This is a genomic window from Halalkalibaculum sp. DA384 (assembly GCF_043951955.1).
Classification (GTDB): Bacteria; Bacteroidota; Rhodothermia; order Balneolales; family Balneolaceae; genus JAMQKA01.
Map to the genome: position 1 here is coordinate 1 of NZ_JBINJE010000014.1, position 57,671 is coordinate 57,671.

43 protein-coding genes (1 of these 43 running past the window's edge) are annotated in these 57,671 nt (G+C 51.6%); 27 read left to right on the top strand and 16 right to left on the bottom strand.

Translation table 11 applies throughout. The features are described from left to right. The first annotated feature begins 396 nt into the window (after positions 1 to 396). The 4 genes from ACG2E4_RS09710 to ACG2E4_RS09725 all read left to right on the top strand — a co-directional run bounded on the left by ACG2E4_RS09710 (position 397) and on the right by ACG2E4_RS09725 (position 4,311). Complete coding sequence (locus ACG2E4_RS09710) at positions 397 to 1,236, top strand: ZIP family metal transporter (protein ID WP_395261261.1); 840 nt, start codon at positions 397 to 399, stop codon at positions 1,234 to 1,236. Between the two features lie 125 nt (positions 1,237 to 1,361). Beyond that, entirely contained in the window at positions 1,362 to 1,742 is a 381-nt protein-coding gene (locus ACG2E4_RS09715) for a response regulator (protein ID WP_395261262.1), read from the top strand. A gap of 421 nt (positions 1,743 to 2,163) precedes the next feature. After that, positions 2,164 to 3,276, top strand: coding sequence for a fatty acid desaturase family protein (locus ACG2E4_RS09720; protein ID WP_395261263.1), 1,113 nt, complete (start codon positions 2,164 to 2,166; stop codon positions 3,274 to 3,276). Between the two features lie 564 nt (positions 3,277 to 3,840). Further along, positions 3,841 to 4,311, top strand: a complete 471-nt coding sequence (locus ACG2E4_RS09725) for a hypothetical protein (RefSeq protein WP_395261264.1) — start codon at positions 3,841 to 3,843, stop codon at positions 4,309 to 4,311. 13 nt (positions 4,312 to 4,324) lie between these two features. Here ACG2E4_RS09725 and ACG2E4_RS09730 read toward each other — a convergent pair whose 3' ends face one another. The 4 genes from ACG2E4_RS09730 to ACG2E4_RS09745 form a co-directional block, all read right to left on the bottom strand. Next, a complete protein-coding gene (locus tag ACG2E4_RS09730) occupies positions 4,325 to 5,800 on the bottom strand; it encodes a PH domain-containing protein (RefSeq protein WP_395261265.1) in 1,476 nt (491 codons plus the stop codon). Then, positions 5,793 to 6,275 carry a PH domain-containing protein gene (locus tag ACG2E4_RS09735; protein ID WP_395261266.1) on the bottom strand — a complete coding sequence of 161 codons (483 nt, stop codon included), beginning with the start codon at positions 6,273 to 6,275 and terminating at the stop codon, positions 5,793 to 5,795. Before ACG2E4_RS09735 ends, ACG2E4_RS09730 begins: the two co-directional genes overlap by 8 nt. A 307-nt stretch (positions 6,276 to 6,582) precedes the next feature. After that, on the bottom strand, positions 6,583 to 6,759 hold the full coding sequence (locus tag ACG2E4_RS09740) for a histone H1 (protein ID WP_395261267.1): 177 nt from the start codon (positions 6,757 to 6,759) through the stop codon (positions 6,583 to 6,585). Between the two features lie 118 nt (positions 6,760 to 6,877). Then, positions 6,878 to 8,179, bottom strand: coding sequence for an MFS transporter (locus tag ACG2E4_RS09745; RefSeq protein ID WP_395261268.1), 1,302 nt, complete (start codon positions 8,177 to 8,179; stop codon positions 6,878 to 6,880). Positions 8,180 to 8,674: 495 nt separating this feature from the next. Here ACG2E4_RS09745 and ACG2E4_RS09750 point away from each other — a divergent pair, with 495 nt between their 5' ends. The 12 genes from ACG2E4_RS09750 to ACG2E4_RS09805 all read left to right on the top strand — a co-directional run bounded on the left by ACG2E4_RS09750 (position 8,675) and on the right by ACG2E4_RS09805 (position 22,920). After that, the gene (locus ACG2E4_RS09750) at positions 8,675 to 9,259 is read left to right on the top strand and encodes a hypothetical protein (RefSeq protein WP_395276415.1); all 585 of its coding nucleotides are present in this window, start codon (positions 8,675 to 8,677) and stop codon (positions 9,257 to 9,259) included. Between the two features lie 967 nt (positions 9,260 to 10,226). Further along, positions 10,227 to 11,993, top strand: a complete 1,767-nt coding sequence (locus ACG2E4_RS09755) for a metallophosphoesterase (protein ID WP_395276416.1) — start codon at positions 10,227 to 10,229, stop codon at positions 11,991 to 11,993. A gap of 1 nt (position 11,994) precedes the next feature. Beyond that, complete coding sequence (locus tag ACG2E4_RS09760) at positions 11,995 to 14,343, top strand: GMC family oxidoreductase N-terminal domain-containing protein (RefSeq protein WP_395276417.1); 2,349 nt, start codon at positions 11,995 to 11,997, stop codon at positions 14,341 to 14,343. Positions 14,344 to 14,362: 19 nt separating this feature from the next. Beyond that, the gene (locus tag ACG2E4_RS09765; protein WP_395276418.1) at positions 14,363 to 15,391 is read left to right on the top strand and encodes an alpha/beta fold hydrolase; all 1,029 of its coding nucleotides are present in this window, start codon (positions 14,363 to 14,365) and stop codon (positions 15,389 to 15,391) included. Positions 15,392 to 15,415: 24 nt separating this feature from the next. After that, a complete protein-coding gene (locus ACG2E4_RS09770) occupies positions 15,416 to 16,303 on the top strand; it encodes an acetoacetate decarboxylase family protein (RefSeq protein ID WP_395276419.1) in 888 nt (295 codons plus the stop codon). Between the two features lie 136 nt (positions 16,304 to 16,439). Continuing rightward, positions 16,440 to 16,913 carry an anthrone oxygenase family protein gene (locus ACG2E4_RS09775; RefSeq protein WP_395276420.1) on the top strand — a complete coding sequence of 158 codons (474 nt, stop codon included), beginning with the start codon at positions 16,440 to 16,442 and terminating at the stop codon, positions 16,911 to 16,913. A gap of 65 nt (positions 16,914 to 16,978) precedes the next feature. Next, positions 16,979 to 17,422: a DUF4345 domain-containing protein gene (locus tag ACG2E4_RS09780; protein ID WP_395276421.1), complete on the top strand. Its 444-nt coding sequence runs from the start codon at positions 16,979 to 16,981 to the stop codon at positions 17,420 to 17,422. A 15-nt stretch (positions 17,423 to 17,437) separates the two neighbouring features. After that, a complete protein-coding gene (locus ACG2E4_RS09785) occupies positions 17,438 to 17,821 on the top strand; it encodes a patatin (protein ID WP_395261276.1) in 384 nt (127 codons plus the stop codon). A 19-nt stretch (positions 17,822 to 17,840) separates the two neighbouring features. Then, the gene (locus ACG2E4_RS09790) at positions 17,841 to 19,508 is read left to right on the top strand and encodes a patatin-like phospholipase family protein (protein WP_395276422.1); all 1,668 of its coding nucleotides are present in this window, start codon (positions 17,841 to 17,843) and stop codon (positions 19,506 to 19,508) included. Between the two features lie 185 nt (positions 19,509 to 19,693). After that, positions 19,694 to 20,677 carry an N-acetylmuramoyl-L-alanine amidase gene (locus ACG2E4_RS09795; protein WP_395261278.1) on the top strand — a complete coding sequence of 328 codons (984 nt, stop codon included), beginning with the start codon at positions 19,694 to 19,696 and terminating at the stop codon, positions 20,675 to 20,677. Then, complete coding sequence (locus ACG2E4_RS09800) at positions 20,670 to 21,419, top strand: hypothetical protein (RefSeq protein ID WP_395261279.1); 750 nt, start codon at positions 20,670 to 20,672, stop codon at positions 21,417 to 21,419. The genes ACG2E4_RS09795 and ACG2E4_RS09800 overlap by 8 nt, the downstream gene beginning before the upstream one ends. A 265-nt stretch (positions 21,420 to 21,684) precedes the next feature. After that, complete coding sequence (locus ACG2E4_RS09805) at positions 21,685 to 22,920, top strand: Gfo/Idh/MocA family protein (protein ID WP_395276423.1); 1,236 nt, start codon at positions 21,685 to 21,687, stop codon at positions 22,918 to 22,920. Positions 22,921 to 23,312: 392 nt separating this feature from the next. On the opposite strand, the gene ACG2E4_RS09810 is transcribed toward ACG2E4_RS09805, so the two are convergent. After that, the gene (locus ACG2E4_RS09810) at positions 23,313 to 24,794 is read right to left on the bottom strand and encodes a histidine kinase dimerization/phosphoacceptor domain -containing protein (protein ID WP_395276424.1); all 1,482 of its coding nucleotides are present in this window, start codon (positions 24,792 to 24,794) and stop codon (positions 23,313 to 23,315) included. Positions 24,795 to 25,819: 1,025 nt separating this feature from the next. Between ACG2E4_RS09810 and ACG2E4_RS09815 the strand changes: the two genes are divergently transcribed. Both ACG2E4_RS09815 and ACG2E4_RS09820 read left to right on the top strand, forming a co-directional pair. After that, positions 25,820 to 26,491 carry a LuxR C-terminal-related transcriptional regulator gene (locus ACG2E4_RS09815; RefSeq protein WP_395276425.1) on the top strand — a complete coding sequence of 224 codons (672 nt, stop codon included), beginning with the start codon at positions 25,820 to 25,822 and terminating at the stop codon, positions 26,489 to 26,491. A 30-nt stretch (positions 26,492 to 26,521) separates the two neighbouring features. Continuing rightward, the gene (locus ACG2E4_RS09820) at positions 26,522 to 27,220 is read left to right on the top strand and encodes a DUF4149 domain-containing protein (RefSeq protein ID WP_395276426.1); all 699 of its coding nucleotides are present in this window, start codon (positions 26,522 to 26,524) and stop codon (positions 27,218 to 27,220) included. Between the two features lie 102 nt (positions 27,221 to 27,322). Here ACG2E4_RS09820 and ACG2E4_RS09825 read toward each other — a convergent pair whose 3' ends face one another. The 3 genes from ACG2E4_RS09825 to nirK all read right to left on the bottom strand — a co-directional run bounded on the left by ACG2E4_RS09825 (position 27,323) and on the right by nirK (position 30,353). Continuing rightward, entirely contained in the window at positions 27,323 to 27,985 is a 663-nt protein-coding gene (locus ACG2E4_RS09825; RefSeq protein WP_395276427.1) for an SCO family protein, read from the bottom strand. A gap of 12 nt (positions 27,986 to 27,997) precedes the next feature. Further along, positions 27,998 to 28,786, bottom strand: coding sequence for a formylglycine-generating enzyme family protein (locus ACG2E4_RS09830; RefSeq protein ID WP_395276428.1), 789 nt, complete (start codon positions 28,784 to 28,786; stop codon positions 27,998 to 28,000). 124 nt (positions 28,787 to 28,910) lie between these two features. Next, positions 28,911 to 30,353, bottom strand: a complete 1,443-nt coding sequence (nirK, locus tag ACG2E4_RS09835) for a copper-containing nitrite reductase (protein WP_395261286.1) — start codon at positions 30,351 to 30,353, stop codon at positions 28,911 to 28,913. A 474-nt stretch (positions 30,354 to 30,827) separates the two neighbouring features. On the opposite strand from nirK, the gene ACG2E4_RS09840 reads away from it, so the two are divergent. The 3 genes from ACG2E4_RS09840 to ACG2E4_RS09850 are packed head-to-tail and all read left to right on the top strand — an operon-like array spanning position 30,828 to position 35,590. After that, positions 30,828 to 32,903 (top strand): multiheme c-type cytochrome, encoded by a 2,076-nt coding sequence (locus ACG2E4_RS09840; protein ID WP_395276429.1) that lies wholly within the window; start codon positions 30,828 to 30,830, stop codon positions 32,901 to 32,903. Between the two features lie 12 nt (positions 32,904 to 32,915). Continuing rightward, positions 32,916 to 34,724: a CRTAC1 family protein gene (locus ACG2E4_RS09845; RefSeq protein WP_395276430.1), complete on the top strand. Its 1,809-nt coding sequence runs from the start codon at positions 32,916 to 32,918 to the stop codon at positions 34,722 to 34,724. Positions 34,725 to 34,732: 8 nt separating this feature from the next. Beyond that, entirely contained in the window at positions 34,733 to 35,590 is an 858-nt protein-coding gene (locus ACG2E4_RS09850) for a tetratricopeptide repeat protein (protein WP_395276431.1), read from the top strand. A gap of 213 nt (positions 35,591 to 35,803) precedes the next feature. On the opposite strand, the gene ACG2E4_RS09855 is transcribed toward ACG2E4_RS09850, so the two are convergent. Beyond that, a complete protein-coding gene (locus ACG2E4_RS09855; protein ID WP_395276432.1) occupies positions 35,804 to 37,069 on the bottom strand; it encodes a serpin family protein in 1,266 nt (421 codons plus the stop codon). An 854-nt stretch (positions 37,070 to 37,923) separates the two neighbouring features. On the opposite strand from ACG2E4_RS09855, the gene ACG2E4_RS09860 reads away from it, so the two are divergent. The 3 genes from ACG2E4_RS09860 to ACG2E4_RS09870 all read left to right on the top strand — a co-directional run bounded on the left by ACG2E4_RS09860 (position 37,924) and on the right by ACG2E4_RS09870 (position 42,840). Beyond that, a complete protein-coding gene (locus ACG2E4_RS09860) occupies positions 37,924 to 39,531 on the top strand; it encodes an AAA family ATPase (protein WP_395276433.1) in 1,608 nt (535 codons plus the stop codon). A gap of 215 nt (positions 39,532 to 39,746) precedes the next feature. Beyond that, complete coding sequence (locus ACG2E4_RS09865) at positions 39,747 to 41,582, top strand: sulfatase-like hydrolase/transferase (protein WP_395276434.1); 1,836 nt, start codon at positions 39,747 to 39,749, stop codon at positions 41,580 to 41,582. A gap of 124 nt (positions 41,583 to 41,706) precedes the next feature. Further along, complete coding sequence (locus ACG2E4_RS09870) at positions 41,707 to 42,840, top strand: site-2 protease family protein (protein WP_395276435.1); 1,134 nt, start codon at positions 41,707 to 41,709, stop codon at positions 42,838 to 42,840. 411 nt (positions 42,841 to 43,251) lie between these two features. On the opposite strand, the gene ACG2E4_RS09875 is transcribed toward ACG2E4_RS09870, so the two are convergent. From ACG2E4_RS09875 to ACG2E4_RS09885, 3 genes are all read right to left on the bottom strand, one after another. Continuing rightward, entirely contained in the window at positions 43,252 to 43,482 is a 231-nt protein-coding gene (locus ACG2E4_RS09875) for a hypothetical protein (RefSeq protein ID WP_395261294.1), read from the bottom strand. A gap of 143 nt (positions 43,483 to 43,625) precedes the next feature. Next, positions 43,626 to 44,030, bottom strand: a complete 405-nt coding sequence (locus tag ACG2E4_RS09880) for a TraR/DksA family transcriptional regulator (protein ID WP_395261295.1) — start codon at positions 44,028 to 44,030, stop codon at positions 43,626 to 43,628. 329 nt (positions 44,031 to 44,359) lie between these two features. Next, positions 44,360 to 44,899, bottom strand: a complete 540-nt coding sequence (locus ACG2E4_RS09885) for a carboxymuconolactone decarboxylase family protein (RefSeq protein ID WP_395276436.1) — start codon at positions 44,897 to 44,899, stop codon at positions 44,360 to 44,362. A 410-nt stretch (positions 44,900 to 45,309) separates the two neighbouring features. Here ACG2E4_RS09885 and ACG2E4_RS09890 point away from each other — a divergent pair, with 410 nt between their 5' ends. Continuing rightward, a complete protein-coding gene (locus ACG2E4_RS09890) occupies positions 45,310 to 46,740 on the top strand; it encodes an AMP-binding protein (RefSeq protein ID WP_395276437.1) in 1,431 nt (476 codons plus the stop codon). 45 nt (positions 46,741 to 46,785) lie between these two features. On the opposite strand, the gene ACG2E4_RS09895 is transcribed toward ACG2E4_RS09890, so the two are convergent. Next, on the bottom strand, positions 46,786 to 49,326 hold the full coding sequence (locus ACG2E4_RS09895) for an RND family transporter (protein ID WP_395276438.1): 2,541 nt from the start codon (positions 49,324 to 49,326) through the stop codon (positions 46,786 to 46,788). A gap of 543 nt (positions 49,327 to 49,869) precedes the next feature. Here ACG2E4_RS09895 and ACG2E4_RS09900 point away from each other — a divergent pair. Beyond that, positions 49,870 to 50,727 (top strand): family 16 glycosylhydrolase, encoded by an 858-nt coding sequence (locus tag ACG2E4_RS09900; RefSeq protein WP_395276439.1) that lies wholly within the window; start codon positions 49,870 to 49,872, stop codon positions 50,725 to 50,727. A gap of 68 nt (positions 50,728 to 50,795) precedes the next feature. After that, positions 50,796 to 52,352 (top strand): arylsulfatase, encoded by a 1,557-nt coding sequence (locus tag ACG2E4_RS09905; protein WP_395276440.1) that lies wholly within the window; start codon positions 50,796 to 50,798, stop codon positions 52,350 to 52,352. A gap of 153 nt (positions 52,353 to 52,505) precedes the next feature. Here the strand turns inward: ACG2E4_RS09905 and ACG2E4_RS09910 are convergent, their stop codons facing one another. From ACG2E4_RS09910 to ACG2E4_RS09920, 3 genes are all read right to left on the bottom strand, one after another. Then, the gene (locus ACG2E4_RS09910; protein ID WP_395276441.1) at positions 52,506 to 55,307 is read right to left on the bottom strand and encodes a cation-translocating P-type ATPase; all 2,802 of its coding nucleotides are present in this window, start codon (positions 55,305 to 55,307) and stop codon (positions 52,506 to 52,508) included. A 397-nt stretch (positions 55,308 to 55,704) separates the two neighbouring features. Continuing rightward, positions 55,705 to 56,853: a chemotaxis protein CheB gene (locus ACG2E4_RS09915; protein WP_395261302.1), complete on the bottom strand. Its 1,149-nt coding sequence runs from the start codon at positions 56,851 to 56,853 to the stop codon at positions 55,705 to 55,707. 624 nt (positions 56,854 to 57,477) lie between these two features. Beyond that, positions 57,478 to 57,671, bottom strand: the 3' portion of a protein-coding gene (locus ACG2E4_RS09920) for a GH36-type glycosyl hydrolase domain-containing protein (protein ID WP_395276442.1). It continues 8,482 nt past the right edge of the window; 194 of the gene's 8,676 nt are visible here — the last part of the coding sequence; the start codon falls outside the window, past its right edge; it ends in the stop codon at positions 57,478 to 57,480.

The following is a 57,671-nucleotide window of genomic DNA, read 5'->3' on the forward strand; positions in this document are numbered from 1 at the left end:
CTGCAGCGGGTGCCCCATTCACCGCCTTGATCTTTTGGTTCCTTTTGTATCAAGACAAAAGGGACACCTCGGTTGGGGAAAATAGTCTCCTGTTTCATATTAAGGCTTCGTTATCCTCCTTCCCTGTTCACTTTTTGAAAGATCAAGAACGAACAAAGTACATGCAAACGTAAATATCTTGGGTTTTCCTGAAGTGTTTCCAGTTCGTTGTCGACTCACCAATAAATGAAAATCCCTCATCCCGAGATAATTAAGTCGCTGCGGCACCCGGAAATATCAATTTCCTGTCCGGAGACATCCTAAAAAAATCATTTTAGCCTTGGCTAATTTATTTTTTGTTTTAATCAACTTTTCTTATTCTTTGCTTTAATCATTTTGAAATACAGGTATTTTCATATGGCGGATTTTATTGAACTTAAGGAATGGTTTCTTTCGCTCGGGGCTATCAACCAGAGCTTACTAAGCGGAATTTTTACGTGGACCCTGACAGCACTGGGAGCAGCTCTTGTGTTTTTCTTCCGAACAATCAATCAAAAAGTGCTGGATGCCATGCTGGGTTTTGCCGCGGGGGTGATGATAGCAGCCAGTTTTTGGTCACTGCTCGCCCCGGGTATAGAGATGGCGGCAGCGCAGGGAATACCCGGATGGCTGCCGGCGGTTATCGGCTTTTTAGTCGGTGGCGTATTCCTGCGTGTTTGCGATGCCTACATGCCCCACCTCCACCTTGGATTTCCGATGGAGGAGGCCGAGGGACCGGAAACCTCCTGGCGCCGGGCCACGCTGCTGGTGCTGGCCATCACTATTCACAATATTCCCGAGGGTCTGGCTATCGGCGTGCTGTTTGGAGCGGCCGCCTCCGGTATTGAAGCGGCGGGCGGAGCCACCGTGGGAGGCGCCATCGCCCTGGCTCTGGGCATCGGCATCCAGAATTTTCCCGAAGGTACCGCCGTCTCCGTCCCCCTTCGGCGCGAGGGCGTATCGGTTGGAAAAAGTTTTTGGTACGGTCAGCTTTCGGGAATCGTGGAGCCGATCTCCTGCGTAATCGGGGCGGCGGCGGTGCTGCTTGTTCAGCCGATCCTGCCGTATGCCCTGGCGTTTGCCGCGGGTGCCATGATCTACGTAGTCGTGGAGGAACTTATCCCGGAGTCCCAGCTCTCTGGCAACACCGATATAGCGACCATGGGAACCATGATCGGGTTCAGCATCATGATGCTTTTGGACGTCGCTCTGGGTTAAAAAGATCTTATCTGGGTTAGAATTTCCAAATACTATAGCCCGGGAACCTCTGAATTTATTATGTTTGCCCTCCATTGAAACAAAGCATAACAAGGGCGTTGCAAAGCCCATTAAATTCAGTTGCCGTGAGTGCCACCGCTGCAAAAAAAATCCTGATTGTTGAAGACGACATGATCATCTCCATGGTGCTGGAACGGATGATCGAAAAACTAAATCACCAAATTGTGGACACCATTACGACCGGTAAGGGTGCCATTAAAGCAGCACTGACTACAAGTCCTGATCTCATCTTGATGGATATCCAGCTTAAGGATGATACGGATGGGATAGATGCAATGCGGGAGATCAAAAAAGACAGGGATATTCCGGTAATCTATATTACGGGCAATTCGGATCTTTACAATCAGAAAAGGGCTAAACAGCTGGGATACCTGAAATATATGATCAAACCGGTCCGTATGGATGACCTGAAAGAAGCGATATCCAACTATTTTACCGGCAACTAGGATGATGTCAAATCCTGGATTTCGGCCGTTACTTCCAGAACGCGGATAAACACCGATCATCCTGATCTATACAGATCGTTCATACAAAATTCTGTCAAAACTACTATTCCGTGGTGATCTGCAGCATCAATGTTAGCTGCGTCCCAGCAAACCTGAATATTCCTATTTTTACATGACCCAGTGCCATAATCCATAAACATTTAACCCAGTAATCGCCTCTATCAAGAATCTTTCCGCATTCATTACAACTCCCTGCCCTCCACTTCAAGGGGAGATAACAGGGAGTGCCATTCTCCAAATGAAAAGGCGGAAATAAGTTTACTTTTCTACCAGTCATTTCACCGGCCCACGCTATTTTGTTTTGGGCAGATAAAACCGTAACTAACCTGCTTAATAGTAATGTGGGTTAAATACTTATCTAATGGGTGTAACACGAGTTTCCTTTGAACGAGGCAAGGGCAAAGGCTTTGCCAGAGATCTAAAGCAGCGGGTCAATGCATATTTTGAAGAAAACGGGCTCTCAAAACATGCAAATGCGGAAATGGTCGTCAAGACCGTCGTTTTGCTTTCGCTCTATTTTGGGGCCTATACACTCATCCTTACCGGCTGGTTTTCTCCGCTTCAGATGCTCTTTTTCTGTTTTGTGATGGGGATCGGCATGGCCGGAATCGGGTTTTCGATCTCGCATGACGCCCTGCACGGGGCCTATTCATCCAACAAGAAGGTCAATAATATTCTTGGACTCAGCTTTGATCTGATGGGAGCCAACGGGTATATCTGGAAGATTACCCATAATGTGATACACCACACCTATACGAATATTTACGAACACGATGAAGATCTTGAAGTTGCGGAATTCATCCGGCTCTCCCCCAATGCAGAACACAAACCGATCCACCGCGCACAGCACATCCTGGCGTTTTTTGCCTACAGTTTTGCCACCCTGTTCTGGGTATTTGTCAAGGACTACTGGTATTTCCTGAAACCCAACCTGGGTCCCTACGAAAATAAAACCCACCCGTTTTCCGAGTGGGTCACGCTGATCGTGACAAAGCTGCTCTACTACAGTTATATGCTGGTTATCCCCTACCTGCTGCTTCCCATCGCCTGGTGGCAGCTGCTGATCGGGTTTTTAGTGGTACACCTGACCGCCGGCCTCATCCTCGGTATCATCTTCCAGCTGGCCCACGTGGTTGAAGGGACTGAACATCCTGAACAAAATGAGGAGGGCAATATCGAAAATGCATGGATGATTCACCAGATGGAAACCACCGCCAACTTCGCCCACGACAACAAGCTGCTTTCCTGGTATATCGGGGGACTCAATTACCAGATCGAGCATCACCTGTTTCCCAAAATTTGCAGTGTTCACTATCCGGCGATCAGCCGAATTGTCAGGGAAGTCGCCGACGAGTATGACGTCCCCTACAACTACAATGAATCGTTTTACAAGGCGATCCGCTCTCACTACCGCACGCTCAAAATTTTCGGGCAGTACAAGCAGGTCCCTGCTGAACATCTGCCATCATATTAATGTTTTAGCTATCTTGTTTATACGGTTTCAATAATTAATGCCGGTCATAATTTCGTCCGAATAGGGGAAAACAGGCCTGCAGCTGGAATTTGAATCCAGCAGGATTACCTGTTATGAGTAGCAAACGTAAAATATTTTCATAAGGACAGCTGGAATCCCTTATTTCGGAAAAGTAAGCGACTACATCGTTGAAACGTGCAGTTGCGAGGTCAACCTCATTGGACCGAACATTTATTGTCAGGAACCTTTGCGGAACCTGTTATTTTGCTGGAAGGTGGTTGTACTACTGACCTTATTGACCTTTTGACGGGAGTACAACTCCCTCAGAACGAGGCATTGCGGGTTGCGCAAAGTTCTCTGTCAAACCATATTGTGTATTGAAAGACCAAAGGGATATCACGTTTGATAAAATAGTGCCATTTTTCTGCGAGGCTTCCTCCTGAAGTACCACATCGACCGACGAGGCAGCTATGTCGGCTATCGGAAGCCTGATCCGTAACGAGTTTCTGAAAAGAGAGCGGTTAAAACCAGAACAACCAAATACAATGTTGGGAGGAAACGATTATGGGTGTCAACTTATTTCTTGCTGGTGTGGCCGGTATCGTCGGAGCGGCGGTTATGGCATTGTTTATCTATCTGTTTAAAGCGGTGGGATATAACCTTGATATTCCGTGGCTGCTGGGTACCCGTTTTGTTCCGATTGAAGATCGCAGCAGGGCGTATACCGTGGGCATGACGCTTCACCTGCTGCTGGGAGCATTTTGGGGAATATTCTACGTTTTTACTCTTTCCGCCATGGCCGTTACGCCCAACTGGCCGGCGGGAATCATGTATGGAGTATCCCATAGCATTTTTATCGGGGCCATGATCGGTATTCTCTCCTCCGAGCATCCCCATATTGGTGAGGGGAAGGCGATGAGTGATCCCGGCATGTTCGGCCACCAGTGGGGAATCGGGGTGACGGTGGAGCTGTTTGTGATTCACATTATCTACGGGGTTTCGACCCTGGGGATCTACTACAACCTGTTCCTGTAGAACCCCTGGCTAACTAAAATCCCGGCAGCTTCAATTTCAACTGTTCGGCAGCCAACTCGCGTTGCTCGGCATGGACCGAAGGCCATTCCCAAAAACCGAGGGCTGTCTCCACATCCAGGTCGCGCACCGTAAACCGGTGACCCTCACTGCCGGAAGCAACCGTAACGGTAAAATGAGCCAGACCCTGCCTTTCCTGGAACGGGTTGGCGTTGACCTGTACGGTTTGCAGCCTATAGCGCTTGAGAATCACCGTATTCCTGCTCAACAACCGGTAGCGCAGGATCATCGTGTCGTTATTGATGCCGATAGCTGCATCCTTGTGCTGTTGATATCCCAGGAACAGGGCCGGAAGCAGCAAAAGCAGGGAATAGTAGCTAAGTGGAAGCAGCAGCCAAAGCGGAATGACAATCGCCAGTGCCGTCAGCACGCTTCGTACGATGTAGCGGCGCACCGATCGGCGGGGAGGTCGAACGGCGGGCGTCTGCTCGGCATATTCCGGCAATACCTGTTCCACAAAGGCCGCTACCTTTGCTTTCGGGATGAGGGGAAAAAGCATCACCGATTTGCCTCCCTGGTCGCCGTAGCCAGCGCTGTCCAGCTTCAGCGTCGCATAGCCAAACGGCTGCCGCAGCAGCTCTTCTTTAACCTGGACTGCCTGTATCCTGTTGTATGGTATCGTGAGCTGCTTCTGTTCAAAAATCCCATGGGATATAACCAGCTCATCCTCCTTAAGCTGAACCGAAAAATTTCCGTAGGTAATGACCGTTCCGAGAAATGAGAGTATCCACGAGACCACCAGGATAAAAATGACCGAACTGACAATCAGTGACGTGCTCGCCGTGGTCGGGACCATCGATTCCAGGTAGCGAACCATCTGCTCATCGGAAACCAGCTGGTCCAGCTGCGAAAATACCGTACCCACGATCGAAAGGGCCACCCCCAGCCTCCCGGAGGTCGAGGCGGCAACAACCAGATCTTTTGCACCCAGGCGGTATATTTTCCGGGGCGTTTCCACCGCTGTCTCCTCATCATCGGCCTCCTCCGCATCCGTCCGTTCTTTCCGCAGCTTTTCCCGGAGTTCGCGGGCAACCTCTTTGGAGACAGCACTTATCTTCGCCTCTTTTGAGCTGCTTCCCGCCGTCTTGACCTGTACTTCCACCAACCCAAACATGCGCTGCAGGATCCCGGAAGTTATATCGATCACCTGCACACGATCTTTGGAGATATACAGCTTCTGCCGCATCAGCACGCCCGACTCAATGACGAGCTGGTCCTCTTCAATCCGGTAGGAAAAACGGAGCCACGACAAAATGCCCCAGACCAGCAGCACGACGATGGTGCCCAGTATCCACGTCAGGTTCAGCAGGGTCTCCTCATCCCCGCTTCCCCCGACAAACAGGATCACCAGAATCGTAATAAAGTTGCCCCGAACAATTTCGAGCACTTTGGTAATGGCCGCTACGGGATGTTGTCGGCGGGATTCAAACATCTTCTTCGGCTAGCCGGGCAAAATTAGAAATTTGGTTGCGAACTTCATCCGCAGTTTCATCGTCGAGGGCCGGGATCTCATGGGTCGTCGCTGCCGTAGTTATCGCCACACTTGAGAGTCCATACTTCCGTAAAATCGGTCCCTGCCGGGTATCTACATGCTGAACGCGTTTTACGGGAATCAGGGTTCGCTTGATCACGAAAATACCGCGCCGCAGGTCGACCTCGTGCCTGTCGATCTGGTAGCGCCACCGCTTCCAGCGCAGGCTCGGCAAAACAGTAGCTGCCGCAATAGTGACAACAAGCGCACATATTCCCACCAGTATATTGAACCACCAGGGCGGTCCCTCCCCCTGAAGAGTCAAAAAAACCAGGAAAAGAGTAATCAGGCAGAGAATGAACGCCCAGATCATTCCACTGATACGCCAGGCTTTGATCGCTGTTTTCGGTAATCGGTGCTGTGGTTGAGATCTCACTATACTGCTGTTAGCGGTGCGTGTTACTTGTCAATTCAATACATCTTCTTATCCGCACGGGATCAGAACATGAAATTTATTGCGTACTTTACCAAAGCCTCATATAATAGAGGTGTTTGCAAAGCCCTCGTATAGTAAGCATTCAAATACTAATGACACAAACCCAATTGTGGCCGTACTTTCTTTAACGGATGTTCCGGAAAGTCCTCCATAAAATTACACCATCTCTGCAAGCCAGCCCGGATATAAAAAAAGCCACAGTGAGCCGTGGCTTTTTATCTTATATCCTGTATCCTGAACTTAAAAATCAGGACCGGTTTTTAACATCCTGAATTTCCAGGCGAACATCCTGGGCCAGCTTTTTTAGTTCCTGAAGGCCCTTCCTGGCACGCGTACCAGCGGCTTTATTTCCTTTTTTATAAAATTTATCCATATCGCCTTCAAGGCTGCTGATCAATGTTTTGATTTCATCAAATCGACTCATTTAGTTTTCCTTATTGGATTATTGTTAATTGACGCGGTTATCACTGCGCCCCGATTAGTTATCAGCTAATGCTGAAATTTATACAGCAGCTAATGTATCACTTTACCGGATAAATCGATCACCTGTTTTCATTTTCTAATGTTTTCGGGGAGGTGACAGCTGGAACACCGAACATGAGAGCCATACCGATCATAAAAAACAATACGATAACGCTCATACCGATTCGCTGACTCCCGGCCAGGTAGGAGAGCCAACCGACCAGGATCGGTCCCACAAATGCCGTCACTTTTCCGGAGAGAGCGAACAGGCCAAACATCTGGTTGCGGAGCTGTTCCGGTGCAATACGTCCCATATAGGTACGGCTGGCAGCCTGTACCGGGCCGACAAAGACACCCAGCAGCAGTCCAAATACCCAGAACCACAGCTCAGCCGTTACCAACAGTACCGTGGTTGTTGTCACAATCAGTCCCGCAAGCGAAAGGAGGATCGTTTTCTTGCTGCCCACCCAGTCATCGATCCAGGCAAAGAGCGCTGCTCCCACCCCGGCCGTCAAATTAAGTCCAATGCCGAAGATCATCACATCCTGCTCGTTCATGTCAAACGTTCCCGCCGCGTAGATTCCCCCAAAGGCAAAGACTGTGGCGAGCGCATCAATAAAGATCATGCGTGCAATCAAAAAGCGCACAATCGGCTTATATTTTTGCACATTCCGAAGTGAGGTTTTGAGCTGTCTCCAGCCACTGCGCACGGCGTCCCCGATCCTGATCGTTTTTCGCTCCAGGTCCGGCGTAGACGTGAACAGGGGTATAGAGAATACGAGATACCACGCCGCCACCAGTAGAAATGTTGCCCGTACATGCTCGGCCCCGGCCGTCTCAAGGCCAAACGGGGGTACCTCCACCTGTATAAAAACAACAAGGGCCACGACCAGGCACGCGAGTCCCCCGGCATACCCCAATCCCCAGGCCCAGCCCGACCAGCGACCCATCCGCCTGTCTTCAACGAGCGTGGGCAACATGGCGTTATAAAAGATGATTGCAGCTTCGGAGCCGACCGTACCGAGAAAGATAAGCGCCAGTGCCAGGACCAGGTAATCGTTGCCGGGTTCCACAAACCAAAGCAGGGCGGTGGCCCCGATGCACAGCAGGCTGAAGCCCAGGATCCACGGTTTGCGACGGCCCGTCTGGTCGGCAATCGATCCCAGTACCGGTCCCAAAACGGCGATCACAAGTCCGGCGGCTCCGATGGTATTTCCCCACCAGGCGCTGCCGGAAGCATCGCTTTCAGCCACCGAAGAAACAAAATAGGTAGCAAATACAAACGTCTGAATAACGGCAAAAAAAGCGCTATTTGCCCAGTCGTAAAGAGCCCATGAGAAAAGTGCCCATCGTGAAACCTTCCCATCCCGAATATCTTTCATAGAATACCTGTTTGGTTAAAACGCCGGATGAAGTTGTTGAAAATAATCGGTAGCGGACTGTGCAATCCACTGTATACCCGGAAAATCAGTATCGAATATAGGAGATTCTGTGACAAGCTCAGAATAGGTGTCTTTACTGTCAGTGAATGTAGCCGAAGAACTGCTTTGAACCGAGCTCTCTTTTTTGCTCTTTCGAGCAGGTGTTGGTCCTCTTGATCAAACCCTGGTTTTTTCCATGAACCGGTGCTGGTAATATTCAGCTGCAAATTCTCCTAATTTTTTGGGGACCGAAGAACTGAAAGAGAGGCTTTTCTGTTTACAGTTGAACGATGCTTTTTTAAGTTTGTTCAACATTTTAGCAGGGTGACAACAGACCTTGCAAAATCAGAACACGAAACAATATTTACTGCGAGTCGGCAGTTGAAGGACAATACCTGTTGGTATCATTCGACTGTTGTGAACCATCCACACAAACTTCAAAACACCTGAACCTTTATGACCTCCAACACCCGAGACTATATCTACATTTATGACGAGGAGAGTCATAAAATTATCGTAATTGACGGGGAAACCGGCGAAGAGATCGACCAGAAAGAGGATCGCGTCACCTCCCTGCTCCGGTATTTCAGTGAGGAGGGAGAAACTGCCAAACTGCGCAAGTTTGCCATATGGTGTGCCCACCAAACCAACAGGGAGCTAAAACCGATCCAGGCGAAAATGCTTGACCTTGCAGAAAAGGCGGTCTACGGCAAGGCTGACACCCCGCAACTCGAAACCCTTTACCAAAAGACCGAGGGCACGGCTGTTGCCACCAACACGGTAGGGCTGCAGCACGGGTCTACGAACGCCCCGGCATTTCTGGCCACCCGTGAGTGTGTCAATCCGGATCCCTATCAGGGGGCGCTGCAGGCAGCGCGCTTTCACCGTCTCTGGGCCGACCTCGTTGCCCGGGAGACCTCAGATGAGGAGAGTGCCCAAAAGAGCTATCTCAGAGAGATGGAGGTAAGCGCCGCGGAACAAACCATCCAAAACACCGAGCAGAAACAGATTGACCGGCTGCTGGACCTGATGAATGAGTGAACCCTCGATCCTCCTTCTCGCAGTTGAACAGCAGAAAATGTAACGTTGGCCCGAGTCAAATACTTTTGAAGGCAGAATCCTGCATCCGAGAAAATTATTTTATTTTTTAATAAGGTCTGGTATACACTGAAAATGGAATTCCGCCTGAAAAAAAGCTGAGAATTTGACAACTTTTTGCTGCACAGATGACCGTATCCTCTTCTAAAACAAAATAAAACAACATCTTACGCAAAAATTAATAGCTTTTTAAAAAGCAATTATTAAATTGTAACAACTTCAACCCCGATAAGCTCTTGAACTGTGGTAAATTGCAGAGATAATGTGATACGGGAACGGTTGAGAGACATGTTGAGATATTCGCTGTATTTGAGGAACCTTTGCAGAACCTGCTATTTTGTTGGGAGGTAGTTGTACTACCGCGACCTTATTGATCTTTTAACGGGAGTACAATCCCTCAGACCAGGGAATTGAGGGTTTTGCAAAGCCCTCTTTAAAATTTTCATCTTGATACATTATCGACAGAGGTGACGGGCCCATATTAATATGGGTGGGTATCGAGGGACAAAAATTATACGAGTCTCCGCGAGTAAACAGCACTGCCCTTCGTGAATATTCGGGTGGATTTGTCTCATTCGCGTTTGGAAACACTCAACTTTTGGGATATGCAATATAGTTAACAGGAGAGCTTTGCAGGCATCAAGCATCATTCAATGAAGGGATCGACAGGGATGAAATACAACATACCAGGATTAACATTGATGCCCCGCATTTCAGCGGATTCACATGAGTGGAGTGCGAGGTGTCTGCACATGCCTGTTTCCGGTGCCAGGGATCAAGATCAAAGCCGAATCGAACTCCCCGTTGGAACGCGTCCCATTTTTGATCGCCCTGATCCCCTCCCTGCATGCTTCAAACCATTTCTTTTACCTGTTACCAGCTAACAAAAATCGAAATTTGCGAGAATTTTATGGACAACAAAAATACAGAATCCGGGTCCCCAAACAGCTTGGATTCCTTTGAACGGATGGACATGGTCGACTGGTACAGCCCCGCCCAGCTTGCCTCAACGGGAATGAGGGCGGTTGTATCCGCCGTATTTGGAGACTATGCCGACAAACGGGAAATCCAGGCCGCCCTGGAACGGAACCAAAAGGCGATGAAACCGTTTGATTTCTCCGAACGAAGCGAGCTTTGGATGGACTACGTTTCTGATCTGGGGTCGGGCTGGGATTCAACCTACAGTGTGGCTTACCTGCTGGGGCGCGAGTCGCTGTCAGCGGCAGACCGGCAAGGAAACAAGCATCATCTCAAACGAGGAAATATACTGGTAATGGGGGGCGACGAAGTGTATCCCACGGCCACTCCCCTGGAATATAAAAACCGGCTGGTGGGGCCCTACACCTCGTCCCTGTCTTATGTCGATAAAACCGATGACCCTCCCACCCTTTTTGCAATCCCGGGCAATCACGACTGGTACGACGGGCTTTCCAGCTTTCTTAAACTGTTTTGCCAGCAGCGCTGGATCGGCGGCTGGCAGACGCGACAGACACGGAGCTATTTCGCAGCAAAGCTCCCTCACAACTGGTGGCTTTGGGGCATCGACATCCAGCTTAGCGCCGATATTGACAAACCCCAGATCGACTATTTTGACGAGATGCACAAGCAGGCTTCCACAGGCGACCGAATTATTTTATGTACCTCAGAGCCGGTCTGGGTATACCAGGAATACCAGCCGGATGACAAACCGTACCGCAACCTCCGTTTTTTTACCAGCCGCTACACTAAAAAGAAAGAGAAAAAGCTGAATTTTCGGCTGATGCTCACCGGCGACATGCATCACTACACCAGTTTTAAAAATACTGAAAAGGATCCGCCAGACTGGAAAATAACGGCCGGCGGAGGAGGGGCGTTTGCCCATCCCACCCACCAGGTGCCCGACCAGCTAAACCTGGAGGAAGGAACATATGAAAAGAGTGCAGCCTTCCCGGATGAAAGTGAATCGCGGCGAATGGCGCTGAATAATCTCAAATTTCCCTTTATAAACCTGAGGTTCGGAGCGCTGTTTGGATTTGTTTATATGCTCTTCGGTTGGATTATCGGGACCTCCGGCACCGGATCGGCCTCTGTTATGCATACGTGGGCCGCAACAGGACTGGCTGAATGGGCCCGGGTTTGCAGTTCAACAGCCACCCTCCTGGCGGGAAGCCCCGGTCTGTCCCTGCTGTTATTGCTGCTTTTTTCCGGAATCCTTGCTTTCGCAGATACCAAACGCAAAAAGCCGGCTGCCTCCTGGATTGCGGGCCTCATGCACGGGGCACTGCAGGTTGTGCTGCTTATTTCAGCAGTATGGCTCACTTACTACCTTGTTTTTGGGGTGGGCGGGTTTTTACCCGATACCGTTTCTGGCATTGGATTAAGCGCCCTGGCGCTCCTGGTTTTCGGATGGCTTTTCAGCGGATTTGCGATGGGATTCTACCTTATGAGCACCACCCTGCTGCTGAAGACCCACGAAACGGAGGCTTTTTCCTCATTCCGGGGAGAAAATCACAAGAATTTTGTACGTCTCCATCTGAGTGACGAGGGCCTTACCCTCTACCCAATAAAAATTCCCCGGGCATACAAACACTGGGTAAAAGCAGAGGGAGACCTCAGAAAAGGCGCCCCGCGGTATGTGCCCAGGGCTGGAGACCATTTGGAATACGGGCTTATTGAAGATCCGATTGTCATCAAATAACATGAATACGGAGGTTGCCATGCAGCGTTTGTCCTTACCCATCGAAAATATAAAAGAACATTACGAAGTCGTTGTAATTGGTTCGGGCTATGGCGGCAGCATCAGCGCCTCACGGGTAGCACGGGCGGGGCGTTCGGTGTGCCTGCTGGAGAAAGGGCGTGAAATCCATCCCGGCGACTATCCCGACCATGAAACCGAGGCTCACAAGGAGATGCAGATGGATATCGAAGGTGATCATATCGGAGCGGAGACGGGATTGTACGACTTTCGTTTTAACGAGGATATCAACGTATTCCAGGGATGTGGCCTCGGGGGCACCTCCCTGGTAAACGCAAATGTTTCCCTCCCTCCCGAAGATTGGGTGTTGGACCGCGAGGAGTGGCCGGAAGCGCTTCGAAATGACCGCCAGACCCTTGTGGAGTGCCAGGAGCTGGCCCGCCAGATGCTGCAGCCCGTGCCCTACCCTGACGATTGGCCTACGCCCGCCAAGCTCAAGGCGATGGAGATCTCTTCGACAGAGTGGGAGGGCGACCCATTTTACCGCCCCCCCATTAACGTCAGGTTCGAGGATGGAAAGAACGCCGCGGGTGTCCACCAAAACGCCTGCACCGGGTGCGGCGACTGCGTTACGGGTTGTAATTACTCCGCCAAAAACACCACACTGATGAACTACCTGCCCGACGCCAGGCGGCACGGGGCGGAAATTTTCACCCAGACCGCCGTCGATCGGCTGGAGCGCAGCGAAGAAAACTGGATTGTGCGGTACCGGTCCATGGATACGGGGCAGGAAAAGTTCGGTGGCCCCACCAGCTTTGTGACGGCAGATATCGTTATTTTGGCGGCCGGAACACTGGGGACGACCGAGATCCTGCTGCGCTCAAAAGAGGAGGGACTCCCCCTCTCCGACCTGCTGGGCAGGCGGTTTACCGGCAACGGGGATTTCCTGGGATTCGGGTATAACAATGACGTCCGGGCCAACGCCATCGGGATGGGGCACAAAGAGCCCGATCCCCAAGATCCGGTCGGTCCCTGCATTACCGGTATTATCGACCTGCGGGATGAACAGTACACCAACGGCAAACCGACCGACGGAATGGTCATTGAGGAAGGCGTCATACCGGGGGCACTGTCTGCCTTTGTGCCGTGGCTGCTCTCATTTGCATCAAAATTTACCGGGGACGACACCGACAGCGGATTTCGCGATTTCCTGAGGGAACTGTGGCGCCGGCTGGGCTCACTTCTCGGGGGCGCCTATCGCGGGGCCGCCGAGCACACCATGACCTATCTCGTAATGACGCATGACGACGGGCAGGGGAAGCTCTTCATGAAAGATGGGCGCATTCGGATTGACTGGGACGAAGTAGGCCATCAAAGTATCTTCCAAAAAGTCAGTGATAACCTGCGCAAGGTCACCGATCTGCTGGGAGGGACCTATATCAAGAATCCAACCTGGAATAAGCTCTTCAGGCACCGGCTGACCACCGTCCACCCGTTGGGGGGCTGCATCATGGGTGAAGATGCCGGCAGCGGGGTCGTCAATCACAAGGGACAGCTGTTCAGGGGAGCTGACGGCACCGAGGTCTATGAAAACCTGTATGTCAGTGACGGCTCCATCATCCCGCGCACCCTGGGAGTCAACCCCCTGCTGACCATCTCGGCGCTGGCTGAACGAAACTGCGTATACATGGCCCGCGATCGCGGCTGGGAGATCGACTACCACCTGGATGGCGCCTACCAGCAGCAACAGGAACACCAGGAGGCCGGTATCCAGTTTACGGAGCGGATGAGCGGTTACATAGCAAAAGGGGCGGAAAGCTACGAGGCGGGTTATGAAAAGGGTAAAGCCGGTCAATCTCCCTTCGCCTTTATACTGACCATCCGTTCAAACGACATTGAACAGATGTTGGAGAACCCCGATCACCCGGCCAATATGTTCGGATCGGTACAGGCCCCCGCACTTTCCGAGGATGATCTCTCGGTTTCGGAGGGAACCTTCAACCTGTTTGTAGAAGATCCGGAAGATGAAGACACCCGGTATATGCGGTACCGGATGAAGCTTCGGTCGGAGGAGGGCGAAACCTACTATTTTGAGGGCCATAAAACGATTCACGACGATCCGGGATTCGATATCTGGAAAGATACCACTACCCTTTTTATCACCGTGTATGACGGCCCTGATGCCGAGGCGCCGGTCTGGGGCAAAGGCATGCTCAGGATCAAGCCCGACGACTTTCGCAAACAGATCGGAACAGTCCAGGTCACCGGAGTATCACGCAACATCGAAAAACTGAAGTACCAGGGTAAATTCCTGAAATTTTTCTCTGAACATATTGTCGACGTATATCTCTGACCAACAGCGAGGGTTTGCTATGGAATCGAAATACATGGAACGTACGATCCCTTTCCGGGCCGGCGACGGTTTGCAATGTAATCTGGTGAATGTAAAAGGGGAAGAACGTCCTCCTAGGGGGCCGGTCTTGGTGGTTCATGGGGCCGGCGTTCGGGCCAATATCTTCAGGGCGCCGGTAAAAACCAACTTTGTGGACTACCTGGTTCAACAGGGATATGACGTGTGGCTGGAAAACTGGCGGGCCAGTATCGATATCGGTCCGAACGAGTGGGATCTGGACCAGGCGGCTCAGCATGACCACCCCGAAGCGGTAAAAAAAGTGGTGGAAGAGACCGGGTACGACGAGATCAAGGCGGTAATACACTGCCAGGGCTCCACCAGCTTTATGATGTCGGCCGTGGCGGGTCTGGTGCCACAGGTCAGCACCGTTGTCAGCAATGCGGTTTCTCTTCACCCGGTGGTTCCCGACTTTTCCAGGTTCAAGCTCAGCGTGGCGCTCCCCCTGGTGGCGCTGGGTACCAAATATCTGAATCCCCAGTGGGGCAACAGGGCCAGCGGGGTCTTTCCCAAGATCATTCGCACTCTTGTGGAAGCCACGCACCACGAATGTGACAACGGGGTGTGCAAGCAGGTCAGTTTTACCTACGGCAGCGGCTTTCCCGCACTGTGGAAGCATGAAAACCTGAATGACGCCACCCATGAGTGGCTCAAACAGGAGTTTGCCGAAGTACCGATCCGTTTTTTTAACCATATCAAAAAGTGTATCAGGCAGGGACACCTGGTGGCCTTCCAGGACGATGGGGAGCTGCCGGACGACTACACCGCCCGACCGCCCGACACCGGAGCTCGCTTCGCCTTTTTTGCAGGCGAAGAAAACCTCTGCTTTTTACCCGAAAGCCAGGTCCGCACCCACAAGTACTTTGAACAACGGGAGCCCGGGCGCCATGCCCTGCACGTACTGCCGAAATACAGCCACCTTGATGTTTTTATGGGGCAAAATGCAGCTGAGGATGTTTTCCCGCTGATTGTGGAAGAGCTTGAAAAATAACCTGAAAAAAAGAGGACTTATTAAATGGGAGTACCCAAAAGGATAAAACGATATGAAGGCCAGCACGCCCTTGTCGACGGCATCCCTTATGTAATGCCGATCAATTGCGTGGATTCACCGGCCCTGTTCGCCGGGTTTCAAATTAATGCCGACAAGGCCCGGGCTTTTCTGCCCGGTAATGAACTTCATCCCTTTCGGTTGTGGAATGGGAAAGGGCTCCTGCTGATTACCGTCATAAACTACCTGGAAACCAGCATCGGCAAATATATCGAATTCAGCGTTGCGATCGCCTGCACTCACGGCCGCAAGCCCGCCCCCCGTCTGCTGCCCGGACTGATGATGGGTTTTTACGGGACCGGTCAGTATGTCGTCGACCTGCCGGTCAGTTCCGAGATTTCGGTCAAGGGAGGAAAAGGGATCTGGGGCATGCCCAAACACCAGGCCAACCTGGATTACGAGATAACCGATGATACCGTAAGCAGCCAGTACGAGAAAGACGGGCAGTTTGCAATGCGGATCGAAATCGACCGGCCTTCCCGTGCATGGATCCCGTTCAATATCGGGGCCACCAACTATTGCCAGTTCCGAAACATGCTGTTCGCCTCCTACATCTACTTCAAGGGGAAAGCGGGATTTCACCTGTTCAACAGTGCGAACGCGCGCCTTTACATCGGTGACCATCCCCGGACAGCCCCCCTCCGGGAGCTCGAAATCGACGGGGATGCGATTTTAACCGCGTTTATCCCGGAAGCCAACGGCATCCTGGACGATCATTTTGACACCTGGTTTTTAACGTATGATGAGGCCCCGGAAACCATGCCGGAAGGAATGGAGAGCGTAGTCGACCTGGGATTGAGCGAAGAGTGGCTGGCGCCTCCCTCAATCACTGACTACCAACAGTTCAAAATCTGATATGTCATTCATGTTAGCGAATCTTCCAGGTTCACGCCTGTGAATAAAAATATCGGATTTCTAACCCGGCAACGGCAAGCCCACAGGATTTTACCGTCTTCTAACTCTTTCGTTAATCACGCAAACAGGAGCAGCCATGAAAAAATTATTACTCAAAATTAACAAGGGCATTTTATTTGCCTGTGTATCCATGTATTTCGGAACGGGATGGTCGCTCGTCTTTTTCCAGTTTCCCTCTGCAGAAGGACTTACGCCCGACACCTACTACGAACAGTTTGTCCCGCAAGTCACGCGAGCCACTGATTTTTTTACCATTATGACGATGGTGATGATGGTTTCGGCCGTCATCATGATTATTGAGCACTGGAAATCGGTAAAAAAATGGTTTCCAATTGGCGTTTTGGTCGGCGTTGTTGTCGCCACGCTGCTAACCATGCTCTACATCTTCCCCTATAACGAACGCATGGCGGAGGGCATTACCCAGATGGCCGAACTGCAGGAGGTGCTTGGAAAGTGGATGCGCCTGAATGTGGTCAGAGTCTCCATATGGACCGTGGAATGGTTGTGCATGCTGCTTTATTTCCTGATCGACTTCAACGAAGATCGTTAGCCCGAATTGCTTATCGCCAACACTGATATTCCAGGGTGTGATAATGCGGAAAGCCAGATGATATCATGAAATTTGCCGCCTTTTTTTTCTTCTATTGCTATATCGGGCTGGTCCTGGCTGCCGGTTTTTGGGGAGCGTTCCTGGGAGCCGACTTTGATCACCAGATGCTGTTCAAGCTGGATACCGGTACTCTTTCGGAATACTCGCGAACCAACATGCTCAGCCAGTACCGTTTTTTAAGGGCAATGGAGTTTGGATACGGCCTGTTCGCCATCACGTTCAGGAAGGAGATCTTTTCCGTGAATAAATTTAACCGGCTGTATCTTGTCATCATGCTGGCGGGCGTACTGGCCCGCCTCGTTTCACTGGTGGATGAAGGCTCTCCCTCGACCCTGTTCTGGTTCTTCCTGGTCTTCGAATTTCTCGGCGTGGTGATTATCTATATTTATTTCAACCAGAAAAAGAAACCTGAAACAGCAGAGCACACGCACAGAAAAATCAATAGATAACAAATCTTCAAACCCATGGCCTATCGCAATTACCTGAAACTAATTCTCAAAATTATCGCCCTGGTTACTGTTGCCAGCGGGCTCGTACAGATGTTTATTCCCGATTTTGTACTGGGGATTATCGGCGGTGAAATAACCGCTTCCACCCTCCACTTCTTTGGAATCGTCGGCATGTTTATGGTCTTTTTCGGCGGACTCCTGTTTCACGCACTCAGCGTAAACAGGCCCCTCCCCGTGGCGATTCTCTGGTGCGGATTCCAAAAGTTTGGGGCGGCGGTGGCCGTGGGCCTGGGGGTCGGGCGTGGACTTTTTTCATGGTTGGCCCTGGGCGTGGCGGGTTTCGACCTGCTCTCGGGCGTGCTGATCATGATTCACTGGTATTCGATCAAGAACCGTTAACCTGAATGCAAAGGCCGATATGATGAATCAAGATCAACATATAGTTTCCGGGAGTCCTCCTGAAGGATATGAAGGTCCCAAACGCTCTCTTGTGCTGGCCGGCGGAGGGATGCGGGTCGCCTACCAGGCGGGGGTGATCCGGGCCTTGCTGGAAGAAGAGCTCTGTTTCCACCATGCGGACGGCACCTCCGGGGGGACCATGAATCTTGCGATGCTGTTCTCCGGTCTGTCACCGGAGGAGATGGAAGATCGCTGGCGGACGCTCGATGTCAAAAAGTTTGTCTCTATGCTGCCGTTTGATAAATACCTGCGCCTCCACAAGACGGAGGCGATGGGCGACGCGGATGGAATCAAAAACCATGTCTTTCCCCATCTCGGTATCGATCCGGAGCATATCCGCAAAGCGGGAGGAATGGAGGGAACGTTCAACGTGTGCAATTACACCCACAAGACCAACGAGGTGATTCCCCATACCCGGGTGGCCCAGGAGCTGCTGGTTGCCGGTATATCACTCCCGATCTTCATGCCGGCCGTGGAATACCGGGGAGAGGAATATATCGACTCGGTATGGATTAAGGATGCCAACCTGATGGAGGCGGTTAAACGGGGCACGGAGGAGATCTGGCTGGTCTGGTGCATCGGCAATCACGGCATCTACAGGGACGGCATGTTTGACCAGTACGTGCATATGATTGAGATGAGCGCAAACGGCGCGCTGTTTGAGGAGTTTGACCGTATTAAGGAGCTGAACGAGCGGATTAAAAACGGAGATTCTCCATACGGGCAGTCCCGGCCTGTAACACTGCATGTGATCAAGCCGGAGTACCCGCTGCCGCTGGATCCCGATTTTTTCTTTAACCGCATCGATGCCTCTACACTTGTTAGCATGGGCTATGCTGACGCCTCCCGCTATCTCTCAAATTATGACCCCGCGGGCGTCCCACTCTCTCCCAACGCAACCCGCATGAAAGATCCGGCGCCCGGTATCGCCTTCCGGGAGACCATGGAAGGTGGATTCAGTCTCCATACCGGAGATCCTGAAGATGGTGCCCGGAAAGGAGCAGAACAGAACACCCGGTTGTCGCTGAGCGCCTCCATATATGTCCACGGCCTGCGTCATTTCATGGAGGAACCCAACCACAGCGCCACCATGGCCGGACATGTCAGTTTTGCCCCGTTCGACGATTACCTCCCGGCCAAAACAGGTGTGTTTAACCTGTTCGTGGAAAATGACGATACCGCTGAAAAGCCGAACACCAAATGGATGATTTATGAAATGGAGTTCGAATATGAAGGCACATCCTACTACCTGGCGGGAAAAAAAGAGGTGCGTGACGATCCCGGATTCGACCTGTGGACCGATACCACGACCCTGAACGTATACCTTCACGAAGGTACCGACAAAACCGGTCCCGTCGTCGGAGCCGGCGTGCTGAAACTCAGCAAGGGAGAACTGGTGAGCCTGCTTCGCTCAATGCATGCCATCGACGCCCGTGACACCGCCGAGCGGTTCAACCTGGTGGCAAATTTCGGGGCATTCTTTTTGGGGGAACTGTGGGATTCATACAAGAGCCTGGCCACCGGCAAAGATGACGCGAACACAGGTAGCCCCTATATCCGACCGATAATCATAATATCGGTACTGGCGATCATTATATTTTTGATTTACTACCTGTTTTTCAGATAACCCAAACCTGAGACCGTTGCCCGTATAATTATTGATTACCAGGACAGCAGTTATTCGCCCGAACCGCATGTTGGTTTTCAGTTTTGTGCCTGACATATTGATTGTTCTTTTATTATCGTCAACAGATTTTTCCAAACATAAACGAAGCCTGATTTCAGTAATTTTCACACAAACAGAAATAAACTATGGCGCTGCAGATTAAAAGAGACTGGCAAATGCCGGATGCGGAATATTTTAAAACGGTCAGTGAAAAAAGCGGGATTTGTGTCCACCACACGGTGGGCGGTACCGCCCGTTCTACCTTCAACTGGTGGAACCAGGATTCCCACATGGTGGGGACCGCCTTCATTATCGACCGGGATGGCGCGGTCTACAACGTGTTTGATCCCGAGTGCTGGGCGTGGCAGTTCGGCCTGCCGTGGGATTACGAAGAAAAGATCGCGTTTGAAAAACGGTTCATCGGTATTGAGCTCGCCAGCGAAGGCGGACTACTGGAGGAGGATGGAAAATTTTACTGTTTTGACCGCATCTCTCCCCGAACTGAAAAACCGGAAGATGAGGTCTTCGACGCGGGATCCGACTACCGCGGCTACCGCTATTTCGACCGTTACGAGCCCGAGCAAGTCGACTCACTCGTTGAGCTGATTAATCACCTGTGCGATGAATATGATATCCCGCGCCGGGTGCAGGCCGAACCCACCCGGTATTACGGGAAACAGCTGAAAAACTTTGAAGGAATCATCGGCCACACAATGGTGCGCAGGGATAAATCTGATCCCGCCCCGGATCCCGAGCTCTGGGAGCGGCTTATCGACGGTTGTAACCTGGAGGTGGTCGGTTCGGAATCGGAGCAGGATCCGGATGAACCCGATTCCGAACGCCCGGAAGAAGAGGCCCTGTCCAAACAGGAAATTGAAGACCTGTTCCAGCACAATATAAGGGCACTCAACGAAATGGACGTGTCGGCCGGCAGCATGGTAAAAGGACTGATCATGGAACTGGAGCGGGGAGAGCGCGATACCTACATAAAACTCCGGGATCCCGAACCGGGAGGCCACACCATTCACTACGATTTCCTGGAGGGAGACAACGACCTTGTTCATCGAATAGGCAAGGCTCTTGGATTCAAAAAAATCACAAACGACACGCTGGAGGTACGCCATGGATAGCTTAAAGACGGGACTCATCATTGTAAGTGTCATTGCCGGTCTGCTGGCGATCGGGATGTCCTACTTCCTCGGCAGGGAAATCAACCGGGAAGAGATTCAGCGCGCCCGGATGGAGATGCAGCAACTGCGGGCCTCACGCGACTCAATCCAGGCGATCGTGTCGCTCAAGGACTCCCTGCAGTCACTGCTGAGCAGCCAGGTCAGGCAGCTGCAGTCGGAGACCAACAGGCTGCGAAATGAAGTACAGGAGCTGGAGGAGCAGCGCAGGGAGGACCAGCTTACGGTGCGTTCAATCCGGAAAAAAGAGGACCTGCAGGATCGCCTTGAGAAAACGTTCCCGGAGATGGCCAACTCCGACTGGGGCGTTACGGAGGTCTATAACGAAGAGGCGGGCGTCGGCGTGGAGTACCTCCTGGTCCCACTCTGGTTTAGTGAGACGTTTATTATTGACCATCAAAATTCCGAATCCTACAAGCAACAGCGGGACAAGCTGTTTGCCGTGGACTCCCTCCACCAGCAGGTGAGTGTGCTCAAGGACAGCCTGTTCACCCTGGAACGCGAAAAAGCCCAGGCCTATGAGACGGGATACAACGATGCCTACGTCAAGTATGAGGACCTCAACGAAAAATATATTGACCTGCTTGAACGGCCCCCTTCGGTTGAACTGGGATTCCCCAAATGGGGTGTAATCGGCGCCAGTGTGGGGGCAGGTGTACTGATCGGAACCCAAATTAAAAAGTAATACACCGGCAACGAACGGTCTCTTTGCTTTCACTCACCGCGATCCCCTCGTGGAATCCATTCGGGATGAACTCGTCTGCCACTTGCCGCTTGTTGCTGAGTTTGTTACCATCGAAAGCAGATGATATGATGTTGCCATGCACTACAATATTAAGGAAAAGGGGCTTTGAAAAACCCGGAGTTTTGTTCACGACCAAAGCCTGAGCGGAATTGAGCAAAACTACGGTTTTGCAAAGCCTGTGAAAAGTAAAGTACAGGAGACTTACATGTTGAAGATCGGATTCGCGGGATCAGGATTTATTGCACATTTTTTAGCAGAATCGATGCGGTATGTTCGGGGTGTTGAACTTGCGGGTGTTCTCAACCGCAGCGGCGCCGGAGAACTGGCCTCGTTTGCCCGGGAACAGCAACTTGGGGCCTGCACAGTCTGCGATTCTGTCAAAGAACTCTGCAGGACCAGTGACGTCATCGCTATCTTTGCTCCCAACTTTGCACGGGTTGGCATCGTGGAGGAGATCGCCGATGCTGTCAAAAGCGGGATCGACCTGACGGGCGTGATCGCCGAAAAACCGCTGGGCCGCACGGTGGAGGAATCGCGCCGACAGGTTGAGCTGGCCGATGAGTGTAACCTGCTTACCGCTTATTTTGAAAACCAGGTCTTTATGCCCGCCATTACAAAAGCCATGGCCCAGCTCGAGCCTCAACAAAAGGCGATGGGTCCTCTCACCCTGGCCCGTGCCGGCGAAGAACACGCGGGACCGCACAGCAGCTGGTTCTGGGATCCCCGCAAGCAGGGAGGCGGCGTACTCTCAGACATGGGCTGCCACAGTATCGCCGTGGCCTGGTATGTGCTCACCCCGATCGGCAAGCCGCTGGATTTCCTGGAACCCGTAGCGGTATCGGCCGATACCTCGCTGCTGAAATGGGGGCAGCCCAAATATCGAACACAGCTCAGGGAGCGTTTTGGAGTGGACTACGAGGAGACCCCGGCCGAAGATTTTGCCACCGGCATCATCACGTTCCAAAACCCGGAGACCAAGCAGCGCGTCAAAGCCCAGTTTACGGTCTCCTGGATGTACGACAAACAGGGACTCCGCCTTAATTTGGATGCGCTCGGACCAGGTTATGCCCTGGAGATGAATTCGCTGGACTCCCCTTCCGAAATCTTCATCGGGGACGAGGCGGCGGATGCAATTGCGGATGCCGAGCTGGCCCTGGAAAAGTCGACCGCCTCCCGCGGACTGCTCACGGTACAGCCCAATGAAGCCGACCTGTATGGCTATGTGGATGAACTGATTGATATGAGGGATCGCTTCAACCAGGGACGCGATGCAACGCTGGACTGGCATTACGGGCTCGAGGTCACTCGCCTTGTCCAGGCGGCTTACCTGGCGGCCGAACGCGGCGAGACACTTGATTTGACGGATTCCAAAATACAGGAGGAGCTGGAGAGCTATCAATCGCTTATAGCACAGGGCAAGGGGGCGGAAATTTTGTATTAGCGGGCTTTGAAAAATCAGGGGTTTTGGTCAAGGTCAACGCTTGAGTGAATTTGAACCCGGAGCTTACAAGCTATAAGCGATGATTTCAAATTCGCGAAACTACCGAGATTAGCCAAAACAACGGTTTTGCAAAGGTCTCTATTAGTCTATTCTTACTCACCGGGAACGGTTGCCGCCGTTGAAAACCCCGTTTTTATTTAAGTGGTTTAACGGGATGGGGACATTCATTTTCTGTTGACTGACATAATTTAGCCAATAACCAATTCCTAATAACCGATAACTGCTTTTTGACAGTGATTTTGGTCGTTGTTGTTTATACAAAACGAACACCTCGTCCACGGGAAAAAGCTGCCATTTTTTTGAAAAATTCTGCCATATGCGGGACACTTGGGCTATGCCTGGCCATTGATGGGAATCTCAAACAAAAAGTGGGCGCCGTTGCGGTTCTCGATCTGCATGCGGGCGCGCAGCTGACTCTTGAAGGTTTCCACCAGCATCAGACCGAGTGAAGATTCCATTTTCTCGCGAAAATCCGCGGGCAGTCCGTCGCCATTATCAGCAATCGACAGCCGGTAGACGTCCTCCCCTTTCTTAAGCTTCACTTCCAGCACGCCCTGCTCTCCGGTAAATGCATGTTTAAATGAATTTACCACAAGCTCATTGACAAGCAGTCCGCAGGGAATCGCCCGGTCGATATCCAGGTGAACCTCGTCAATGTCGAACCGGAGCTCAACGTCAGAATTAGGTCCGACAAACATGGATCTCAGGCTTTCGACCAGTTCCTCGATATACGTTTGCATCCCGATATCTGTTACCGTGCTGGTGCGGTACAGCTTGTCGTGCACCAGCGCCATCGACTGGATCCTCGACTGGCTGTCGCGCAACACTTGTTGAGTCTCCTCATTCTTTGAACTGTCCATTTGCAACTCTATCAGCCCGGAGATAATTGCCAGGTTGTTCTTCACCCGGTGGTGAATCTCCTTGAGCAGCAGTTCCTTCTCCTCCAGCGACTGCTGAATTTCGCGCGTCTTGCTTTTGACGCGCGACCTCAATGACACAATCCACCCCACTCCCAGTACTGTAACAACCAGTCCGATAATACCCAATGTAAAAAGCGTGTATTGTGTAAGGCCTACGGTCTCCAAATCCCCGGGGTCCCGCAAGAAGATGTTGTAGCCCTCCCCTTCCACCTTGCCGGGATTATACAGGCTCACGATTCCCGCCACCCGCACCCGGTCGCCACTGGCCAGCGATTCGGTATCAAATTGAGAATAGAGGCTGTGAAAATTGGATACGTAGAGCTGTACGGAACGTGCTACACTGTCGGACGGGGTTACCACCAGGTATTTCCCGTTGTATTGTGATCCCTTTCCCGTAACCGTAGCGGTACCTCCCACCAGCATTCCCTCGTAGGTCTCCAAATTTCTCAGGGCCCTGCTCATTGGAACAGGCCCCGGTAACGGGGATTGAGGCTCAAAGACCTCATATTCCAGCACCTTTACTTCAGTCATCCCGAAATACTGTTGCACCACCCCTGTTACGACCAGGCTGTCTCCCCGGGCGATCGGCTGGTCAAACGACCGGGCAAACAGAGAGAGTCCCGTTGAATCGTCCTGAATAAAGATCTGCAAATACACCTCATGCAGCAGACCGGTTTCGATACTGGCTAGACCGGATACCGTGACCGTATCTCCCAGCATATCAGGCGTTCCATCTCCATCGCGGTCAGCTTTGACCTGGTGCAACGGCGTGAACTGGTCTCCAAGAGCCGATTGGGCTGACGCAGACCCCGTACACCAGATTCCCACGAACAGGACGGTCAGTATTGCAAAACCGATATTTCGGCAAGAACTGTGATAATTCCTTGTTTTCATGCTTAACGTCTGCTGGGGTTAATAGGTTGCCAAATTGCACCGGCTTGGGTTAAGGAATTGCAAACAGGGCTGTTCATTTGATGAATTAACCGGATTATTTGTCCCCGGACAACACTCCTGGTTTTTCAAAGCCCTCGAATTCAAGCTTAAACTGTTGATATTATTTCATATCAACATTACCTGTAGCTCAAATTTCAGTACTGTTGCGAACGGCTGTGAAATTTGGCTGCACACTTCATCAAACGGGGACATGATGGGCTTATGAAAAAACCAGTTGCCCGTGGCATATTTCAACAGCCACTGCAAATGTACCATCTTTTCTATCCCGGCGGAGTTTGTTTAATACCGATGAGATAGGTGGCTGCCGTATCCGGGCCCGGATTATTCACAAAATCCGACTACAAATCCTGGTAATCTACTGCAAACAGGCTTAATTAATGGTCTTACATAAAATTTTATTAAGTTTAAAGAGGACGTTTTGCAACGTCCCCTGTTTCTGTACCGTTTTCATTGCGAGCATGTAAAGAATCTCCAATCAGGGTCTTGCGGCTGGAGAGATCGTCATTCCATCGTAGTGACAGCAGATTTTGCAAACGTCAGCTAAAAATACTAAATACAATCAGTTAACGATTAAATTTCCCATCACAAAAAGTAGGTTAATCCCGAAAGAATTAAAAACCCTTTTCTGAAATCCCATTAACCAGAAAAGAAAATAGGCTTTTCTACCTACGCCGAAAAAATAGGTGTTTTACGTGTTTCAATTGTGTTGCTATTTGAAGAATATAGCGGTGCATTTAATTTATTGTTAAACTTTTTGTCAGCTACGGTAGAAAGGCTTTCGTTGTCATCTTTTCACCTCAGTTGTGGTACAACGCATCATTCTTATCAAGATGAAAAAGGGTTGACCTGCACCCCGTTGCGCGTTACTTGACGACCGACTTCACCAGGGTTTACTCCTGGAGGGCGTGATATGCTACTCATCGTTGTGAAAAGTTGTACTGGCGTCAGATTTAGAATCATAATTTTTGGACAGCTTGGTTGAATATTCCAATATGGACAAGAGTAATATTTTAGTCGTTAATTTCCACAAACTCGTCAGGGATGGTATTATATCCATGCTTGAAGCGACCAACACCTTCAACGTTTTTGAGGCCCAGCGGAAATCCAGCATTCACCAGGTTTGTCAAGAACAGAAAATTGATATCGTCATCTATGACGTGCAGATTTCCAATATTGACAGCTTGTACCTGACAAGAGAGCTCAAGGGTAATTACCCGGATATTGAGATCCTCACTCTCTTTACGACGGTAGACAAGGAGACCATCAAAAAGCTGCACAGCGAAGGAGTATCCGGCTACCTGCTGAAAGACTCCGGGCGTGATGAGCTGCTTGAGGCGATCGACACCCTGCTGGAGGGCTCCATGTACTTCAGCGACAAGATTACGCTGACTGCCATACAGATACTGGACGGTAATTCGCAAGCAGATGGCAGCAGCTCAAACTCTCACCCGCTGACGGATCGCGAGCTGCAGGTACTCGACCTGATCGTAAATGAATTTACAAATCCGGAGATCGCCGAAAAGCTTTCCATCAGTGTCCGAACGGTCGATGCCCATCGAAGAAACCTGCTGCAAAAAACAGGCGTCCGCAATACGGCCGGCCTGGTGCGGTACGCACTAAAAAACAAACTGGTGTGAGCTGCACAGTACAGGAACAGTATACCGAAATTGCCCATTTTTTATGCAGCTGACGGTAATCTTGTAGTCTTATCTTCTTCATTTGGTGAATTTGAGGATTTTTTGTTGCTTCGGGTATGCTCGCTCGACCAACAAGCTTTGGGAAACCGCCTGGCTCATATACCGAGTTCAAATTGCATTGCGAACCTTCATCCGGGCAACGTCCTGAAAAGCAATAACATTCTTACAATTCACCATATGTACTACCTGTCGGTTTATCTTCACATCCTGTCTGCTGTATTTTGGATCGGTGGAATGTTATTCACCATTGCCGTTCTGGTACCGGCATCGAGAGACCGATTGCTGGTAGAAAAGAGAGGAGCTTTTTTTAAGCTGATTGGAGAAAAATTCAGCCGGATTTCCTGGATTTTATTCCTTGTCCTGATAATCACCGGCATCACCAACCTGACCAGCCGGGGCATTCCCGTGAACAGCCTGCTCGACTCTGCCTTCTGGCAAGGACCATTTGGTTCCAGGTTGTTTATTAAGCTGCATCTTTTTGCCGCGGTACTGGTTTTAAGCGGAATTCACGATTTCTACGCCGGTCCGAAGGCCGCCCGGTTGATGGATAAAGATGAATCTGCCTCAAAAACCCACTTGTTCAGAAAGATAACTTCCTGGATCGGCAGGATAAATTTTGTATTGGGGCTGGTAATCCTCTATTACGCCATTCGCCTGACGAGGGGCTAGTGTAGTTATCGGTTAATTGGTATAGTCGTTATTAGCCTGCCATTATTTTCTGCATTTACCACCTTGTCATATCTGTTTTTCGTAAAAATCTGCTTCTCCATATTAACCGGAAACATGTTGCCCGATAATCTTAACAATTTTGCCAGGCTGATCCTGTAGCTTTTCTCGCTGGTGGACGATCTCCCCTTCTCTGTTTAAAACCGTAATCATATTGGAATGGGTAAAATCCGTTTCGCTGATACGTTTGTATTTTACCCCCAGCAGTGCCGCTATTTCCAATACATCCCCCTGATTCCCGTTCAGCAGGGTCCACTCATCGTCAGAAAGATCATTTTCAATCGCAAATTCAGTGAGTCGGCCTGGCGTATCCCGTTCGGGATCGATGGAGATAATAGTGAAATTGGTTGCGGACCGGGCTTCTGCCGGCAATTGATCCCGGATTCGTTTCATATCCGCCAGTATACGGGGGCAGGCATGCTCGCAATGGGTATACACCATAGCAACAACCTGCACCCTGCCACGGAGAGTTCTCAATTCCACGGAATCACCGTGGCGGTTCTGCCACAGGCTGCTCACGTTATAAATCGATTCGTCCGTGGGCTCCCCCGAATCCATCTCCATATTTGTATGGGCTGCATGTTCCCCGTTTGACCTATTCATCTCATCCGGTGGAGAGTGCCGGGGGGCGGTGTCCTCTCCCCCCGTGCAACTCCCAAAGATAACAGCGATACTCAACAGAATGACAGTTATGATATGGTACTTCATAGTTAAATTAATTTATTCTTTGTCCCGGGCGCATCGAAATCCCAGGTTGCCTACCGCGAAGTCGGCTTCCAGGCTACCCCGAAAGGCGTAGCGCAAAAAAGCGGCGTAATTTGCCTTGTCGGAATCGGCAGCCGCAGAACTTCCCGCAGCGCAGTAAAACTGTTTCAGCTCTCCTTCATCAGCGCGGGATTCTCCGGTAATAAACACCGTATTAAAATCCTGCACCCATTCCCAAATCAGCCCGTGCATATCATGCACACCGTGGTAATTGGACTGTCTCTCCCCTACAGCAGGCATTTGATCAGGGTTGGGGCGACTGTACCAGTCCAGGATTTTACTTACAAAGGCTTTATCCCGACTTGCCAGCGGTTTTACAGCACTGGCTGAAGCCACATACTCCCACTCGTCCAGGGTGGGAAGCCGCGTCCCTTTCCATCGCGCGTACGCACGTGCCGCGAACCAGGAAACATTCGTCACCGGGCTATCAGCGTGCACGTTTCGCCCGAGTTCAAGATCCGTCGCCCAGTGGCGGAGATAGTTATCGCCGGCAAACACACTTTTTACCCGTGAACGCCGCCATTTCTCATTCTCTTTCACAAATTCCAGGAATTCGGCGTTGGTTACCGGGTGGATATCGATATAAAAAGGGTCAACGGTTACACTGTCGCCGGTAGAGCTGTAAAACGGCATAAAGGTATCCTGTTCAACAGCAACCATCCCCTCCGGCTGTGCGGGGGCCGACTGATACAGTAGTCCCCACAGGAAAACTGCCAATATAAACAAGGAGTAAATTTTCATCATCTAGCTATTTAAGGATTTTGGAAACTATACCTCGTTAGCAACCAAACGGATTCAACAGAGCTTCCGCTCATTTGCCGAACATTTAAAAAAGCCACCCTTGCGCATGCAACGTGTTCCTTAAAAATTATTCCACCGGACCCTCGGTGCGAACGCGTTCCACATCCTGCGGGGTGACCCGGCCTCCATCGTTGTCAAAGCTGTTGAGTATATAGGTGATGACGTTGGCAACCTCCTCATTCGTCAGGTTTTGCCGGGGCATGATTCCGTTATAAGTCTCCCCGTTAACCGTAATTTCACCGGAAAGCCCGTGCACCACCGCGCTGATCCCGCGATCCGGATTCTCATTCAGGTAGTCCGAGTCGGCTACCGGGGGAAAAGCGCCTTCAATACCTGAACCATCCTGCATATGGCACGATTGACAAACAGAGGCATACACCTCCCGGCCGTATTCAATCTGCTGCTCAATTGTTTCAGCTACGGGAATCGTCCGCTCTTCTACCGGAATTTCCTGGGTAGCTCCCCCCTCCGGCTGGTACACCTGTTCCAGCTGTTGACCGGTAAATACGTTTTCATCTTCTTCGCCCGAGACCGCCAGCGTTGCGAGCGCTCCCTTGTTAAACGCACGGAAAATGGCGTGATCTACCAGGATATAATCTCCGGGCACTTCCGTCTCAAATTCAACAATCGCCGATCCCCCGGCCGGGATAGAGGTCGTTTGCACATTTTCCTGGATTCGGTCACCGCCTTCGTAATGGACCTTGTCCAGGATCTCCCCGATAACATGGAACGAAGAGGTCAGGTTTGGTCCGCCGTTTCCGACAAATAGCCGCACCTTGTCACCGCGCTCCGAGGTGATTGCATTTGAACCGGTCATCGCCCCTACAGCACCGTTAAAGACCACATATTCCGGATCCTCACTGATCGCCCGGTCCATATCAAACGGCTGCAGGCCGCGTTCTCCATAATCCCCTTCGGTATAGAACTCACTCTGCATCACGTAGTACTCTTTATCCACTTCCGACAGTCCCTCGGCCGGTTCAATCAGGATGAGCCCGTACATGCCGTTGGCGATATGCATGCCCACCGGCGCCGTTGCGCAGTGATACACATAGAGGCCGGGATTCAGCGCCCTGAATGTAAATACGGTTTCCCGCCCCGGGGCTGTAAACGTTGACTCGGCGCCCCCACCCGGACCGTTAACCGAATGCAGGTCAATATTATGGGGGAGCTTGTTATCGGGGTGGTTTTGGAGGTGGAATTCAATCATATCCCCCTCACGGGCCCGGATAAACTTGCCCGGTACCGACCCTCCGAAGGTCCACATGGTATAGGTGACGCCATCGGCAAGACGCATCTCCTCTTCGGTCACCTCCATATTGACAATCAATTTTGTGGCATGATCACGCTCAATCGGAGGGGGAACATCGGGCGGCAGTGTCAGCTCGGCGACTTCTTCACCGACAATCTCCGCTGTTTCCGGATCAAAATCGTTATCTGAAGAGCAACCGATAACTAATCCGGCTACTATTAGTAGGCAACAACTCTGCAATATTGTTCTGTGAAGCATGACCATCCCCGTTTTATTTATGGTTTAATAAAATGCCTTGTAACATCCTGTCTGTCACCGGTATCCCAACCTCCAGTTTCGTGAAAACTGTTTCCCAGGACTCTGACCAGGAAATCATTACCTCCGCACAGTATGACAGGTGGGCTTGAAAACTTTTGGAAGTGAAAGGCGTACGTTATGATATCCCTTCTGAATATATAGCATCTCAATCCTCCTTTGACAATATTATGAAAAACTCGGGATTATGAAACGCTGTTTTGCAATTTGGACTCTGTATAAAAAACAAGCACACCTGACCCCTGTCCGATAAAAATTTCGATATTCAGGGATTAAATCTTATTGATACCATCCCACTCCCCTTTTTCGCTGATATAACTAAGCTTGTCGCCAGCCCAAAATACAGTTGAAAATATGGGTAAATCTGATTATCTATAAAAGACAAAATAGTCTTAATACTAATTAAGTTCAGCGGGAATGACAACTGGGGATACCTCTGCCAACGGCCAAAAATGGACCCGTCCATTGCTCATTACGGTTGCCGGGTTTCTTTTATTTGAAATGATAACCGGCCTTATAATCTATTTTTTGCCGTTCGGCATCCCCGCACAGGTGTCTATCATTATTCATACCGCGATCGGTATTGCCTTTTCAGTTCCCTACCTGGTCTACCAGGTGCAGCACTGGCGGGCCTACCGGCACCGGCCGATGAATGAAATTAAGTTGACTGGCTATATTTCAATGGCATCGGCCCTGGCAGCTATCATTTCGGGGTTGGTGATAACCTGGCAGGCGCTGTTTTCAACCGCCGTAAGCACGGCCTGGGACAAAATCCATATCCTGGCCACGTTTATGCTGCTGGCCTCGGTATTGCCACACGTGGGATTAATTTTGATCCGGGACTACAGGGCGCGGAAAAACCCGCAAATGAAATCCAGGATTCGATCCGAAAAAGCGTTCGGCATCAACAGCCTGCTGGCAGTGACAGCCCAGTTTGGTCTCGTGTTCCTTTTTACCTACGCTTTTGAACCCGTACAGCTGAACAACGAACTGCCGGAAGATTATCACCACCTGAACGAAAGCAAAAATCGGCCGTTTGCTCCCAGCCTGGCCACTACTACCGGTGAAGGTATCGACGATCGGCTGCTGGGCGGATCCGAATCGTGCACCACTTCCGGCTGCCACAGCGAGATTGGGAAAGAGTGGGAAGCCAGCGCACATCGCTACGCGGCGGAAGATCCCATCTTCCGGGCGATCCAAAAAACGATGGGGGAACAGAAAGGGCCGATTTCAACACGCTATTGCGGGGGATGCCACGACCCGATCTCCCTGTTTTCGGGTACCAAAAACCTGTTCAGCGACAGCCTCACAAATAACGTTGGTCTACAAGAAGGGATTTCCTGCGTATCATGCCATGCCGTAAAAGAAGTGGACGTGTCGGGCAATGCCGACTATACCATCGCACCGCCCGAACGCTACATGTTTGAACTGAACGACGGCAAGGCAGCCAAGGCGATCAGTGACTTTTTGATACGGGCCTATCCCAAGAAACATGTAGAGTCCTACCAGCGTCCCCTCCTGAAAACGCCGGAATTCTGCGGAAGTTGTCACAAGCAATATATCGACGAAGAAATAAACAACGTGGGATGGGTGCAGCTGCAGAACCAGTATGACAACTGGCGAAAGAGTCGCTGGAATCATCCCAAACAGCCGATGAAAACGGTGGAATGCCGCGAATGCCACATGCCGCTCGTTGCTTCCAGCGATCCGGCCAGCGGGGATCCCCTGGATTATAATCGCTCAGAAGATGACGGCACACATCGCAGCCATCGCTTCCTGGGGGCCAACCAGATGGTGCCCGGCATGCTGGACCTGCCCGGAGCCAAAGAGCACCAGGAGCTGACGGAGCAGTGGCTGCGCGGGGAGTTCGAAATCCCCGAAATCGACGACAAGTGGGTTTCCGGTCCCTCGGTTCCCATCGAGGTTATGGCCCCCTCCCGTATTGCTCCCGACGCCGACCTGGAATTCAACGTTACGATCACCAACAACAAGGCGGGCCACAACTTTCCCACTGGGCCGCTTGACATGATCCAGGCCTGGCTCCAGGTAGTTGTGACCGACGAGGAAAGGAACCCAGTCTACACGTCCGGCATGCTGGATGAAAACCACTTTATAGAACCCGGTGCCTTTATTTTTAAAGCGGAGCCGGTGGACCAGTACGGCAACGTTATCGACCAGCACAACCTGTGGGAGATGGTGGGCGTCCGCTACAGCCGCGCAATCTACCCGGGCCACTCGGATAATGCACAGTACACCATATCGCTACCGGATTCCGCGGGGGCGCGGCGTTCTGTAGCCCTGAAGGTGAACTCAGACCGGGTTGCCGGGGTGACTTCTCTCCATATCACGGCACGCCTGCAGTACCGCAAGATAAACCAGTACCTGATGAACCTGATTTTCGAAGACCACGAGAAGCAGCCCACCGCCCCCATTACCACCTTGTCGGCTGACAGCACGACCGTGCATGTCACAGCACCCCTTTCAACCCGTTAACCCTTCAACGCCATGTCCAGACGCCAAAGAAATATTGTAATGGCCTCGCTGTTCATTACGGCCGTTTTCCTGCTCTCTGCGTGGTTTCTCTGGGAGAATGACCCCACCCCGCAGCGATACATCCCGGGCGAGCAGGTGGAAGGCGTAACCACCCGCCTGGATCGCAGGGTGCCCGACGACTACCGGCCGGTTACGTTCCGGGATGCCACCCGGGAGTCGGGGATCGATTTTTCCCATTTTAACCATGAACGCACCTCGCAGCTGGCGGAGGATATGGGATCGGGCGTGGCCTGGTTTGATTATAATAACGACGGGTGGGAAGACCTGTTTCTCGTAAACTATGCAGAACCATTTACCGGGGAACCGGTCTCGGATCTTGCCCCCGGCAATCGCTGCAAACTGTACAAAAATAATGGAGACGGCACTTTTTCGGACGTCAGTCGGCAGTCCGGGCTGGACCTGGCGATCCGCGGTATGGGTGCGGCTCCCGCCGACTTTGACAATGACGGCTGGACCGACCTGTTCGTAACGGCCTACGGGCAAAACCGGTTGATGAAAAATAACGGCGACGGAACCTTTTCCGATATCACCGGCCGGGCCGGGCTCAGTGACTCCGAACAATTCTGGGCCGGTGCATCATGGGGTGACTACAACCGCGACGGGCACCTGGATCTTTATGTCACCGGCTATGTTGATTATGAATACCTGAACCTGCCCGCCGACAAGCTGGCAGCCGAGGAACCGCCCAGTATCAATCCGTCCACGTTTGAGCCGGTGGGCAACCGGCTGTACCGAAATAACGGAGACGGCACTTTTTCCGACGTGTCGCTCCAGGCGGGGGTGACTAACGAGGCCGGCCGGAGCCTTTCTGCCTCGTGGGTGGACCTGAACCAAGACCTGTGGCCCGACCTGTATGTAGCCAACGACGTTTCGGACAATGTGCTCTATCTTAACAATGCCGACGGAACCTTTACCAATGTAAGTCACCGTGCGCACGTGGCAGATTACCGGGGCGCCATGGGGCTGGCCAGCGGCGACTGGGATAACGACGGGGACGCCGACCTGTTTATCACGCACTGGCTGGCCCAGGAAAACGCCCTTTATACCAACCGCTGGAGAGATACGCTGCAAGCCGGCAGCGGAGCCGGGCGCACCCTTCGGTTTACGGACGATTCGGCCAATCACGGGCTGGGACATTCGTCCCTGGACTTCGTGGGCTGGGCCACCTCGTTTCTCGATTTTGACCTGGACGGCCGCCTGGATCTTTACGTGGTAAACGGCAGCACCACCCAGTACCCGGGCAATCCCGAGCGACTGAAGCCGATGCCGGATCAGCTCTTCTGGAATGCAGGGCGAAACCGGGGCTTTTATGATGTGTCGTCGCAGAGTGGTCCCTACTTCTCCAAAAAATTTGTGGGCCGCGGGGGCGCCGTATCGGATTACGACCGCGATGGAGACCCGGACCTTTTTATCCTGAATCACAACGATCAGGGGATTCTGTTGCAGAACAGTGCAGCGCGCGATCGAAACTGGCTGGCCGTAACACTGGAAGGCACATATAGCAATCGATCGGCCATCGGAGCACACCTGCGGCTGGTCAGTGGAACCATGGTGCAGGTACGGCAGGTAGGATCACAAAGCTCCTATCTCTCCTTTAACAGCCTGAAACAATATTTCGGGCTTGGCACCCGTCAACGGGTGGATACCCTCTCCATCCGGTGGCCCAGCGGCAAAACCGATACTTTCCATAACCTTGAACCCAACCAATTCCTCAACATCACTGAAGGTCATCCGGAAATTTCTGCCGTATCTCTAAAATGAATTCCCCTATGAAAAAAACCTGGTCCATCATCTTTTCGACATTGGGCATCGCCTTTTTGGTAATTACCCTCTTTAAGCACGTCCCGGAATCCAAACCGACGTTCCGGGAAGAAGCGGCCAGCCAGGAGAGCAATAGGAATAATGAGCAGGTGGTTGAATTCTGGGAGCTGTACAACAAGGCTACGGACCTACGTATTGCCGGGAATTATCAAAAAGCGGCCAAATACTACCGCGGCGCCCTGCAAAAAGATCGGGAACATCTAAATACCATCTATTACCTAGGAAGCATGGAACTGGCCCTGGACCATTTTGAGAAGGCGGAAAAACGGTGGCATTCGCTGATTGATCAAAATCCCGCAAGTGCACGCGGTCACGTGCAGCTGGGAACAATCTACAGCTGCCGCCGGCCGGACAATTCACTTTTTGACCTGACAAAAGCGGCCCGTCATTTTGAAAAAGCGTCCAGCCTGAATCGCGAGATTACCGGTCCCCTGCTGCAGCTGGCTAAAATTAATATTTTAAACCAGAGGTATGCCGAAGCGGAACAACGGCTGCAAGAAGTGACTCAAAGCAATTTCCGGAGCCTTGAAGGATTTTTCCTGCGGGGCTACCTTGCCTGGAAAGCGGGAAATACCGCGGATGCACAACGTCATCTTGATCAAAGCCTGTCAATAGCCGAAGGCAGCGAAAAATTTGCCAACGTCGGGGAAGGGACGACCAATTCCGGAGAAGACCCGATGTTTGACGAAACCGGCCGCTGTGCACTCTTTTCGTCTGAAATCCATTCACTCTTAACTACCAATCGAAGTCGTTCTATAACTGAACGCTACCGACAGTTTGAGGATAAACTGGATGCATATAATTAGCCCGGATTGATCCACTCATCTGCCTTCAAAATCCAGCATCCAGATCAGGATGGGGCATTCCTCACCCGCGTAGCATGTAATGGAAGGCTTAACGAAGGCGTTATGAATTCATTCAATCAGATCGGCTTACTCCGGTATGGTATTTTCAGTCGGGTGACGGCGAACCTGGAGTTACAAGGAACCGCACGGCAAAAAGAGCATAATCCGCCTCACTTATCCGGAAGTGGGATCGCTCATGGTACCGGCAAACAGGATCGTCTGCGATTCAACTTCACGAATCACGTAGAAAAAGGGGCGGTTAAACCGAACGGTCGTCGTTTGGGGCACGCTGGTAATCCCAATGCCCACGGATGTGGCAGCAGCCGCTTCGGTTCCCTCCTCGTCGACACGAATAAATGTCTTGTGGCGCGTTTCGCTGATATGGAGATCATCACTTTCGGGATTTATTCCGCTAAAATCGGATTCCAGCGGATCAAAGGCATCGGTAATGCCCATATCCCGGAGCACGTCCCTGAATGCGTCGATCTCGTATTCCATCTCAAATTTGGGCAGTTCGAGGTTGAGCGTGGTTTCACTGAAACCTTCGGTTACCTCCTGCCACCTGTTCCAGTCCAGATTGCCGATCCAATCTTCCAGTTTCATCGATTCATCCGGCAGTACCAGGGTCATCGCAAATCCGGCATCGCCGTAGTACAAATTAACCGCCTCGTAGTTATCGCCCTTTTTGTAGAGCATGCCGTCCTGCTGCTCCATTTGCATCATCTCCGACTCCACGCTGGATTCACCGGAGCGGTAGAAAGGCTGTTGACGGGTGTTTTCCGGGTCAAAAGGATAAGTCCAGTTGCCCTTAAAATATATAGCATTAGCCAGGTACATCACGGTGAGCGGGTCGATTGGACCCTGTACAATGTTGTTGATCAGTCCCCCGGTTTTGTCATCCACCCAACTGTTGATTCGACTTACTGTTTCAGGATCCGCGAAATCAGCCGCTTCAATGGTTGCATCGTAGTAGAGCTGGTTGGTCTCCAGGAACTCATCTTCCACGGAAAACGTATCCCGGTACCATATTGCATTGGCGATCTCAAAACGCACGTTGTCATCGAACTGTACCAGCAGGTCCATCAGCTCCCGGGCCGACTGGTTGACCTCTTCCCGGCTCATCCCGCCCATCCCGAATGTCTCCCGCATCTGCGTATAGGTTTTGGATCCGGCTCCGTTCATGGTCATTCCGTAGGCCATCAGGATACTCAGGGGAGAAACGAGGTGATTGCCATTCGGATCCTTGTCCACCAAGCGCCTCACCAAATCGAAACCGAATCTTCCTCCCCCGCTTACCAATTCAGTCTCCTGCTGCGTCAGCGCGCGTGGGAGGTCCCGACGCTCGAACTGGTTCGGTTGTGGTTCTGCTGTGTTGAAGGCATTACAACCTATAACAACAAAGCAGGCAAAAAATGTGGCCAAAAATTGATTGATACGCATTCCCGTTGGGAGTCTTGTGCTGTTTGATTTACGTCGGTGCGGCTTTCGGGTTACCCAACCTGTGATATTGGTTGTACTGTTTATACACTTTACCAAAACGGGATAACTACCGCTTTATTTAGCCTGCATTTCTCACCAAGAAATTGGTTCGTATGCAAGGCGAAGTGGTAATCGCAAGCGAAACGTATATTGATACGTTGAGTGCGCGATTACCATCTTTAACGTAGCAGACAGGACAATTTCCTAGCCCGCTACAAACTGTTATAGCATGTTCAGTTTTAAAATCAATGCAACTCACTGTATATCAAAGCATTATGAGAAATTTATATTCATTTTTGTGAGAAATACAGGTTAGAGCGTACTCAAAAGTAATTCCTTCCTCTGCTGCCTCATGTTATTGGATGTGCATTGAAGAGGACTTTGCAAAACCGTTGTTTTGGTCAACACCGGTAGTTTCGCGGATTTATAATTGCATCTTTACCAGCGTTGGTTTCCCAGCGGACCGAGTTCAATGGTTTAGCACAGGCGCGGTTTGGTTATTTGTGAAGAGGTTACTTGTTAAAGACAATTAATTCCTGACAACCAATAACTAATCTCCGGCGGTATATGTTGCGGTTCACTTTTTGATCATTCAAAAAACGAACAGGGAAAGTCGGTAAGGAAGCTTTAATAAGAAAAAGAGCCCTTCATCCAGGAGAATGTGACTCCCCGGGACGGAAGTGCTTCTGGCTGAGTACCATATAGCAACAGGATCTCCAATTCCGAATCGGAAAAGCAGACATCAAAAGGGATGAATAAATTTATATATTGACTAATTCACAACAGTATTCCCACGATAAAATCCGTTATGCCACATGGCGCTTACTTCTGATCAATATTCCCGGCTCCTCCAGTTCCTTGAGCAGACAGATTCATATCCCCACCAGCCGGAAGAGGTGAAGCATATTCAAACCCACATCTCCCATGTCTTTATGGCGGGGGACTACGTGTACAAGATAAAGAAACCGGTCGATTTTGAGTTTCTCGACTACAGTACACTTGCAAAGCGCAAACATTTTTGCGAGCAGGAGGTAACACTAAACCGACGTCTTTGCGAGGATGTCTACCTTGGTGTAGTACCGATCGGCAGGACAGGCGGCACATTCGCGCTGGAAACACAGGAAGCCGATATCGTGGAATACGCGGTAAAGATGAAAAAACTGGACAGTGAGTATTTCCTGCACACATTGATTGAACGCGACAACCTGACCAACGATCACCTGGAGCGCGTTGCCGACAAGCTGGCATCGTTTTATTCCGCTCAGCAGCGGGACGATCAGATCCTTCAGTACGGTACCATTGAAAAGGTTAAATTCAACACCGACGAAAATTTCAGGCAGACCCGCCCGTATATTGGTGAGACAATCGATCAGCTCTCTTTTGACGCCATTCAGGCATACACCGACAGCTATTTTAAACGGCGGAAGAGCCTGTTTCAGCGCAGAATTGAAGAAAACCGGATCGTTGACGGGCACGGCGACCTCCACCTCGACCATATCCATATCACCCCCGAAAAGGTTCGGATCTATGACTGCATCGAATTTAATGAACGATTTCGTTATGGTGACCTGGCCGCCGACCTGGCATTCCTGGCAATGGACCTCGATTTCAGGGATCGCTGGAGAGAGGAGCGCTATTTTGTGAACCGGATGGCCGACAAGCTTGACGATCCCGATCTCCCCGGAATACTAACGTTCTACAAATGTTACCGCGCCTACGTCAAGGGAAAGGTCAAGAGCCTGCAGAGCGGAGAAGAGGAGGTACCCCGGGCGGAACGCCGGGAGGCTGCCGGGATCGCCCGCCGATATTTTGATCTTTCGCTGCGCTATGCCCTGCTGGGCTCGGAACCGACGGCCTGTATCGTCATGGGGCGGATCGGCAGCGGCAAGAGTACATTGGCCGAAATGATGGCCGAGACGCTTTCACTTCCGATCTTTTCATCCGACCGCATACGTAAGTCGATGGCGGGCCTGCCGCTGCACGAGCGAACGCCGGATGAAACCCGCCCGGCCCTCTACTCTCAGGCGATGTCTGACAAGACCTATAATGAACTTCAACAGCGGGCGATCGAACAACTGAAGCAAGGGACAACAGTCATACTGGATGCGACGTACAGCGATCGGCAAAGCCGGAAAAATCTGGTGGAGCTGCTGGCCCGCCATAATATGGATTACCTGTTCATCGAGGCGAACGCCTCGGACGAAACCATCAAGGAACGGCTGAAAAAGCGGGAGGGTGGCCAGGTGGTATCGGACGCCCGGCTGGAAGATTTTGAAGCGCTGGATCAAAATTACACTCCGCCGGCGGAGATAGCGGCCTCACACCTCCTCTCTGTCAGTACGGAACAACCGTTCCTGGATACCCGCGAAGAGCTCTACCGAAAGCTGGTAAAGCGCCACCTCGAAAAAGAGAAAGATACATAATACTACTGGTCCCTGGTCCCTCGTCCCTTCGGCAGATAACTTTACAGAGAGCCGACCACGGTTTGCTCAATCGAAAAATAGATGCTATATACCCTGAGTAAGGAAAATGTGGAATTTATAAGGCATTTACCGGTCACCGGATTTATTATTAAGAGGGTTTTTAATAAACGGTTTTGCCAAGATCTTTAGAAATAAAAAACAGGGATGAGGACAACATGATGATTAAAACACGTATCGGGGTTATCGTCTTAATCGCAATATTGGGCTGGGGATGCAGCCCGGAAGAAGAACCTTCAGTGGAACGACCCAACATTTTATGGATCACCAGTGAAGACAACAGCCCCTACCTGGGCGCCTATGGAGATTCACTGGCAGATACCCCGAACCTCGATCGACTGGCCGAGCGCGGGACCGTGTATGAAAACGCATTTGCCACTACCCCGGTCTGCGCGCCCTCGCGGTTCACTCTTATCACCGGGCTGTACGCCAACGCAATGGGTACCGAAAATATGCGCAGCACGTTTCCCATTCCCGAACAGATCCGGTTTTTTCCCAAGTACCTTCGGGATGCAGGGTATCATACCACCAACAATGTAAAGAAGGATTATAACACGATTGATCAACCCGAAGCGTGGGTGGAATCCAGCGACAGCGCCACCTATAAAACACGGGAGCCGGGCCAGCCCTTCTTCCACGTGCGTAACTTTACCACTACCCACGAGAGCCGGCTGCATGATCCCATTGATACACTGATTCATGACCCCGAAGAGATGGAGCTCCCCCCATATCATCCGGCAACCGCGGAGATAAAGAGAGACTGGGCCCATTATTATGACCAGATTACAAAAATGGATACGCAAGTGGGACAGGTGCTCGACGAGCTGGAGGCTTCGGGGGAGGCGGAAAATACGATCATTTTCTATTACAGCGATCACGGTGGCGTGCTCCCCCGTTCAAAACGATTTATGTTTGAATCGGGGCTGCGCGTGCCGCTGATTGTCTATTTCCCGCCGAAATATGAGCACCTGGGCCCGGAGCGGGACCGGACCGACCGGCTGGTCTCGTTCGTGGATTTCCCGAAAACCGTATTGAGCCTGGCCGGAATAGAGCCGCCGGAGTATATGCATGGCAAAGCGTTCCTAGGTGAGTATGAGGATACCCCGCGAACCTACGTGCATACCTACCGCGGGCGGATGGACGAGCGTTTTGACCTGGTCCGGGCGGTGCGGGACAAAGAGTATCTCTACGTGCGCAACTATATGCCGCACCGAATCTACGGGCAACATTTGGCATATCTCTGGCGGGCGCCCTCGATGCTGAGCTGGCACCAGCAGTTTCTCGGGGGAACCCTGGATGACACCCAGCAACGTTTTTTTGAGACCAAGCCGGCCGAGGAGTTGTACAGGATAGATGCCGATCCGCACAACGTTAACAATCTTGCGGGAGATCCCGGGTATCAGGAGGTCCTGCAGCGAATGCGCGAAGCCAATGCCCAATGGATTCGGGAGCAGCAGGACCTGGGATTTATCCCGGAAGAGACGATCGACTCGCTGCGCGGCAACCGACCGTTGTATGATGCGGCCCGCGAACAGTCGATGCCGATCGATGAAATTATTGAGACCGCGGAACAGGCTACCCGCAATGCCTCAGACAACCTGGAGTTTTTGGCCGAACAGATGGATCATTCCAACGGGGCCGTCCGTTTTTGGGCTGCCACCGGGTTTTCTGTAGCCGAGCGCCAGGCGCCACAGGTGGAAGAAGTCCTGAAGCGTCACATCGATGATCCTTCGCCTGCAGTGCGCGTAGCCGTGGCGGAAGCGCTGTACCGGCATGGATTCCGCACCGCCGGTCTGGAATTGCTGGAGGAATCGCTTCAAGCCGACCATCCTTTTGTAAAACTGCGGGCGCTCAACACAATTGAAGCGTTGGAAATAGAGGCGCTCCCCGGCCGCATGGAGCAAATGATACAGGACCTGCCCGGGATACATGATGACGAGTGGGGCACCGATTACTATATCCGGCGGGCGGCGACATCCATAGTTGGCGAATAATCTCGGTTGGAATATTCGCAGGAGGAGTGCCGGGTAGCAAGTAATCCTAAAAAAGAGATATAACCAATACGTTTTTTGTTCTACCGGTAAACCTGCGAACTAATACACTAAAAACAGGAGAACGATGAAAAAAATGAAAGGGTCACTGTCACTTGGGCGTGTAAAAGGTATTCGCATCCAGGTGCACTGGACGTTTTTACTGCTGATTGGATGGGTGGTATTCCTGGAGTTGAGCAGGGGCAACGATCTGGCCGCCATTTTCTGGAGCATCGGTTTTGTAATGGTGTTGTTCGGTTGTGTCATTGCCCATGAACTCGGACATGCCCTGACGGCCGCTCGATACGGCATAGGCACCCGGCAGATAACACTGTTGCCGATAGGCGGAGTGGCCAGCCTCGAGTCGATGCCGGAGAATCCGAAAGAGGAACTGCTGGTAGCCGTCGCGGGTCCCGCGGTGAACCTGGTTATCGCCCTCCTTTTATACCTTGTGGTCCCGGTTGGTGACTTCATAAGCCAGGATCCGGCTCAGCTGGAAGAGACGCTGAGCGCAATCAACGCGGGTAATTTCCTGTTTTACCTGTTTTCAGCCAACCTGATGCTGGTACTTTTTAACATCATTCCGGCCTTCCCGATGGACGGGGGACGAATTCTGCGAGCTCTTCTTTCAATGAAAATGAACCGGATGCAGGCTACCCAGATCGCCGCCTGGCTGGGACAGATGGTGGCCCTGTTCTTTTTCCTGTTTGGCCTGCTGTTTAATCCCATCCTGGTACTGATCGGGGTCTTTGTGTTCTTTGGAGCGCAGGGCGAAAACATTATGGTCCAACAGATGACGTTGCTCAAAAATCGTTCAGTTGCTGAGGCGATGATGACCGACATTACGGTCCTGGAACCGGATGATCCTCTTTCCGAGGTGGTCGATCTGGTGCTTTCAGGCACAGAGCGCGATTTTGTGGTAGCTGCGGACCGTCGCGTGGAAGGCGTTCTGTATCAAACGGACCTGGTGGCGGCGTACCGGAATGGCCGGGGAGATGCCCGGGTAAGAGAGATCATGAATACCGATGTTGAACCGCTGCATCCCGATGAACCACTGAGCGAAGCATATATCAAAATCCGGTCAAGCCAAAAGGGGTTTTTCCCTGTTGTGGACCGTCAGCAGCTGGTGGGAGCGATAGATCAGAATAATATAAATGAGTTTATCGTCTTCAAGTCCTACCCCGGCATCACCGATCGAGCGGAAGTTCCCCTGAACACCTAGTGTCGTTATAGAGGTTTTTGAAAACCGTTGTTTTGACCAATCATTGTATTTTCGCGAATTTGGAATCCTTACTTATAGCTAATAAGCTCCGGTTTCAAATTCGCTCAACCTATGACCTTGACCAAAACCCCTGGTTGTTCAAAGCCCTCTTAGTAGTAATGGATCGATGCTTTCCTAAATACCTGGAAGATCTGTCAGAACATGCAGACCACTGATATAATACTGGTGTCACGTCAAATCCCGGAGTTCGGTCTGTTCCTGCCCGAACGCGGATACCCCCGATCATGCCGAACTACGCAGGCAGCTGTGAAAGATACTGTTAGAACTACTATTCTGCGGTAATCTACAGCATCAGTGTTATCTGCATTCCAGCAAACCAGGATATTCATGGTTGACATGGCACTGGAGCTACTACTGAATTTCCAGGGCCTCATCAATCTTTTCGATCACCTTTATGTGGGCCTCCTCGTTGGTTTCCCCGAACCCGCTGACCGTGCGCCCGCTGTCATTGCGGGCGGTTACCTGCACGCCATCCCACTTTTTCCTTACTTTGTGAACACTGAATCCCCGGTATCCCTGTTTTTGAAGGATCGATATACGTTCATGAAACAGGTTTTCCTGCTCTCGATCTTGTGAACTCATACCTGTCACCGCTGTTTTTTGTGGTAAGTGATTGTGGTTATGGTAAAACCGGGTACTGCCGCTGTTGGAGTGGGCGAAGCGAGATCCCGCCCCTGCTGCTGGTAGTCTCCAGAAAAGGTGCCGGGCACGTATTGGGAAGCTTTCTAACCATCCTCTGCAAGCCCCTCCTGCTTGGCCTGAATACTGTAGCGGGTATGGGGAACCGCTTCCAATCGTTCTTTTGAAATCGGCTTGCCGGTTGCCCGGCACATGCCGTACGTGCCTTTCTTTATCCGTTCCAGGGCGTCGTTGATCTCTTCTATAAATTTTTGCGTGCGCTCTTTCAGTTGATAATTCAACTCCTCCTCTTCCACATCCGATCCAACATCCCCCATATGGTGGGCAATCGAGGAATAATCCGCATCATCGACCTCTTTAAGATTGGATATGCTGTCATCCAGAACGCCAAGTGTTTGCAGGGCTTCTTTGCGTTTCTCCAGTAAAAGCTTTTTGAAATGACGTAGTTCTTTTCGGCTGAAATACTCCTTGTTCTTGTTGGAATTCATCATGTCGGCCCCTTCCATTGTTTAGTTGAATACTGTCTTGTAGAGGACTTTGCAAACCGTTTTTTTGGTCAATACCGTCATTTTTGCAAAGCCTCATGTATTACTAATAATTATTGGCACCGTAGACTATAGTAGAAAAGACCAAAAAGATGTAGTGCCAGAACTTACGCCAGGCTGCCGGTACCGGCCAGGAACGGCAGCTGTTGTTGCAGACGCCGTCCCTGGAACAGCTGCTGGCAGACCAGGGACAAAGATGGAATTCACCGCCTTGCAAGGCTTCCCTGCCCTGGATCCGCACCACGTAACAATCCCAACCAGCCTTTTAACCGCAATCAGCTGAATCTCAGGTACCCTTCCGTGGCCAGTTCTTTGCCGTGCTGGTCATACACTTCCTGGTTATCGGGGGCAAATGTGCCGAGTCCGTCTACATACCGGTTGTACATGCAGAATGCAGCCGCAATAAGTACGGTGTCATGAATTTCCTGGTCGGTTGCACCCTGCTCCCGGGCATCCACAATATCCCGTTCTGTTACATGTTTGCCGCCTTGTTGTACCTGCGCCGCGATATGCAAAAGCGCTTTCATCTTTGCACTCACCGGGGCAGACCGGTAGTCGTCCTGGACCTGTTTGACCAGTTTTTTATTACCGTCCAGCAGGTGACTAGCGGTGGCGCCGTGCGAGTTCATGCAAAACTTGCACTCGTTGCGTGCGGAAACCAGGCTTGCGATAAGCTCGCGTTCTCCTTCCGTCAACGTGGAGTCTCCCCGCAGAAGCACCTGGGCCAACTCCGAGAGCGGTTTGGCGGTTTCCTTGAATTGAGTCAACAGTCCGACAATACCGGGAAGCTGGTTTTGTAGTTCGATGTGAGCCATAAAATATCCTCGTTTACTATTTAATTGAATATGTATTATTGTAACTGATAGATCTGCAATTAATCTGACTTAATCAAGTAACATGTCAATGACTTGTCATTTTTAATGATAATATTTAACCTGCATTTTTGACCAAGAAATCGGTTTGAATGCAAGGCAATGGTGGAAATCGGGATCGAAACGTATCGTTATACATTGAGTGAGCGATTTCCACCATCAACGCAGCATACGAACCAATTTTACAGCTGGCTACACACTGTAATAGTATTTTTGGTATTGAAATAAATGTAACTCACTAAATATCAAAGCGTTACAAGAAACATAAAATTTTACTCGTGAGAAATGCAGGTTAGGGCCAGTGATAAACCAGGAGCTTTTCCCGGACCTCTCAAAATTAGAAAGACTATGTGATGGCTAAAGCAGGATTTTTTGAACAGACAAACCGTTACGTGCTTCCCAACCTGATCGATTACGGGAAGGTATACGATTCCTTCCGGTGGAATAAATATGTTACCGAGTTATCCGGTCTGCCCGACGGGGGATTGAATATAGCGTATGAGGCGGTAGACCGGCACGCCAGGAGTAGTCTCAGGAACAGGATAGCAATACGCTGGCTCGGAAGGGACGGGTCAACGGAAGAGTTTTCGTATCGCCGACTAAAAGAGGTGACCGATCGGTTTGCGAATGTGTTACAGGAGCTTGGGATCGGAAAAGGCGCCGTCGTCTCTACCCTGGCGGGCCGTATCCCGGACCTTTACATTGCTGCGCTTGGAGCGTTCAAACAGGGTAGCGTGTTCTGCCCGCTGTCGCCAGCTTCTGGGCAGGAATCGATTTTCCGGCAGCTGAACGAAGCGAAAGCGCGGGTATTGGTAACGACGGAAGCACACTACCGGCATACACTGGAGAAGGGGGTGGACCAGTTGCCCCACCTTGAATATATACTGTTGACTGATGTTGACAAAACGCAGGATCGCTCCACATACTCATTAAAGGTACTGATGAGTAAGGCGGATAAACAACTTAACATCTGTCCCACCGACCCTGACGATGCCGCCCTGTTTCATTTTACCAGGGGTGCCACCGGGAAGCCGAAGGGGGTAATCCATGTACACAAGGCTGCCCTGACCCATTATATTACCGGCAAATTTGTGCTGGATTTCCACCGGGATGACATCTTCTGGTGTACTGCGGACCCGGGGCGGGCGACGGGAATCATCTATGGGTTGTTGTCTCCTCTGCTGCACGGGATCACGAACCTGGTCGTGGAAGCCGAGTGCGACGCCCCGTTGTGGTATCAGACGCTGGAAGAGGAGATGGTGACGGTCTGGTACACTGCCCCGTCCGACATCCGCCACCTGATGCAGTCCCATATCGATGTAAATAGCGAGCTTAACCTGAACGCTCTCAGGCTTGTCCACAGCGGTGGGGAGCCATTACATCCCGAAGCGGCGCGGTGGAGCCTGGAAACGCTGGATATGCCCGTTCTTGAGCACTGGTGGCAGGCGGAGACCGGTGGCATTATGATCGCCAATTTCCCGGGAATGAAAGTCAAACCCGGCTCTGTGGGCCGCCCCCTGCCGGGGATCAGTGCCGCCATAGTGCAAAAGGGGAAGTCCGGCAAACGATTGCGATTTGTTGAGGAACCGGGAGAAACGGGCCAACTGGCACTAAAAGCGGGGTGGACCTCGATGTTTCGCGGCTACCTGGGCCAGGCCCGGCAATACAGCGACAGCTTTGTTGACGGCTGGTATCTAACCGGGGATTGGGCTCAAAAAGATGCGGATGGCTATTTCTGGATTCTGGATCGTGCCGAACAGGGAGAATCAAAAACTGCACCATGAAAAAGTGAAATGCCCGATGTGCCGGGTGTCAGATTTGCTGGCTTGTCAACGTGGAGAGCCGCCTCCCGGTTTTTCCATCATGTAAAGCATGGATGGCAACACGAGAATTGCTGCCAGCAGCGCAAGACTTATTCCCAGTATGGCTACTTCACCAATCGAGCGCATTCCGGGATGAATAGAAAATAAAAGCCCTCCAAACCCGAGCATGGTGGTAAAGGTGCTTACCGTTATGTGTTCCCCGGTTGATCTGAGAACACGCCTGATTGAGCCTTTTCCCTCCTCAAGGTATCGGTGCACAATATGGATTCCGCTGTCGTCGCCGATCCCCAGTATGGTGGGAAGAACCACCAGGTTGTAAAAGTTCAATTTCCAACCGATTATCTCCATAATGCCGAAGAGCCATATAAAGCTGGCAGCCAGTGGCACCAGGGCAAGGAGCATCCATTTAACACCACGCAGGATGAGCATTTTGAAGAGGATGATGAAAATGAGTGTTAGCATGACCATGAGGGGAGTCTCGGAAATCATCAGCTGCAGCATGTCGGAGGCAACGATCGAGGTGGAGCCTGCATAATATGTCGTCCCGTCGGGCAGGGTGACTTCACCGACATCATCTGCAAACGCAATTGAATTGCGCCCGTCGGCCAATCCTATCGACGGATGGATGATCACCAGGTTGCCGACGGCTCCTGAAGCAGAAGTAAATGGAGCGCGCAGAAACTCAGGTACGCGGTCCAGCGGAATGGGTTCCCGGGTTTGCGAGGCTCTTTTCAGTCTCTCCAGGTCACTTGAAGATTCGGAGGAACCCTCCAGAAAAGAATCATTCAGCAGCTCACGGATATCGGATATTTTTTCAAGCTTGATTCTTGCTGCCTCGCTTGAGAGCGGGTAGCGATCCTGAAAAGTTTCGACTTCCCTTATGGTGGGGCTCGTCGTGTCAGTCCTGGCCCGATGGCGCAGGATATCGGCTACTAGTGGCGCATCTTCTGAATTATTTACTATGATGTATGCCGAATTGCGGGTCCCGCGGTCACTGTACGCCCTCCAGACCAGGTAGTTCCGCCGGTTGAACTCTTCATAAGTGGGTTCCAATTCTGCAAAGTCGTATTCAAACGAAAATTGATCAAATTTTACAAAAGAAAGGGTTGTCATCACAACGGCAATCGCGACAATACCTGCGGAGATAATCTTCCAACGCCGGGTATTGGTGGGTATGGACGACGTTGTAGTTACAGATGATGGATTACTCTTTTGTGTCGCCAGGGTGTCGAGGGTTAGAAACGGACTTTTTTCCAGCAGGACGATGAGAGATGGCAAAAATACGAGGTACGCAATGATCGCAAAAAGCAATCCCGTTCCTGCAATAAATCCAAACTCACTAAAGCCTTTGAAATCTGCGAGTGTCAGAATAAAAAAGGCGGCAGCGGTGGTCAATCCCACGACAAAAATGGCTTGCCCGGTGGTCATAAACGTCGTTACAATGGCCTGTTCAACGGAATTTCCCCCACCGCGCTCTTCGGCATAACGAGCGTAAAAATGGATGCCAAAATCGATCCCCATTCCAAATAAGAGAAGTCCCAGGGTTGAGGTCATGATATTGAGGCTGTTGAACGTGAGCTGCGCAATCCCAAACGTCCAGCAGAGGCTGAGTACCAGGGGCAACCCCATAATAAGTGCATGTGCCGGGGTGTGGGAGAGCTGTTCAATAAGCCATCTTGCTTTGAGCTTTTTGCCGTATCGAACCCGGTACCCCTTGTAGTAGAAATAGCATGTAACCGCCAATAACAACATGAAGACCCCGGTGCCAAAAGAGGCGATGACATCGCTGGTGATGGTCTCAATCTCGATCAGTGTCCGTAGTAACCGACCCGCTGCCGCCACCTCCATTTCAGGATGAAAGGACGCTGGATTGAGATCTGCGATTAGCGCATCAAGTTCGGCATATGCATTACGGATGAATGACAGATCGGTCTGGGTACCTTTTGGAAACAATTTGACAGCCAGCACCGCAGAGTCGGCCGACATGATGTATTCCGATCCCACGAGCTCACTGTAGCGCCGGGCCAGCTCCGAACCGACCGAGTCTGATTCGATCTCCTCTTCCTCCAGTTCAAAATAAAAGGGATTGGCTTGGCGGCGCGATTCCTCAATCGCAGTTTCAAGGTACTCCTGAAGCTGGTCAAGTTCCTCCCCGGTTGCAAAGTAGAGTGCATTATTTTCCAGAAAATCGATATTGCGTCGGAATTCAGCCCGCACAAAGTAGGGTTCCCCGCTTGTGGGATTTATTAGTTCAAGGGCCCGGGGAACGAGCGTTTCTGCAAATCTTTTGTTGGCTTCAAAAGATGGGCTCTGGATAGCCACCGCGGCCTCGTGTTCTCCTCCCACTTGTTCCCGCAACGTATTCAATGCCTGGACGCTGGGATAGTCCCCGGGAATCAGCTTGGAGAGGTCATTGTCAATCTGCAGGTTACGGGCCAGCATAAACCCCGCCGTGGCCAACAGGATACTTGTTGCCAGTACCTTCAGGGGGTGCCGGGTTACAAACCGGATGCCGGGCCGAAGATGATTAAATAGCCAGTCGATCATGGGCTCGGCTCCTTATTAACATCACCGGCCGGGCCGGGCAATCTGTGCGATTTATGTACCTCGCGCAACATCGGTCGTTCCTGCATTTTCCTTCCTATTCGACATGTCCTCAATGATTTGGGTAAATATATCCGCTCATGTGAAGAATAGAACTTATACTTGGGAATAAAGGAATCGCTTTTACTCAATATCGTGTGGAGTGGAGCAGTACTGATATGTAAGAAAAGTCCCTACAAGAACACCTTGCAAAACCGTGTACGAGGCAGTACCGGGGCTCCTGCTGACAATCCGATATCTGCATTCGAATATTTGCTGAGTATTGATATATTGGATTTTTAACAGACTTGAAGCCGGGGAGGAATTTCTGAAGCAGCAGGCAACATTGAGCAGGCTTGAACGGACAGAGAGAATAATTATGGAAATCCGGGGCTCTTTGAGAATATTACCTGGCGAACAGTTCCGCAACTGAATTCCAGTACTTTTTACAGGGATATAACGAATAACCGATACCGGAAGATGCTAAATCGAATACCAGTTTTATTGATGATGTTGGCAGTTGCCGGCTGCGGTCCCGCGGAACCGTCTCCTTATCAGCCCGATAATACACTTCCTGGTATCGAGGGTTATGAGCTCGTATGGCATGATGAATTCAACGAGGGAAAAAAGCCCGATACATCAGACTGGTCGTATGAACACGGGTTTGTTCGGAATGAAGAATTGCAGTGGTATCAGTCGGACAACACCCGCATCGAGAATGGAAGACTGGTGATTGAAGGGCGCCGGGAACGGGTAAAAAATGAGTTTCACGACTCCACAAGCTTAGATTGGCGAAAACATCGACCCCTTGCCGAGTATACCTCCTCGAGTATCAATACGCGGGGCAAGCAGTCATTTCAGTACGGTATCGTTGAAGTTCGCGCGCGCATCGATACCGCCAGGGGCCTGTGGCCGGCCATCTGGATGCTGGGCACCCACCCCGAACGCGGCTGGCCCGCCAACGGGGAGATCGATATTATGGAGTACTACCGGGTAAACGGGGAGCCCTCTATCCTGGCCAATGCCGCCTGGGCGGATGAGGAACATAATCCAATTTGGGATGACGAGAAGATTCCGTTTGAACAGTTTCTTGAGAACGACCCGGAGTGGCCGGAGAAGTATCACACCTGGAAAATGAAATGGGACGAGGAACGAATCAGTTTATTCCTGGATGACCAGTTGCTGAACGAAATTGATCTCGCTGAAACACTGAATCCGGATGGGTTTAATCCTTTTCACCAGCCCCATTATATCCTGCTTAACCTGGCAATCGGCGCCAACGGCGGGGATCCCTCAGGAACAGATTTCCCAAAACAATACGAGGTGGATTACGTCCGCGTATACCAGGAACGCAGCGATTCGTGAAGCCGCTTGAAGTTCGGGCAAAGAAAACGGGAATTTTAAAATTCAGTCACATATAAATAAGGAACAAGATGGTACAATTAAGACCGGTAACAAGGCAGGCGTTAACAGGAATACTGGTATTGATGTTGGCTTTCTGCTTGGGATGCAGCGGGGAGGACAGTCGGGAAAAAAATAATGCCAATCCGAACATTGTGCTCGTGCTGGCCGACGACCTGGGCTACTCAGATATCGGGGCGTACGGGTCCGAAATCTCGACTCCAAACCTGGACCGCCTGGCCGAAAACGGGATCCGTTTTACCCGCATGCACAACACCAGCAAGTGCTTTCCCTCGCGGGCGGTGCTGTTGACCGGCCTGTATGCCCAGCAGAGTGGGATGCACGAGCAGCCGGAAGATTTTCACCATTCCGTGATGTTCGGAGAGGTACTGAAGCGGGCGGGCTATCGCACGCTGTTCGTGGGGAAGCACCACGGTACCGACAATCCGCATGAATGGGGATTTGATCACTATTGGGGCCTGCGCGACGGCGCTGCCAACTACTTTAATCCCGGCGAACAGCGCCCCTCCGATCCGGGTCCCCCCGCCCAGAAAGAATGGGCCTACCCGCGCACATTCGCCTTTGACGATTCGCTGGTGGCTCCCTTTACCCCTTCCGAAGATTATTACGGCACCGACAGCTGGACTGACTGGTCGATTGAGCTTCTCGGGCAATACGAGGAAGAAGAAAAACCATTCCTGCTGTACTTGTCCTACCAGGCCCCGCACGACCCGCTGCAGGCGCCCGAAGAGTCGGTCCGAAAATATGAAGGTGTCTACGAGAACGGATATGAGGCGATTGCCCAGGCCCGGTATGAACGCCAGATCGAAATGGGCCTGCTGGACGACCGCTACCCCCGATCGGAGCCGGAATACCCGCAGTGGGAGGAGCTGAGCGACTCGGCCCGGGCCGACCAGGTCCGCCGCATGCAGGTGTATGCCGGCATGATCGACCGGATGGACCAGAATATCGGGCGGCTGATCGAGACCATTAAGGCGATGGGAGAATGGGAAAACACACTGTTTATGTTTGCTTCCGACAACGGCGCCTCGGCCGAGGTCGTGCAGATAGGTGAGGGACCAATCGGATCCCTCACGCGCTGGGCCTCCCTGAAGGAGGACTGGGCGAACGTGGCCAACACGCCGTTCCGAAAGTACAAAAACTACTCCCACGAAGGCGGCACGGCCACCCCCTTCATCGTGCACTGGCCGGAAGTGATTGCCGATGGAGGAGCGGTGAATCACACCCTGACCCATTTTATTGACCTGATGCCTACCCTTATCGACATAACGGGAGCTGAATACCCGGAGCGCTATAAAGGGGAAGAGGTGTATCCCCTGGCGGGCGTTAGCATGCGGCCCCTGTTTGAAGGTGGAAACATAGAACGTGAGTCCCCGCTTTACTACGACTGGGGAGAGGGAAGTGCCATCCAAACCGAAGAGTGGAAACTGGTGCGCTGGGGATCCGAATGGGAGCTGTACGATATGCAGAACGATCGCACGGAGACAACCAACCTGGCGGGGGAACATCCGGAAATAACCCGGGAGCTGAAACAAAAATGGCGGGAATGGTCCCAAACGTGGAAATGAAAAAAAGAGACACCTCGTCTGAACAATCGTCTCTTGTTTCACATTAAGACTTCTTCATCAGCCTTTCCCTCTTCATTTTTCACCAAGAATAAACTATAAAATCAACGGCAGCGATGTACGGTATGCTTCCAAAACCTGGAACAAGTGATCTCGCTACAATGCCCCAAGTCCGGCAGCCTGGCTGGTTCTTTTGGATTTAAGCCAGATCCAACTCTGGCCGGCGATCAACGGGATGAGGCTAAATCCGAGTACGATTCCCCATCCAACAATTCCCGGAGGCTGGACCTGGAGGACGGCTGCAATCGGTGGAATGTATACCGCCAACAGCAGGAGTAACACGCACAGGAGCAGCGCTCCCCACACCCACCCGTTTCGGATTATGGTGTTATCAAGGATGCCCGAGGAGCTGCTGCGCATGTTGAAAACATGCCACAGCTGTGTCAGCGCCAGCGTCAGGAATGAAAGCGTGACAGCAGCACGATTATCCAGTTCCAGTACCCAGAGGGCAATATACAAGACGCTCAACACCGATCCCGTAATAATCAACCCGTAAACGAAGATGCCTTTCCAGTGCGTGTCGTCCAGTATCGGCTCCTCGGGCGGTCGGGGCGGCCGCTCCATGACACCGTCTTCGGCCTCTCCCACGCCGAGAGCCAGGGCCGGAAACACATCGGTAACGAGATTCAGGAACAAGATCTGGAGCGGAAGAATCGGCAGGGGAGTCCCCAGCAGCGAAGCGATTCCCACAACGAGCACCTCGCTGACATTGCATGACATCAGGTAGTAGATAAAGCGACGAATATTTCCAAAGATAATACGCCCCTGCTCAATAGCGGCCACAATCGAAGAAAAGGAGTCGTCGGTGAGCACCATGTCAGCCGCCTCGCGGGCCACCTGGGTGCCCCGCTGTCCCATGGCAATGCCGATATCCGCTTTTTTCAACGCCGGGGCGTCGTTGACGCCGTCTCCGGTCATCGCCACGATATGCCCCTCTTGCTGGTAGAGCTCGATCAGGTTTAGCTTCTGACCCGGACTTATCCGAGCGAATATAGATGTTTCCAATACCGCACGTTTCTCTTCCGGCACGGATTCCAGCTCCTCATTCGACGGCAGATCATTTCCGTGGATAACCTCTGGCAGCTCCTCCTCCCCACCAAGCAACCCGACGGCCCCGGCGATATACCGCGCCGTTTCGGACTGGTCTCCGGTGATCATGATGACACGTATGCCGGCTTTACGACAGCGCTCAATAGCCGGTGCAATATCCTTCCTGGGGGGATCCAGCAGGGCAACCAGTCCCGTGTAAATGAGATGTTCGTAGGGATCTGCTTCCGTCTCATCCGAGCCCTTATAGGCAAGCGCAAGCATCCGCAGTCCCTGTGCCGCCAGCTCCCGGTTTACCTTTTTCAACTCCTCTTTTTTTTCTGGTGTCAGGGGTTTCACGCTGCCCTGTTCCAGGATGCGATCGCACACCTCCATCACAGCTCCCGGTGCTCCTTTTACATGGACCCGGTACTGACTCTCCCCATCCTCAACCCGGTTCCAGGTCGCCATCATCTTGACCTCCGGATCAAATGCCTCTTCCCGCACTTCAGGATACCGTTCGGCCAGATCGGACGCCTCAATTCCAGCTTTTCTCCCTGCGGTCAGCAACGCAATTTCAAGAGGATCTCCCGTGCCACCTCCGGACCCGGCATCCCCACGGGGGGCGCCCCGGTTGTCCAACGACGCATTGTTGCACAAGGCCCCGATCTCAAGCAACCTCTTCAGGCCCGGTTCCGGTTCCAACACCGGTTTTTCGCCGATATCCCCGGCTGTTCCCAATCCGTTCTGTTCGGTTACTGCCAGGTCATTCCCTTCTCCGTCCGCATCCAGCTCTATGGGACCTCCGGGCAGCACCGCCATCGTTACAGTCATCCTGTTTTCAGTCAGCGTACCAGTCTTGTCGGTGCAGATGATGCCGGTGGCCCCGAGTGTTTCCACGGATGAGAGCCGGTTAACAAGGGCATTCCGCGAGGCCATAATGCGGAGTCCCTTGGCCAGGGCGATGGTGGCTACCACCGGCAGGCCCTCCGGTATGGCGGCAACCGCCAGGGCGATACCGGTTTCTATCATCAGAAAAAGCTCTTTGCCGGCAACAATACCGGAGATCACCACAAACAGGGCGATAATAAGCGTCACAATAATGAGACGGTGCCCCAGCTTGTCGAGTCGCTCCTCGAGCGGTGTCTGCTGCTCCTCCGCTTCCTCAACCAGCGACGATATGGTTCCCAGTTCGGTCTTGGTGCCGGTCGCCACGACTACACCCTCCCCGGAACCGCGCGTGACAGCGGTCCCCTTGTAAAGCATATTCCGGCGTTCTGCAAGAACCGTATCCTCGTCAACGGGATCTTTCTCTTTTGCCACCGGAAGGCTCTCCCCGGTCAATGCGGACTCATCCGCCTGCAGTCTTGAGGCCTCGGTAATACGGAGGTCGGCCGTAATAACATCCCCTGCCTCAACAAGCACAATATCTCCCGGTACCAGGTCGGTGGCATCGATCTCCTCCACCCGGCCCTCGCGCCGTACCCGTGTTCGCATTTTGCCCAGCTTAAAAAGGGCTTCCATGGAGCGTATCGCACGAAGCTCGGTAAAAAATCCGATCAGCGTATTGATGATAATGACCACAAGTATCGCCCATCCCTCAATCCATTCTCCAAACCAGAATGCTACCGCCGCGGCTGCCGCCAGGAGCCCGATGATGAGACTTTGAAACTGTTCTGCCAGGATGAGCCAAAGCGATCTCTTCTTGTGCTCCCTGAGCATGTTGGGACCGTATTGCTGCCTTCGCTGATGCACCTCCTTCGCGGAAAGCCCTTTTTCGGGATCGGTGTTACATTCACGAATCACTTCGTCCGCCGGTTTTGCCCACGTCGTTTGGATGTCGCCCGGGGAGGTGGAAGGGAAATCCTTCATGGTCGGCCGCTGAGATATGACATTTTTGGGATGCAATGCGCTGGGATGATGAATGATTACAAGAGGTTAATACTAAATTCGCAACTCGACAAGCTGTACTCGCCAACTGAAAGTGAGACTCACTCTAACCAACAGTCAGCGAATACACAAATCTTGAGGCCTTTCCAAATCATTTACCCCTATTATGAGCTTGTCACAGAATCTGTAAATCACGATGTACCTTTTAATCGAAAGGGGCCTCCCCATGTTCAGTATGACTGCCCGGTGTTGCAAAGGTCTTAATAAATAATTGAAAAGGGAGCCCATCATCCGTCGGACGGCAAAACCTTTTACCCGACGAATCATTGAAGATTCTCAAATACTACCTGCACAGTGCATACAGGTAGTGTCACAGGCCCTAATTCAACGTACTGAACAGGTGCCGGTCGATATTTCGGGCAGGTATTGACTTTACCGGCATCGCCTTTTCCTCAACCGAATCGGAACTATTCAGGGTGCGGATGGCGCCCTCATCCCGCAAAACAAACTGCCGGAGCATCTGTTCAACCGGAATCACGGCATCACAATATCTCTTTTTTATGACGGCCAGCGGAAGATCCCCCACGAGGGCAGAACGGTGATCCTGGACCAGCACATGTCCCCCGGCCTGCCTGACAGCCCCCGCTCCCGCAATACCATCAGTGCCGTAGCCGCTAAGGATAACCCCCAAAGCCCCGGGTCCGTACAACCGGGCTGCGGACCGAAACAGCAGGTCGATGGAGGGACGGACCCCATTTTCACGTGGACCCCGATGCACTTTTAGCTGGGTCTCGTTGCCGGTGCGGAACACCTCGGTATGGTACCCGCCCGGAGCGATCCATATCGTTCCCGCTTTTAACGGAACCCCGTTTTGAGCTTCTCGAATTTTGAGCGCAGACAGCTCGTCGAGCCGGTGTGCGAGCACTTTCGTATAGTATCTTGGAAAATGCTGTACCACGACGACGGGAACAGCGAAATTTTCAGGCAATGTTTCTATCAGCCTGAAAAGGGCGGGCGGTCCCCCGGTGCACCCTCCCACGACAATTAGATTCAGCGGCCAGACTGATTGAAGATCTCCCTGCCTTTGCTCCTCCGCCGGGGCCGGCAATGGCCGTTTTTTTCTGCCTTTCGCCTTTAGCGATGTTTTGACAATAGGAAGCAGCCGCTTGGCCAGATGGCGATCGGCAAAAAGCATGGAATTACAATCCGCCGGCTTGGTTATCACATCAATGGCCCCCAGTCTAAGCGCAGCTATGGCGAGCGCTGCACCCGGTTCCGAGCGCTCGCTCAAAATAACAACCGGCAGATCCGGAAAGCGTATCTTAATGGTGCTTAGCAGGGCGATCTCCTCTACCTCCGTCGGCTTGACACCCAACAGAAGCAGGTCCGGGGCTGCGTGGGAGATATCCTGAACGGCACTACCGGGGTCCCCACTGATAATCAATCGGTATTCGGACTGTTCGCGCAGTATCTTGGCGATAGCACGACGGGCGATCAGGTCGCTATCGATCAGTAAAAGAGTCTTCATTTTGGTATCCTCTTTGCTTTTAAGATTTTTGTTCTCCCCTGATCGATTTTCTTCAGACAGCTCCTGCCACGTGGTTGGCGTACTCAATCCTTTTTTTAAATTGCCTGTGGTAATTCATGGCTGCAGGGAGGCGATTCATCAGACACCTGCAGCAGGGAGATTTAACTTCTCCCGAATACTTCGTTTAAATCTATGTAATCCGGAACAGATCTTCTGTAGTATAAAAATTGTGCATGGATGTAAGTTTTTTCACTACAGCTGTTGGTGAGGAGTAGGGAATTATGAATGTAGATTGAAGAATACAGAATTTCGAAGGTGTGCCGAGATGAAGAACGCTGATTTTTCCCCCTTGTGGCAGTTATGATTGAAAAGCGAGTAGTGAGGTTCGAAGGGGGGGCAGGGGGAATGAGTAATGAAACATAAGGAATTTCGAACGTATCGAAGGGGAAGGTCATATTAACGAGCTACAGCAACATTCCGAGACCGGAAAAGTTTCAGCTTGACGAAGGAGGGGATAAAAATATAAATCAGTCTTTTCCGGTCTTCAATGGGGCGGAGATGGCAGTACGCTGCGCCCTTTCTTTTTTCACTTTATCCCCTGCCTCCATCGGCGGACCTGTCGGCTCAGGAATCCCGATCACCCGGAATAATTTTAAGCTTCACTTCGTGGTTCTTTCCATCCTTCCGCATTCGGAAGGAGAAAGAGTCTGACGGCGGCTCCCCCGGAGCGCCGTCCACGCTGCCGACAATGTTACCCTTTTCGAGGCCTTTTTTATTCAGGACATGAACCCGGTAACATGTTTCTCCATCCAGCTCTC

Coding starts and splice junctions, on each gene's coding strand:
- ACG2E4_RS09795 (WP_395261278.1), top strand. CDS start 19,694: ATGGCGCTGCAGATTAAAAGAGACTGGCAAATGCCGGATGCGGAATAT.
- ACG2E4_RS09755 (WP_395276416.1), top strand. CDS start 10,227: ATGGACAACAAAAATACAGAATCCGGGTCCCCAAACAGCTTGGATTCC.
- ACG2E4_RS09775 (WP_395276420.1), top strand. CDS start 16,440: ATGAAAAAATTATTACTCAAAATTAACAAGGGCATTTTATTTGCCTGT.
- ACG2E4_RS09725 (WP_395261264.1), top strand. CDS start 3,841: ATGGGTGTCAACTTATTTCTTGCTGGTGTGGCCGGTATCGTCGGAGCG.
- ACG2E4_RS09710 (WP_395261261.1), top strand. CDS start 397: ATGGCGGATTTTATTGAACTTAAGGAATGGTTTCTTTCGCTCGGGGCT.
- ACG2E4_RS09855 (WP_395276432.1), bottom strand. CDS start 37,069: ATGCGTATCAATCAATTTTTGGCCACATTTTTTGCCTGCTTTGTTGTT.
- nirK (WP_395261286.1), bottom strand. CDS start 30,353: ATGCTTCACAGAACAATATTGCAGAGTTGTTGCCTACTAATAGTAGCC.
- ACG2E4_RS09905 (WP_395276440.1), top strand. CDS start 50,796: ATGGTACAATTAAGACCGGTAACAAGGCAGGCGTTAACAGGAATACTG.
- ACG2E4_RS09845 (WP_395276430.1), top strand. CDS start 32,916: ATGTCCAGACGCCAAAGAAATATTGTAATGGCCTCGCTGTTCATTACG.
- ACG2E4_RS09915 (WP_395261302.1), bottom strand. CDS start 56,853: ATGAAGACTCTTTTACTGATCGATAGCGACCTGATCGCCCGTCGTGCT.
- ACG2E4_RS09805 (WP_395276423.1), top strand. CDS start 21,685: ATGTTGAAGATCGGATTCGCGGGATCAGGATTTATTGCACATTTTTTA.
- ACG2E4_RS09830 (WP_395276428.1), bottom strand. CDS start 28,786: ATGATGAAAATTTACTCCTTGTTTATATTGGCAGTTTTCCTGTGGGGA.
- ACG2E4_RS09880 (WP_395261295.1), bottom strand. CDS start 44,030: ATGATGAATTCCAACAAGAACAAGGAGTATTTCAGCCGAAAAGAACTA.
- ACG2E4_RS09825 (WP_395276427.1), bottom strand. CDS start 27,985: ATGAAGTACCATATCATAACTGTCATTCTGTTGAGTATCGCTGTTATC.
- ACG2E4_RS09910 (WP_395276441.1), bottom strand. CDS start 55,307: ATGAAGGATTTCCCTTCCACCTCCCCGGGCGACATCCAAACGACGTGG.
- ACG2E4_RS09890 (WP_395276437.1), top strand. CDS start 45,310: ATGGCTAAAGCAGGATTTTTTGAACAGACAAACCGTTACGTGCTTCCC.
- ACG2E4_RS09765 (WP_395276418.1), top strand. CDS start 14,363: ATGGAATCGAAATACATGGAACGTACGATCCCTTTCCGGGCCGGCGAC.
- ACG2E4_RS09720 (WP_395261263.1), top strand. CDS start 2,164: ATGGGTGTAACACGAGTTTCCTTTGAACGAGGCAAGGGCAAAGGCTTT.
- ACG2E4_RS09750 (WP_395276415.1), top strand. CDS start 8,675: ATGACCTCCAACACCCGAGACTATATCTACATTTATGACGAGGAGAGT.
- ACG2E4_RS09900 (WP_395276439.1), top strand. CDS start 49,870: ATGATGTTGGCAGTTGCCGGCTGCGGTCCCGCGGAACCGTCTCCTTAT.
- ACG2E4_RS09790 (WP_395276422.1), top strand. CDS start 17,841: ATGATGAATCAAGATCAACATATAGTTTCCGGGAGTCCTCCTGAAGGA.
- ACG2E4_RS09865 (WP_395276434.1), top strand. CDS start 39,747: ATGATGATTAAAACACGTATCGGGGTTATCGTCTTAATCGCAATATTG.
- ACG2E4_RS09840 (WP_395276429.1), top strand. CDS start 30,828: ATGACAACTGGGGATACCTCTGCCAACGGCCAAAAATGGACCCGTCCA.
- ACG2E4_RS09885 (WP_395276436.1), bottom strand. CDS start 44,899: ATGGCTCACATCGAACTACAAAACCAGCTTCCCGGTATTGTCGGACTG.
- ACG2E4_RS09870 (WP_395276435.1), top strand. CDS start 41,707: ATGAAAAAAATGAAAGGGTCACTGTCACTTGGGCGTGTAAAAGGTATT.
- ACG2E4_RS09875 (WP_395261294.1), bottom strand. CDS start 43,482: ATGAGTTCACAAGATCGAGAGCAGGAAAACCTGTTTCATGAACGTATA.
- ACG2E4_RS09770 (WP_395276419.1), top strand. CDS start 15,416: ATGGGAGTACCCAAAAGGATAAAACGATATGAAGGCCAGCACGCCCTT.
- ACG2E4_RS09800 (WP_395261279.1), top strand. CDS start 20,670: ATGGATAGCTTAAAGACGGGACTCATCATTGTAAGTGTCATTGCCGGT.
- ACG2E4_RS09785 (WP_395261276.1), top strand. CDS start 17,438: ATGGCCTATCGCAATTACCTGAAACTAATTCTCAAAATTATCGCCCTG.
- ACG2E4_RS09745 (WP_395261268.1), bottom strand. CDS start 8,179: ATGAAAGATATTCGGGATGGGAAGGTTTCACGATGGGCACTTTTCTCA.
- ACG2E4_RS09730 (WP_395261265.1), bottom strand. CDS start 5,800: ATGTTTGAATCCCGCCGACAACATCCCGTAGCGGCCATTACCAAAGTG.
- ACG2E4_RS09860 (WP_395276433.1), top strand. CDS start 37,924: ATGGCGCTTACTTCTGATCAATATTCCCGGCTCCTCCAGTTCCTTGAG.
- ACG2E4_RS09850 (WP_395276431.1), top strand. CDS start 34,733: ATGAAAAAAACCTGGTCCATCATCTTTTCGACATTGGGCATCGCCTTT.
- ACG2E4_RS09740 (WP_395261267.1), bottom strand. CDS start 6,759: ATGAGTCGATTTGATGAAATCAAAACATTGATCAGCAGCCTTGAAGGC.
- ACG2E4_RS09810 (WP_395276424.1), bottom strand. CDS start 24,794: ATGAAAACAAGGAATTATCACAGTTCTTGCCGAAATATCGGTTTTGCA.
- ACG2E4_RS09760 (WP_395276417.1), top strand. CDS start 11,995: ATGAATACGGAGGTTGCCATGCAGCGTTTGTCCTTACCCATCGAAAAT.
- ACG2E4_RS09780 (WP_395276421.1), top strand. CDS start 16,979: ATGAAATTTGCCGCCTTTTTTTTCTTCTATTGCTATATCGGGCTGGTC.
- ACG2E4_RS09895 (WP_395276438.1), bottom strand. CDS start 49,326: ATGATCGACTGGCTATTTAATCATCTTCGGCCCGGCATCCGGTTTGTA.